At 71.1% G+C, this 56,954-nt stretch carries 49 protein-coding genes and 1 pseudogene (2 of these 50 cut by a window edge); 28 read left to right on the forward strand and 22 right to left on the reverse strand.

What is annotated here, in order from left to right; translation table 11 throughout:
* Together IEY79_RS16095 and IEY79_RS16100 are read right to left on the reverse strand one after the other, a co-directional pair.
* On the reverse strand, positions 1-270 hold the 5' portion of the coding sequence (locus IEY79_RS16095) for a peroxiredoxin (RefSeq protein ID WP_189108172.1). Its footprint begins 252 nt before the window's first position; only the first 270 of its 522 coding nucleotides appear in the window; it begins with the start codon at positions 268-270; its stop codon lies beyond the left edge, outside the window.
* 196 nt (positions 271-466) lie between these two features.
* Positions 467-904 (reverse strand): DUF3052 domain-containing protein, encoded by a 438-nt coding sequence (locus IEY79_RS16100; protein WP_164250122.1) that lies wholly within the window; start codon positions 902-904, stop codon positions 467-469.
* 587 nt (positions 905-1,491) lie between these two features.
* Here IEY79_RS16100 and aceE point away from each other — a divergent pair.
* Both aceE and IEY79_RS16110 read left to right on the forward strand, forming a co-directional pair.
* The gene (gene aceE / locus IEY79_RS16105) at positions 1,492-4,236 is read left to right on the forward strand and encodes a pyruvate dehydrogenase (acetyl-transferring), homodimeric type (protein WP_189108173.1); all 2,745 of its coding nucleotides are present in this window, start codon (positions 1,492-1,494) and stop codon (positions 4,234-4,236) included.
* A gap of 123 nt (positions 4,237-4,359) precedes the next feature.
* Positions 4,360-5,142, forward strand: a complete 783-nt coding sequence (locus IEY79_RS16110) for a potassium channel family protein (protein ID WP_189108174.1) — start codon at positions 4,360-4,362, stop codon at positions 5,140-5,142.
* Between the two features lie 40 nt (positions 5,143-5,182).
* On the opposite strand, the gene IEY79_RS16115 is transcribed toward IEY79_RS16110, so the two are convergent.
* The 3 genes from IEY79_RS16115 to IEY79_RS16125 form a co-directional block, all read right to left on the reverse strand.
* On the reverse strand, positions 5,183-5,377 hold the full coding sequence (locus tag IEY79_RS16115; protein WP_373292551.1) for a hypothetical protein: 195 nt from the start codon (positions 5,375-5,377) through the stop codon (positions 5,183-5,185).
* Positions 5,378-5,512: 135 nt separating this feature from the next.
* Positions 5,513-5,899, reverse strand: coding sequence for a peptidase inhibitor family I36 protein (locus IEY79_RS16120; RefSeq protein WP_189108322.1), 387 nt, complete (start codon positions 5,897-5,899; stop codon positions 5,513-5,515).
* A gap of 247 nt (positions 5,900-6,146) precedes the next feature.
* Positions 6,147-7,760, reverse strand: coding sequence for an MFS transporter (locus IEY79_RS16125; protein WP_189108176.1), 1,614 nt, complete (start codon positions 7,758-7,760; stop codon positions 6,147-6,149).
* Between the two features lie 140 nt (positions 7,761-7,900).
* On the opposite strand from IEY79_RS16125, the gene IEY79_RS16130 reads away from it, so the two are divergent.
* From IEY79_RS16130 to IEY79_RS16160, 7 genes are all read left to right on the forward strand, one after another.
* A complete protein-coding gene (locus IEY79_RS16130) occupies positions 7,901-8,560 on the forward strand; it encodes a TetR family transcriptional regulator (RefSeq protein ID WP_189108177.1) in 660 nt (219 codons plus the stop codon).
* Between the two features lie 191 nt (positions 8,561-8,751).
* Positions 8,752-9,963, forward strand: a complete 1,212-nt coding sequence (locus IEY79_RS16135) for an alpha/beta hydrolase (protein ID WP_189108178.1) — start codon at positions 8,752-8,754, stop codon at positions 9,961-9,963.
* A 235-nt stretch (positions 9,964-10,198) separates the two neighbouring features.
* Positions 10,199-11,077 (forward strand): DUF4429 domain-containing protein, encoded by an 879-nt coding sequence (locus IEY79_RS16140; RefSeq protein ID WP_189108179.1) that lies wholly within the window; start codon positions 10,199-10,201, stop codon positions 11,075-11,077.
* A 96-nt stretch (positions 11,078-11,173) separates the two neighbouring features.
* The gene (locus IEY79_RS16145; RefSeq protein WP_229700897.1) at positions 11,174-12,487 is read left to right on the forward strand and encodes a sensor histidine kinase; all 1,314 of its coding nucleotides are present in this window, start codon (positions 11,174-11,176) and stop codon (positions 12,485-12,487) included.
* Positions 12,484-13,158: a response regulator gene (locus tag IEY79_RS16150; RefSeq protein ID WP_189108181.1), complete on the forward strand. Its 675-nt coding sequence runs from the start codon at positions 12,484-12,486 to the stop codon at positions 13,156-13,158. Before IEY79_RS16145 ends, IEY79_RS16150 begins: the two co-directional genes overlap by 4 nt.
* 460 nt (positions 13,159-13,618) lie before the next feature.
* Positions 13,619-14,659, forward strand: a complete 1,041-nt coding sequence (locus IEY79_RS16155) for an alpha/beta hydrolase (protein ID WP_189108182.1) — start codon at positions 13,619-13,621, stop codon at positions 14,657-14,659.
* The gene (locus IEY79_RS16160; RefSeq protein WP_189108183.1) at positions 14,656-15,849 is read left to right on the forward strand and encodes an acyltransferase family protein; all 1,194 of its coding nucleotides are present in this window, start codon (positions 14,656-14,658) and stop codon (positions 15,847-15,849) included. Before IEY79_RS16155 ends, IEY79_RS16160 begins: the two co-directional genes overlap by 4 nt.
* 16 nt (positions 15,850-15,865) lie before the next feature.
* On the opposite strand, the gene IEY79_RS16165 is transcribed toward IEY79_RS16160, so the two are convergent.
* Together IEY79_RS16165 and IEY79_RS16170 are read right to left on the reverse strand one after the other, a co-directional pair.
* Positions 15,866-16,882: an aldo/keto reductase gene (locus tag IEY79_RS16165; RefSeq protein ID WP_189108184.1), complete on the reverse strand. Its 1,017-nt coding sequence runs from the start codon at positions 16,880-16,882 to the stop codon at positions 15,866-15,868.
* Positions 16,879-17,346: a MerR family transcriptional regulator gene (locus IEY79_RS16170; protein ID WP_189108185.1), complete on the reverse strand. Its 468-nt coding sequence runs from the start codon at positions 17,344-17,346 to the stop codon at positions 16,879-16,881. Before IEY79_RS16170 ends, IEY79_RS16165 begins: the two co-directional genes overlap by 4 nt.
* 114 nt (positions 17,347-17,460) lie before the next feature.
* Between IEY79_RS16170 and IEY79_RS16175 the strand changes: the two genes are divergently transcribed.
* Positions 17,461-18,282 (forward strand): serine hydrolase domain-containing protein, encoded by an 822-nt coding sequence (locus IEY79_RS16175; RefSeq protein ID WP_189108186.1) that lies wholly within the window; start codon positions 17,461-17,463, stop codon positions 18,280-18,282.
* Here the strand turns inward: IEY79_RS16175 and IEY79_RS16180 are convergent.
* A complete protein-coding gene (locus IEY79_RS16180; protein WP_189108323.1) occupies positions 18,279-18,941 on the reverse strand; it encodes a pirin family protein in 663 nt (220 codons plus the stop codon). The genes IEY79_RS16175 and IEY79_RS16180 overlap by 4 nt on opposite strands.
* Positions 18,942-19,002: 61 nt before the next feature.
* Between IEY79_RS16180 and IEY79_RS16185 the strand changes: the two genes are divergently transcribed.
* From IEY79_RS16185 to fabF, 5 genes are all read left to right on the forward strand, one after another.
* Complete coding sequence (locus tag IEY79_RS16185; protein WP_189108187.1) at positions 19,003-20,184, forward strand: PucR family transcriptional regulator; 1,182 nt, start codon at positions 19,003-19,005, stop codon at positions 20,182-20,184.
* Between the two features lie 89 nt (positions 20,185-20,273).
* A complete protein-coding gene (locus IEY79_RS16190; protein WP_189108188.1) occupies positions 20,274-21,203 on the forward strand; it encodes an ACP S-malonyltransferase in 930 nt (309 codons plus the stop codon).
* Between the two features lie 15 nt (positions 21,204-21,218).
* Positions 21,219-22,220: a ketoacyl-ACP synthase III gene (locus IEY79_RS16195; RefSeq protein ID WP_189108189.1), complete on the forward strand. Its 1,002-nt coding sequence runs from the start codon at positions 21,219-21,221 to the stop codon at positions 22,218-22,220.
* 72 nt (positions 22,221-22,292) lie between these two features.
* Positions 22,293-22,541 (forward strand): acyl carrier protein, encoded by a 249-nt coding sequence (locus tag IEY79_RS16200; RefSeq protein ID WP_189108190.1) that lies wholly within the window; start codon positions 22,293-22,295, stop codon positions 22,539-22,541.
* Between the two features lie 79 nt (positions 22,542-22,620).
* The gene (fabF, locus tag IEY79_RS16205; RefSeq protein WP_189108191.1) at positions 22,621-23,883 is read left to right on the forward strand and encodes a beta-ketoacyl-ACP synthase II; all 1,263 of its coding nucleotides are present in this window, start codon (positions 22,621-22,623) and stop codon (positions 23,881-23,883) included.
* A gap of 121 nt (positions 23,884-24,004) precedes the next feature.
* Here the strand turns inward: fabF and IEY79_RS16210 are convergent, their stop codons facing one another.
* Together IEY79_RS16210 and IEY79_RS16215 are read right to left on the reverse strand one after the other, a co-directional pair.
* The gene (locus IEY79_RS16210) at positions 24,005-24,880 is read right to left on the reverse strand and encodes an NAD(P)-dependent oxidoreductase (protein WP_189108192.1); all 876 of its coding nucleotides are present in this window, start codon (positions 24,878-24,880) and stop codon (positions 24,005-24,007) included.
* Between the two features lie 64 nt (positions 24,881-24,944).
* Positions 24,945-25,439, reverse strand: coding sequence for a DUF3145 domain-containing protein (locus IEY79_RS16215; protein WP_189108193.1), 495 nt, complete (start codon positions 25,437-25,439; stop codon positions 24,945-24,947).
* Between the two features lie 272 nt (positions 25,440-25,711).
* Between IEY79_RS16215 and IEY79_RS16220 the strand changes: the two genes are divergently transcribed.
* Complete coding sequence (locus tag IEY79_RS16220; RefSeq protein WP_189108194.1) at positions 25,712-26,662, forward strand: SGNH/GDSL hydrolase family protein; 951 nt, start codon at positions 25,712-25,714, stop codon at positions 26,660-26,662.
* Positions 26,663-26,733: 71 nt separating this feature from the next.
* Positions 26,734-27,768, forward strand: a complete 1,035-nt coding sequence (locus IEY79_RS16225) for an aldose epimerase family protein (RefSeq protein ID WP_189108324.1) — start codon at positions 26,734-26,736, stop codon at positions 27,766-27,768.
* Between the two features lie 30 nt (positions 27,769-27,798).
* Here IEY79_RS16225 and IEY79_RS16230 read toward each other — a convergent pair whose 3' ends face one another.
* Positions 27,799-30,282, reverse strand: a complete 2,484-nt coding sequence (locus IEY79_RS16230) for a beta-glucosidase (protein ID WP_189108195.1) — start codon at positions 30,280-30,282, stop codon at positions 27,799-27,801.
* Between the two features lie 159 nt (positions 30,283-30,441).
* Between IEY79_RS16230 and IEY79_RS16235 the strand changes: the two genes are divergently transcribed.
* Both IEY79_RS16235 and IEY79_RS16240 read left to right on the forward strand, forming a co-directional pair.
* Complete coding sequence (locus IEY79_RS16235) at positions 30,442-31,026, forward strand: TetR/AcrR family transcriptional regulator (RefSeq protein ID WP_189108196.1); 585 nt, start codon at positions 30,442-30,444, stop codon at positions 31,024-31,026.
* Between the two features lie 121 nt (positions 31,027-31,147).
* Complete coding sequence (locus IEY79_RS16240; RefSeq protein ID WP_229700914.1) at positions 31,148-32,437, forward strand: pyroglutamyl-peptidase I; 1,290 nt, start codon at positions 31,148-31,150, stop codon at positions 32,435-32,437.
* A gap of 45 nt (positions 32,438-32,482) precedes the next feature.
* Here the strand turns inward: IEY79_RS16240 and IEY79_RS16245 are convergent, their stop codons facing one another.
* On the reverse strand, positions 32,483-33,346 hold the full coding sequence (locus IEY79_RS16245) for an EI24 domain-containing protein (protein ID WP_189108197.1): 864 nt from the start codon (positions 33,344-33,346) through the stop codon (positions 32,483-32,485).
* Positions 33,347-33,521: 175 nt separating this feature from the next.
* Between IEY79_RS16245 and IEY79_RS16250 the strand changes: the two genes are divergently transcribed.
* On the forward strand, positions 33,522-36,089 hold the full coding sequence (locus IEY79_RS16250) for a M14 family zinc carboxypeptidase (RefSeq protein WP_189108198.1): 2,568 nt from the start codon (positions 33,522-33,524) through the stop codon (positions 36,087-36,089).
* Positions 36,090-36,196: 107 nt separating this feature from the next.
* On the opposite strand, the gene IEY79_RS16255 is transcribed toward IEY79_RS16250, so the two are convergent.
* Together IEY79_RS16255 and IEY79_RS16260 are read right to left on the reverse strand one after the other, a co-directional pair.
* Complete coding sequence (locus IEY79_RS16255; RefSeq protein WP_189108199.1) at positions 36,197-36,625, reverse strand: organic hydroperoxide resistance protein; 429 nt, start codon at positions 36,623-36,625, stop codon at positions 36,197-36,199.
* 78 nt (positions 36,626-36,703) lie between these two features.
* On the reverse strand, positions 36,704-37,720 hold the full coding sequence (locus tag IEY79_RS16260) for an NADP-dependent oxidoreductase (RefSeq protein ID WP_189108200.1): 1,017 nt from the start codon (positions 37,718-37,720) through the stop codon (positions 36,704-36,706).
* A 94-nt stretch (positions 37,721-37,814) separates the two neighbouring features.
* On the opposite strand from IEY79_RS16260, the gene IEY79_RS16265 reads away from it, so the two are divergent.
* Positions 37,815-38,252, forward strand: coding sequence for a MarR family winged helix-turn-helix transcriptional regulator (locus IEY79_RS16265; protein WP_189108201.1), 438 nt, complete (start codon positions 37,815-37,817; stop codon positions 38,250-38,252).
* 107 nt (positions 38,253-38,359) lie between these two features.
* Here IEY79_RS16265 and IEY79_RS16270 read toward each other — a convergent pair whose 3' ends face one another.
* Positions 38,360-39,115 (reverse strand): SCO2400 family protein, encoded by a 756-nt coding sequence (locus IEY79_RS16270; RefSeq protein WP_189108202.1) that lies wholly within the window; start codon positions 39,113-39,115, stop codon positions 38,360-38,362.
* Between the two features lie 121 nt (positions 39,116-39,236).
* Between IEY79_RS16270 and IEY79_RS16275 the strand changes: the two genes are divergently transcribed.
* The 3 genes from IEY79_RS16275 to IEY79_RS16285 all read left to right on the forward strand — a co-directional run bounded on the left by IEY79_RS16275 (position 39,237) and on the right by IEY79_RS16285 (position 42,758).
* Positions 39,237-39,839, forward strand: coding sequence for a hypothetical protein (locus tag IEY79_RS16275; protein ID WP_189108203.1), 603 nt, complete (start codon positions 39,237-39,239; stop codon positions 39,837-39,839).
* Positions 39,840-40,135: 296 nt separating this feature from the next.
* On the forward strand, positions 40,136-41,179 hold the full coding sequence (locus IEY79_RS16280; protein WP_189108204.1) for a rod shape-determining protein: 1,044 nt from the start codon (positions 40,136-40,138) through the stop codon (positions 41,177-41,179).
* A 109-nt stretch (positions 41,180-41,288) separates the two neighbouring features.
* Positions 41,289-42,758 carry a sensor histidine kinase gene (locus IEY79_RS16285; protein ID WP_189108326.1) on the forward strand — a complete coding sequence of 490 codons (1,470 nt, stop codon included), beginning with the start codon at positions 41,289-41,291 and terminating at the stop codon, positions 42,756-42,758.
* Positions 42,759-42,876: 118 nt separating this feature from the next.
* On the opposite strand, the gene IEY79_RS16290 is transcribed toward IEY79_RS16285, so the two are convergent.
* A complete protein-coding gene (locus IEY79_RS16290) occupies positions 42,877-45,072 on the reverse strand; it encodes a glycoside hydrolase family 99 protein (protein WP_189108205.1) in 2,196 nt (731 codons plus the stop codon).
* Positions 45,069-47,549: a PQQ-dependent sugar dehydrogenase gene (locus tag IEY79_RS16295; protein ID WP_189108206.1), complete on the reverse strand. Its 2,481-nt coding sequence runs from the start codon at positions 47,547-47,549 to the stop codon at positions 45,069-45,071. Before IEY79_RS16295 ends, IEY79_RS16290 begins: the two co-directional genes overlap by 4 nt.
* Positions 47,550-48,235: 686 nt before the next feature.
* On the opposite strand from IEY79_RS16295, the gene IEY79_RS16300 reads away from it, so the two are divergent.
* Positions 48,236-49,429, forward strand: a complete 1,194-nt coding sequence (locus IEY79_RS16300) for a methyltransferase (protein ID WP_189108207.1) — start codon at positions 48,236-48,238, stop codon at positions 49,427-49,429.
* Positions 49,430-49,518: 89 nt separating this feature from the next.
* On the opposite strand, the gene IEY79_RS16305 is transcribed toward IEY79_RS16300, so the two are convergent.
* The 5 genes and pseudogenes from IEY79_RS16305 to IEY79_RS37375 all read right to left on the reverse strand — a co-directional run bounded on the left by IEY79_RS16305 (position 49,519) and on the right by IEY79_RS37375 (position 54,608).
* Entirely contained in the window at positions 49,519-50,370 is an 852-nt protein-coding gene (locus tag IEY79_RS16305; protein WP_189108208.1) for an ATP-grasp domain-containing protein, read from the reverse strand.
* Positions 50,371-50,506: 136 nt separating this feature from the next.
* A complete protein-coding gene (locus IEY79_RS16310; RefSeq protein WP_189108209.1) occupies positions 50,507-52,498 on the reverse strand; it encodes an ABC transporter permease in 1,992 nt (663 codons plus the stop codon).
* A 167-nt stretch (positions 52,499-52,665) separates the two neighbouring features.
* Positions 52,666-53,490, reverse strand: coding sequence for a molybdate ABC transporter substrate-binding protein (gene modA, locus IEY79_RS16315; protein WP_189108210.1), 825 nt, complete (start codon positions 53,488-53,490; stop codon positions 52,666-52,668).
* Positions 53,491-53,614: 124 nt separating this feature from the next.
* Positions 53,615-54,013, reverse strand: coding sequence for a TOBE domain-containing protein (locus tag IEY79_RS16320; protein ID WP_189108211.1), 399 nt, complete (start codon positions 54,011-54,013; stop codon positions 53,615-53,617).
* 98 nt (positions 54,014-54,111) lie between these two features.
* Positions 54,112-54,608: pseudogene (locus tag IEY79_RS37375) on the reverse strand (molybdopterin-dependent oxidoreductase).
* 189 nt (positions 54,609-54,797) lie between these two features.
* Here IEY79_RS37375 and IEY79_RS16325 point away from each other — a divergent pair.
* The 3 genes from IEY79_RS16325 to IEY79_RS16335 all read left to right on the forward strand — a co-directional run.
* Positions 54,798-55,280, forward strand: a complete 483-nt coding sequence (locus IEY79_RS16325) for a GNAT family N-acetyltransferase (RefSeq protein WP_189108212.1) — start codon at positions 54,798-54,800, stop codon at positions 55,278-55,280.
* Between the two features lie 26 nt (positions 55,281-55,306).
* Positions 55,307-56,113, forward strand: coding sequence for an SDR family NAD(P)-dependent oxidoreductase (locus IEY79_RS16330; RefSeq protein ID WP_189108213.1), 807 nt, complete (start codon positions 55,307-55,309; stop codon positions 56,111-56,113).
* A 114-nt stretch (positions 56,114-56,227) separates the two neighbouring features.
* Positions 56,228-56,954: the 5' portion of a hypothetical protein gene (locus tag IEY79_RS16335; RefSeq protein ID WP_189108214.1), read on the forward strand. Its footprint extends 203 nt past the window's final position; 727 of the gene's 930 nt are visible here — the first part of the coding sequence; the start codon lies at positions 56,228-56,230; its stop codon lies beyond the right edge, outside the window.

Genomic DNA, 56,954 nt, shown 5'->3' on the forward strand with positions numbered 1-56,954 from the left:
CGCGAGCAGCTGGGTGTCGTCGTTGACGAAGGTGGGCAGCTCGTCGCGGAGTGCGCGGAGCTCACCGGTGCAGACGCCGGTGAACGCGAACGGGTAGAAGATCAGCACCACGTTCCTGCCGTCGTCGTCGGGGCCGGCCCGGAAGTCGGAGAGCCGTACGGTCCGCCCGTGGTTGTCCTTCAGGGTGAAGTCCGGCGCCTGCGCGCCGACCTCGATCCCGGTCGGCGCCGTACCGGACGGTCCCGTACCCGCCGCTTGCCCAGTCACCATCCCCGCCACTCTCTCCGTCATCGGCCCTGCTCCCCCTCGCCCGCGATCCCCGGCCCCCGGCCGTGCCGCACCGGACACCCTACGCAAGGGCCCCCGGCGGCGGATGCCGGCGGGGGCCGTCAGTGCGTGCGAGGCTTGCGAGGCATGTCTGCCCGGCCGCCGCTTCGGCTTTCGCGCTCGGATGCGGCGCCGGTTCTCAGCGCTTGGACTTCGCCGCCTTGGGCGTGACCAGTCGGCTGCCGGTCCAGTCCTTGCCGGCGTTGATGCTCTTGGTCTGCGCCAGGCCGGCGGTCTGTGCGGCCTCGTTGATGTCGCTGGGCTCGACGTAGTTGTCACGGCCGGTCTTGGGCGTCAGCAGCCAGACCGCCCCGCCTTCGTCGATCAGACCGATGGCGTCCACCAGCGCGTCCGTCAGGTCGCCGTCGTCGTCGCGGAACCAGAGAACGACGGCGTCGGCCACGTCCTCGTAGTCCTCGTCGACGAGCTCCTGGCCGATGACGGCCTCGATGGACTCACGGAGCTCCTGCTCGACGTCCTCGTCGTAGCCGATCTCCTGGACCACCTGTCCGGGTTCGAACCCAAGCCTCGCGGCAACGTTGGTTCGTTCCTCCGCGTGGTCCGCGGTCGCGCTCACGGATTGCCTCCTGATCATGTTTTGGAAAATGCTTCAGCCACGCGCGTACGCGGGGCGCTGGCCGTAGTCCACACGGGCCGGGCGGATCGCGCAAGTACCCGACGGCCGAGACCGCCGAAACGGGTACGTTCCGGGCCGCTTCACCGCATCTCCTGACACCCCACTAACACGGCCCGTGATGGCCCGGGAGAGTTTCTTCCCTTTTTGTCATCCTACGCGGCTTCGGTAGGCCAATCAGGTCCGAACGACCGAACGAAACGCATAGCCGCCTTGGGCGTAAGATTCCGGTTTGGCCGGAGCCCGGAACACGGCGGACGGCCAAGCGGGCGATGTTGTCACGCGGAATTTGTCGCAGTGTGCGGGTTACCCCTCGGTAGAGGTGACGTTTCCGTCGCCGCGGTACACGATGGATATCGCCGTACGGCCCGCTTTCGTGCCTGTTCCCTGGCGGCAGAAGAGGCAAGCTCCCCCAAGCACCAGCGCAGTACCCGCAGGACCCACAGGCGTGCCCCGCATGGATGGTGTGGCCGGTCGGACGACCGGCCCGGATGCGAGGCGCGACACGACCCGAACAGCGAAGGAAAAGTGTGGCTTCCGGATCCGATCGCAACCCGATCATCATTGGCGGCCTTCCCAGCCAGGTCCCGGACTTTGATCCCGAGGAGACCCAGGAGTGGCTCGACTCGCTCGACGCCGCCGTCGACGAGCGGGGGCGTGAGCGCGCCCGCTATCTGATGCTCCGCCTGATCGAGCGCGCGCGCGAGAAGCGCGTGGCCGTGCCCGAGATGCGCAGCACCGACTACGTCAACACGATCGCCACCAAGGACGAGCCGTTCTTCCCCGGCAACGAGGAGATCGAGCGGAAGATCCTCAACGCGACCCGCTGGAACGCCGCGGTGATGGTCTCCCGCGCGCAGCGTCCGGGGATCGGCGTCGGCGGCCATATCGCCACCTTCGCGTCCTCCGCCTCCCTCTACGACGTGGGCTTCAACCACTTCTTCCGGGGCAAGGACGGCGGTGACGGCGGCGACCAGATCTTCTTCCAGGGCCACGCGTCGCCGGGCATCTACGCCCGTGCCTTCCTGCTCGACCGGCTCAGCGAGGCGCAGCTCGACGCCTTCCGTCAGGAGAAGTCGAAGTTCCCCGACGGTCTGTCCAGCTACCCGCACCCGCGGCTGATGCCGGACTTCTGGGAGTTCCCGACCGTCTCGATGGGTCTGGGCCCGCTCGGTGCGATCTACCAGGCGCGGATGAACCGCTACATGGAGGCCCGCGGCATCGCCGACACCTCCCGGTCGCATGTGTGGGCGTATCTGGGCGACGGCGAGATGGACGAGCCGGAGTCGCTGGGGCAGCTGTCGATCGCGGCCCGTGAGGGTCTGGACAATCTGACGTTCGTCGTCAACTGCAACCTTCAGCGGCTCGACGGCCCGGTGCGCGGAAACGGCAAGATCATCCAGGAGCTGGAGTCCCAGTTCCGGGGCGCCGGCTGGAATGTGATCAAGCTGGTCTGGGACCGCTCCTGGGACCCGCTGCTCGCGCAGGACCGTGACGGTGTGCTCGTCAACCGGCTGAACACGACGCCGGACGGGCAGTTCCAGACGTACGCCACGGAGACCGGCGCGTACATCCGCGAGCACTTCTTCGGTGACGACCAGCGGCTGCGCGCCATGGTCGAGAACATGTCGGACGAGCAGATCCTGCATCTGGGGCGCGGCGGTCACGACCACAAGAAGGTGTACGCGGCGTACGCGGCGGCCAAGGCGCACAAGGGCCAGCCGACGGTGATCCTCGCGCAGACCGTGAAGGGCTGGACGCTGGGTCCGAACTTCGAGGGCCGCAACGCGACGCACCAGATGAAGAAACTGACCGTCGCCGACCTGAAGGGCTTCCGCGACCGGCTGCACCTGCCGATCACCGACAGCCAGTTGGAGGACGGGCAGCCGCCGTACTACCACCCGGGCAGGGACTCGGAAGAGATCCAGTACATGCACGACCGGCGCAAGAGCCTGGACGGCTATGTACCGACCCGTGTGGTGCGCTCGGAGGCGCTCCGGCTGCCGGGCGACAAGGCCTACGCGGCTGCGAAGAAGGGGTCCGGCCAGCAGTCGATCGCCACGACCATGGCGTTCGTGCGGGTGCTGAAGGACCTCATGCGGGACAAGGAGATCGGCAAGCGTTTCGTGCTGATCGCGCCCGACGAGTACCGCACCTTCGGTATGGACGCGTTCTTCCCGAGCGCGAAGATCTACAACCCGCTCGGCCAGCAGTACGAGTCGGTCGACCGTGAGCTGCTTCTCGCCTACAAGGAGTCGCCGACCGGGCAGATGCTGCACGACGGCATCTCGGAGGCGGGCTGTACGGCGTCGCTGATCGCGGCGGGTTCGGCGTACGCGACGCACGGCGAGCCGCTGATCCCGGTGTACGTCTTCTACTCGATGTTCGGCTTCCAGCGGACCGGCGACCAGTTCTGGCAGATGGCCGACCAGCTCGCGCGCGGTTTCGTACTGGGCGCGACCGCCGGGCGTACGACCCTGACCGGTGAGGGTCTCCAGCACGCCGACGGCCACTCGCAGTTGCTCGCCTCGACCAACCCGGGCTGTGTCAGCTACGACCCGGCGTTCGGCTACGAGATCGCGCACATCATGGAGGACGGGCTGCGCCGGATGTACGGGCAGCCGCACCCGGGCGAGGACCCGAACGTCTTCTACTACCTGACCGTCTACAACGAGCCGATCCAGCACCCGGCCGAGCCCGAGAACGTGGACGTCGAGGGCATCCTCAAGGGCGTCTACCGCTTCAAGCAGGGTGAGCGGGGCTCGATCCCGGCGCAGATCATGGCGTCCGGCGTGGCCGTGCCGTGGGCCGTCGAGGCGCAGCGGATCCTGGCCGAGCACTGGGACGTGCGCGCGGACGTGTGGTCGGCGACGTCGTGGAACGAGCTGCGCCGGGAGGCCGTGGAGGTGGAGCGCTACAACCTGCTCCACCCCGAGGAGGAGCAGCGCGTCCCGTACGTGACGAGCAAACTCTCGGGCGCCGAGGGCCCGTTCGTCGCGGTCTCGGACTGGATGCGGTCCGTGCCGGACCAGATCTCGCGCTGGGTGCCGGGGACGTACCAGTCGCTGGGCGCGGACGGTTTCGGTTTCGCGGACACGCGTGGCGCGGCCCGCCGGTTCTTCCACATCGACGCGGAGTCGATCGCTCTGACGGTGCTCACGGAGCTCGCCAGGGAGGGCAAGGTGGACCGCTCGGTGCTGAAGCAGGCGGTGGACCGCTACCAGCTGCTGGACGTGGCGGCGGCGGACCCGGGCGCCGCGGGCGGCGACGCGTAGGCGTCCCGTAGCGAGAAGCAGGCGGCAGGTGGCCGGTCCCGTGAGGTACGGGACCGGCCACCGCTCGTCGAGGGGGCGCATCGCCGTTCCGGCTCGGCGCCGCGTTGCCTACTCTTTTCGGCCATGAAGGAAATACCCGCGCGTGTCCGCTGGGAACTCCGCACGCAGCGGCCGTTGCTGGCGCTCGCGCTGCTCTTCGGCGTCGCGTACGCCCTGCCCATCGTCATGACGGACGCGAACGGCGCGCTCACCCGCGCCTGCACGCTCGTCGAGTGGGTGGTGTGGGGTCTGTTCGCCGCCGACTACGCGGTGCGGCTCGTCCTGGCCCGCGCCCGTTGGCAGTTCGTACGCACTCATCCGCTGGATCTGCTCGCCGTACTGCTGCCGATGGTGGCGCCGCTGCGGCTGCTGCGCGTCGTCGCGACGCTGCTGCTGGTAGGTCAGCGGGCGAGGATCGCGAGCCAGATCAGGCTCACGACGTATGTGGTGGGGTCGGTCGCCGGGCTGATGATGTTCGGTTCACTGGCCGTCCTGGAGGTCGAACGGGACTCCCCCGACGGGAACATCAAGACCCTGGGCGACGCGGTGTGGTGGTCGTTCACGACGATGACCACGGTGGGGTACGGCGATCTCTCGCCGACGACCGGGCTCGGACGGCTGCTTGCCATCGGTCTGATGCTGAGCGGGATCGCCCTGCTCGGGCTGATCACGGCGAACATCGCCACCTGGTTCATCTCCCGCTTCGAGCAGGAGAGCGCGGGCGAGAAGCGCCAGACGGCCGCGATCGAGCTGCTGACCGAGGAGGTGCGGGCGCTGCGCGCGGAAGTGGGCCGGCTGTCGGGTGCCGCCCTGCCCGCTCAGGAGCGGGAGAGCGACGGTACGACAGCCGGCCGCGCACCGGCCTGATTCCGCTGTCCGGTCGTCCGGTGGCTACCCGATCGGCCGGTCAGAGCAGCCACATGAGCGCCAGTACGGTGTCGACGATACCGAGCGTGAAGGCGATCACCGCGGGGATGTACGCGGTGCTCCAGCGCCGGCCCATACCCAGCCAGCCGAGCACGATGGCCAGCGGTCCGAGCACGATCGACAGGACGAACAGGCCCGCGACTGCGAAGACCAGGCCGACAATTCCGATGGTCACGCGGTCCGTCCCGTTCCGCGACCCCATCCGGCCGCGTGAACGAGGGTGCTTGCGTGTCCGGGTGTTTCCGAAGCCCGTCATCATCACTCCCTGTGTCGGTGGATGTGGGCTGTCTGGAAAGTCGCGTACCCCCGCTCAGCGCTCCCAGACCTTGAAGGCCCGTACTCGGTAGGGCGACCGCGGAACCCAGGTGCCGTTTCCGGGGTACGTCTCGAACTCCCCGGTCTCCTCGCACTCGTGCGACTGGTAGGTGGTGACGGGCCGTCCGGTGCGGTTGACCAGGGACTGCGCGTCGGTGCCCGGCGGCAGCGGGACACAGTTCTGGATCTCGGTGCGGAAGAGCTCATGGGTCTGGCGGGGGCCGCGGAAATCCGGCTTTCCCCACAGACAGAGCTCGCCGGGTCCGCACGCGTCGCGTCGTGCGGCGGCGGCTTCGGCGGCCGGGGCGGCGGCCGGCAGCAGGGCCGTGGCGGCGGCCAGGGTGGCCGCGGTGAGCAGGGTGGCGCGTGTGGTCGTACGCATGGTCGTACGCATGGCTGTACGCATGATGGTGAACCCCCGTGTGGTGCCGATCAGTTGTCCGCACTCTGACCCGGCGGCCCGCGCCACGGGAAGGGGATCCTGCCCGACTCCACCCGAACAGGCGACGGCCCCGCCGGGATGTCCGGGCGGGGCCGTCGCGCGAAATCGCGCCGTGTTGACGCCGGCTCGATTCGGGTCGATCGATTCGGCTCGGCTCGATTCGGGTCGACTCATGCGTGGCGTCGCGTCAGATGTGTACGCCGCCTCCTGCCGCGTCCGCGTTGTCGCCGCGCTTGGTCCGGGTGGCGACGAACGCCGCGACCACCGCGACCGCACCGGCGACCAGGAACGCCAGACTCATGCCGGACACGAAGGTGTCCTGCATGACCCCGGTGATCCTGGCGAAGATGTCCGGCGTCACGCCGGGCGCCTCGGCCAGCGCGGGCGGGGCGACGCCGATCTCGGCCGCCTGTTCCAGCGACGGGTCCAGCGGCAGCTGGATGCCGGCGTCCTGCCAGTTGCCCTCCAGGTCGGCGCTGACCTTGGCCGACATGACGGCGCCGAGCACCGCCGTACCGAGCGCGCCGCCGACCTGCATCGCGGCCTGCTGGAGTCCGCCCGCGACGCCGGAGAGTTCCAGCGGCGCGTTTCCGACGATGACCTCGGTGGCGCCGACCATGACCGGGGCCAGACCCATGCCGAGCAGCGCGAACCAGACCGACATCACGAACGTGCCGGACCCGGGCGACAGGGTGGACATGCCGAACATCGCGACGGCCGTGGCGACCATGCCGCCGACCAGCGGGACCCGTGGTCCGAACTTGGTGATCAGCATGCCCGCGGCGGGCGAGGCGACGATCATCATGAGGGTCAGCGGCAGCAGGTGCAGACCGCTGTCGACGGGGCTCATGCCGTGGACGCCCTGGAGGTAGAACGTCACGAAGAAGAGTCCGCCCATGAAGGCGAAGGCCATCAGCACCATCAGGATCGTGCCGGCGCTGAGCGGGACGGACCGGAACATGCTCAGCGGTACGAGGGGTTCCTTGACCTTCGTCTCCCAGACCGCGAACAGGACGAAGCACAGGACCGCCGCACCCAGGAACACCCAGGTGCCGCCCGACGTCCAGCCCCAGGACTCACCCGCCTTGATGATCGCCCAGATCAGGGAGAACATCGCGGCCGAGAGCAGCAGGATGCCGACGACGTCGAAGGACCTCGGGGCGTTCACCGCGCGGTGGTCCTTGAGGATCACCAGGCCGAGCGCCAGGGCGACGACACCCACGGGCACGTTGATGAAGAACACCGACTGCCAGCTGACGTGTTCGACGAGCAGACCGCCGACGATCGGGCCGCCCGCGGTGGAGGCGCCGATGACCATGCCCCAGATGCCGATGGCCATGTTCAGCTTCTCGGCGGGGAAGGTGGCGCGGAGCAGGCCGAGCGCGGCCGGCATCAGGAGGGCGCCGAAGACGCCCTGGAGTACGCGGAAGGCGACGACGAACGCCACGCTGTCGGAGAACCCGATGATGGCGGAGGCCGCGGCGAAGCCCGCGATACCGATCAGAAAGGTCTGGCGGTGGCCGAAGCGGTCACCGAGCTTGCCCGCGGTGATGAGAGCGACGGCGAGCGCGAGGAGATAGCCGTTGGTTATCCACTGGACCTGAGCGAAGGTGGCGCCCAGGTCTTCCTTGATCACCGGGTTGGCGATGGCGACGATCGTGCCGTCGAGCGCGACCATCATCACGCCGATGGCGACGGAGAAGAGTGTCAGCCAGGGGTGGCCTCGGAGGCCCTTCGTGGCTCCCGGAGCCGCGTCCCGCGGATCGTTCGGCGCCGATTTGACGGTGGTCTGACTAGTCATGTCCCGAGGCTAATGACAGCGTCTGACAGTTGACCAACCATTTCACTAGTCTGTAACTGTCACGTGGCTCACATCTCACCTCGGGCCGACAGCGGCGTTGGAAGTGGACGAGAAGTGACGGAAAAGAGGACCGGAGAGCGATGGACGGCCAGCGGGCGGCACGGCATCCGGCCGGACTGCGGGAGCTGAAGAAGCAGCGCACGCGGGACGCCCTCCTGCGGGCGGCTCTTGAGCTGTTCACGACGCGGGGGTACGAGGAGACGACCGTCGACGAGATCGCCGAGGTGGTCGACGTCTCCCAGCGCACCTTCTTCCGCTACTTCGCCAGCAAGGAGGAGGCGGCCTTCACCATCCAGTCCATGGTGGAGTCGTACTTCGTGGCGGAGCTGCGTCGGCGTCCGGCCCGGGAGACCCCGTTCGAGGCGATGCACAACGCGGTGCTGGACGCCTGGAACTCCATCAACGAGGCGATCGAGGCCCTGGTCCCGGTCGAACTGCATCTGCGCACCTACCGGCTGATCGAATCCACGCCCTCGCTGCTGGCCGCGCATCTGCGGCGCGCCACGGAGCTGGAGGAGCGGGTCGCGCTGGTGATCGCCGAGCGCGAGGGGCTCGATGTGGAGACGGATCCCCGTCCGCGTGTGGCCGTCGCCGCGTTCTCCGGGGTGATGCGGGTGACGGGCAGGCTGTGGGGGCAGCGCGAGACGGGTCTGGACGGGCTGCTGGAGCTGACGGAGTCGTATCTGGACCAGCTCGTACCCACGCTCGCGGGTGACTGGCCGCGCACGCGCGGGTCCTGAGCGAGGCTCAGCGGCCCTCCGTGCGAGGGCGATTCGCACCTTGCGTCCTGTTACGTACGCCACATCTGAGCTTCAGTGCGTGCGCGTTACCCCGACGGAGGGTGAGCAAACGCCAGTTCACCCCTCCTCAGGGAGTGATCTGCCTCACGCTCACCTCGGGCGCCGCCGAGCTTCTCCTAGTGTGTCGCGCAGTGACTTCCTCCGACTCCTCCCCGTCCCTCACCGCACGGCGCACCCTGCTGGCACTCGCCGTGGTCTTCGTGATGCTGGCCTCCGGCGGATGGACCGCCCTCCAGCGGGACGGCGAGGACGGCACCGCACGGACGAGGGCGCTCTCCGCCTGGGAGAGGGGCCGCGTCGGCCGCGTCGATCTGCCCGACCCCGGTGCGCCGCCGAAGCGGCTGGCCGCGTTCTTCGCCTCGCTCAGCGCCGCGCGCCAAGTCGGGCTCGCCGACCGGTACCCCCTCGTGGTGGGCAATCTCAACGGCGCTCCCCTGCCACTCCGCTACCGCGCCAACCGGCTGGCCGTGATCCAGGCGCGCGACGACGAGCGGGAACGGACGCACGACAGCAGACTCTCCGTCGGGGGGCGGCAACAGGCGAGCCGCCGGATGCACCGCTTCGAGTCGATGGCGGGCGACGGCCGCCAGATCCTCGCCTTCGACCCGTCGGGCGACGGCCGCGCCGCCGAGGTCTTCGGCGAACTCGGCAGCGCGACGCGCGTGTCCGTGGTCGTCCCGGGCGCCGACACGAACCTCCTGACGTTCGAGCGCACCAAGCGCCGCTACGCCGCACCGGTCGGCATGGCCAGCTCGCTGTACGGCGCGGAGCGGGCGGCCTCGCCCCGTACCCGTACCGCCGTCATCGCGTGGGCCGACTACACCGCGCCCTCGGGTCTCGGCGTGGACGCCGTGACCGGGAGACTGGCGTCGGCGGGCGCCGTACGGCTCAACGCGCTCACCTCCGCGCTGCCGGGCACCTCGCGCGTCTCGCTGATCTGCCACAGCTACGGTTCCGTGGTGTGCGGCATCGCCGCGCGCCGGCTGCCCGCCCGGGTCACGGACGTGGCGGTCGCGGGCAGTCCCGGGATGCGGGCGGAGTCGGCAGGTCAGCTGGACTCCCGTGCCCGGATCTGGGCGATGCGGGACCACGACGACTGGATCCAGGTCGTGCCGTATCTGGAGGTCGGCGGGCTCGGCCACGGCGCCGACCCGGTGACGCCGGACTTCGGCGCACGGGTGCTGTCCGCGGAGGGCGCGGCCGGCCACACCGGCTATTTCGAGCCGGGCACGGAGAGCCTGCGGAACTTCGCGGACATCGGGGTCGGTTCGTACCGGAACACCAGTTGTGCGGACGACGGCGACGGGTGCCGGAGGGGAATCTCCGGCGGCGAAGTGATCTGACGCGCGTAGAACTAGGGTCTGTCTTGGATCAGGCCGGATCAGGGAGCGGGGTCTGGTGCGTGCGATCGCAAGGCGGAGGAGGGAGGCATGGCGGAGCCATGCCGACCGACGACAACGCGGCGAGCGCGCGTGCCAGGGACCGCGAGCCCGGCAAGATCCAAACGACAGACCCTGGGTCCGTCGGGGTCGTCGCCGAGGGGCGACGTGCGGCCGTACGACGCATACGATGAGGCACATGGGTGATGTGCTGGCCGGAATTCATGCCACCTGGGAGTTCGAAAGCGACTCCGTGCTCATCCGCTTCGAACGGGGGATACGCACGCCAAAGCTCTTCCAGGCACTGCGCGAACGGCGCGTACCGCACGAGGCGTTGGCGTCGGTGACGCTCTCCCCGGGCAAGCGCGGGACGGTGGTGCTGCACGCCGTGCCCAGACCCGGCGCCGACCCGCTGATGGAGGCGGCGGCCGGTCAGCTCAAGGACTCCGGCGATCCGTACCGGCTGGTGCTGCCCGCGGAGCGCGAGACGCTCGCCGAGTACTACGCGGACGAGCTGAGCACCGCCCTCTCCACGACCGGGCCGCCCGGCGACGACCCCGCCGACCGCTATCTCGTGGACCCTCCCCCGGCGCCGCTGAACTTCAAGGCGTACGACGGCAGGGCGTCCTTCGACGGGTCCAAGGTGTCCTTCCGCTGGTTCTGGACGGGCGCGTCGTCGGCGAAGTGGAAGGCGGGCGACCAGCGCTTCACCGTCTCGGAGCTGAGCGGGGTCGAGTGGCGCTCCCCCGAGGCCTTCGAGGGCTACCTGCGTCTCCTGCGCCGCGGTGACCACCAGCAGCCGGCCCAGGCCGACCACGACCCGGCGGCCGTGGTCTTCGGCCTCGGCTACGGGCCGGTCCACGAATCCCTGCCGTTCGCGGCGGCGGTGCTGGCGGCCGTACGGACGTCGGGCTCCGCCGTGCACCCCGGATCCGTCCCCGTACCGGTGGCCGCCGGCCGGCGCGATCCGGCGGACATCGCCGAACGGATCCGGCATCTCGGCGAGCTGCACGACGCGGGGCTGGTGACGGACGACGAGTTCAGCGCGAAGAAAGCGGAGCTGCTGGCCGAGTTGTGACGCGCGTAGCGACGACCCCCTACGGGGGTATGAGCCCAGGTGTGGCTCCTGGGTATGACGCCGAGCGGTACGGGCGCTGCATACGCTGAACCGGCCATGAGCCCCCAAGAACCGCCACCCCTGCCCCGCGCCGCCCTCCGGTCACTGCTCTCGCTCGGCGGCGCCCTGCGCACTTCGACCGCGTCCACCGAACCACTGCTGGCCGGCGCGTCCAAGCGGTGGCAGCGGCACGCCCCGTACGTCGTCGCCTTCGGCTTCGCTGTCGCGCTGCTGTCCACCACCGTCACCGTGCTCGTCCAGGACTACCAGCTGGAGGGCGGCTGGGCGGGGGCGCTCGCCACCGCGCAGGCCGCACCGCTGCTGCTCGCCGTGACCCGGCCGCTCCAGGCGTGGTGGATCATCTTCGTCGCCGACATCGTCGGCGCGGTGCTGCTCCTGACCTCGGCGGCGGATCTCGACGGCCGGTCCTGGCCGTGGCCGCCGACGGTCGTCGTCGGCTACCTCCTGCTGATGGCGTGCCTCGGGCTGCGCGGGCCCCGCCGCACGCTGCTCGCCGTCTGGCTCATGACAGGAGCGGCGGGGCTGGTCTTCGAGCTGATCTCGCAGAAACACAGCGACGGGGTCCATCTCCTGTTGTTCGTACTCACGGGCGTGGTCCTGCTCGTCACCGCCGCCCTGCGCGAGCGCGGTGACGCCCAGCGCAGACTGGTGGAGCAGGAGTCAATCAGCGAGGTCGAACGCGCCCAGCGCACACTGCTGGAGGAACGCGCCCGGATCGCACGCGAGTTGCACGACGTCGTCGCCCACCACATGTCCGTCATCACGGTCCAGGCCGACTCGGCGCCGTACCGGATCGAGGGGCTGTCCGACGCGGCACGCGAGGAGTTCTCCACGATCGCCGCCGGAGCGCGGGAGTCGCTGACCGAGATGCGCCGGCTGCTGGCGGTGCTGCGCAGCGACGGGTCGGCGGGCGAACGGGCGCCGCAGCCCGGGCTCGGCCGGGTGCAGCAGCTCGTCGAGGCGACGGTACGGGCCGGGGTACCGGCCGAGCTGTCCCTCGCGGCGGATCTCGGTGCCGTCCCGCCGTCGGTGGACCTCTCCGCGTACCGCATCGTCCAGGAGGCCCTGTCCAACGTCGTACGGCACGCGCCCGACGCGCCGACCCGTGTCTCGGTGACCTCGGACGCCGACCTGCTGACCGTCCTGGTCGTCAACGGGCCCGCGACGGCCCGCACTTCACCGCTGGAGAGCTCCGGCACCGGCCACGGGCTGATCGGTATGCGCGAACGCGTACGGTTGACCGGCGGCACGCTGGACACCGGACCGCTGCCGGACGGCGGGTTCCGGGTCGCCGCGCGGCTTCCGCTGGCACCGGCCGCCCCCGACCCGACCACGGAGGATCCGTCGTGACCATTCGCGTGATCATCGTCGACGACCAGGCCATGGTGCGCGCCGGGTTCGCCGCACTGCTCTCGGCGCAGGCCGACATCGACGTGGTCGGCGAGGCGCCGGACGGTGCCCTGGGCATCGAGGTCAGCCGCAGGACCCATCCCGACGTGGTCCTGATGGACGTCCGGATGCCGGAGATGGACGGCCTGGCGGCGGCGCGGGCGCTGCTGGACCCGCCGGTGGGGGTGGTGCACCGGCCGAAGGTACTGATGCTGACCACGTTCGACGTGGACGACTACGTGTACGAGGCGCTGCGCGCGGGAGCCTCCGGGTTCCTGCTGAAGGACGCGCCGCCGGCGGACCTGATCTCGGCGGTCCGCGTGGTCGCGGCGGGCGAGGCGCTGCTGGCCCCCTCCGTGACGCGCCGGCTGATCGCGGACTTCGCGCAGCAGCGGCCGGCACCGCGCAGGAACCGCTCGCTGCGGCTGAAGGGGCTGACACCGCGCGAGACGGAGGTTCTGGAGCTGATCGCACGAGGGCTGTCGAACCAGGAGATCGCCGGGCGGCTGGTCCTGGCGGAGCAGACGGTGAAGACGCACATCGGGCGGGTGCTGGCGAAGCTTCAGCTGCGGGACAGGGCGCAGGCGGTGATCTTCGCGTACGAGTCCGGGCTTGTTGCCCCTGGCAGTTGACCGGCAGCCCGCGCCCGCGGGCCGGTGGTCGGTGGTCGGGGTGTCCTCAAGCGCCGGACGGGCTGAAGGTGGACGCCGCCGCGTCCGGGTGCCGCTCCGGGGTCACGTCCCCCTTCCAACCCGCGGACCGGCAGCACCCGGGGATGCGGGTACGGATCCCCCACCGGCGTGAGGGGGGCGGGGTCGCAGGAGGGGTGTGTTCGGACACTCGGGCTGATTTGTGGCGCGGGAACAAGAACGTCCCCTCGGGTCCAACGAGCGGTGCACGCGCCGTAAATCACACCGTCCGGACATACCCCTCCGGAGACCCCGAACCCCACCCCCGGCAACGACACAGCAACCAAGACACCCCGTACCCCAGTAGCACCCGCGACTTGGCTCCCCGGTGTGACGCCCCCGAACCCGTCGTCTTCCTACCTTCCTCCCGCCACACACCGTGGCCACTACGAGGGAGACGCGAATGCGCCGCTACAAGAGAACCCTGGTCGCCGCCGCGCTGATGGCCACCCTGGTGTCCGGCACCGCCGGCTGGGCCGCCGGGAGCGGGCAGAGCCCCGTCACCGGCCCCCCGCCCGGCACCGCGGCCTGGCTGGACGACACGTCGCTCGGACGCTCCCTGCCGGACCCGGGGAAGGCAAGCCCCGCCCAAGTCGCCGCGTTCTTCGGTGCGTTGAGCCCCGCCCAGCAACGTGAGCTCGCCGCGCGGCACCCCTCCGTCGTGGGGAACCTCGACGGCGCCCCCGTCCAACTCCGGTACCGGGCCAACAGGCTGGCCATCGCCGAGGACCCCCGTTACGCCCGCCTCGCCGAGAACGGTCGGCAGATCATCGCCTTCGATCCGCGCGGTCGCGGCACCGTAGCCGAGGTGTACGGAAACCTGCTGACGGCACGTCATGTCGCCGTCGTGGTGCCGGGTTCGGACATCGACGCCAGGACGTACGACCGGAAGAGGGACCCGTACGGCACCCCCGCCGGGATGGCCGGCTCGCTGCGGACCGCGACCAACGGCCGTATCGCCGTGGTGGCGTGGGCCGGCTACACCACGCCCCTCGGCCTCGGGCTGGACGCCGCGACGGGCGGGCTCGCCGAAGCGGGCGCCGGGCGGCTGGCCCGGTTCACCGGGGGCCTGACCGCCGCCGGGGTCAAGACACCGAAGCTGTTCTGCCACAGCTACGGCTCCGTGGTGTGCGGCATCGCCGCGAGCGAGGCGGCTGCGAGCGACATCGTGGTCCTCGGCTCCCCCGGCATGCGCGCCGCGAACGTGGCCGCGCTGCGGACGGACGCCCGGGTGTGGGCGGCGAAGGACCCGTCGGACTGGATCTCCAAGGTGCCGAACGTCGAGTTCCTTGGCCTGGGCCACGGCACGGATCCGGCGGCGGAGGACTTCGGGGCCCGCCGGGTCCCCGCCGGCACCGCGCACGGTCACACCGGCTACTTCGCCCCCGGCACGGACTCGCTCCGCGCCTTCGCCGCGATCGCCACGGGGGGTGACGTGCGATGAGGCTCGTCGAGAAGATCGAGGCGCGGACGCCCGCGTCCCGTGACCGCGCGATCGACGGTCTGCGCGCGCTCGCGCTGCTCGCGGTGCCGACGGGGCACTGGCTGCTGGGCGGATTCACGCTGGACGAGGGGGCGTTGCGCAACGCGAGCCCGCTGAGCACGTTCGGCCTCTTCGCGCCGGTGAGCTGGGTGCTCCAGATGCTGGGCATCTTCTTCCTGGTCGGCGGTTACGCGTCGGTGCTCTCCTACCGGCGCCGGAAGGGCTCCACCGCGGACTGGCTCCGGCAGCGCGTGACCCGGCTGGGGCGCCCGGTGCTGGGCGTGACGGCGGTGTGGGCGGTGCTGATCCCGGTGCTGTACGCGGCCGGTGTGCCCGGGACGACACTGCGTACGGGCTCGACGCTGGTGGTGCAGCCGCTGTGGTTCGTGGGCGTGTACGTCGTGGTGACGGCGCTGACGCCGTACTGCGTGCGGGCCGCGCGGTACCTGGGCGCGTGGGCGGCGGCGCCGTTGCTGGGGGTGGTGGCCGTCGTGGATGTGCTGCGCTACGGCCCGTACGGCGACGCGATGCCCGGGTGGCTGAGCGTGGTGAACATCCTGCCGGGCTGGCTCTTCGCGTATCAGCTCGGCGTGTCGTGGGGCGAGGGCCGGATCAGCCGGCGCGGCGCGCGGGTGCTGCTGGTGGGCGGCGGGGTGCTCTTCGCCGTACTGCTGGTGGTCTTCCACTACCCGGCGTCGATGGTCGGGGTGCCCGGTGAGGCGCGGACCAATTCGCATCCGCCGTCGCTGCTGGTGCTGGCGCTGGCCGCGGTGCAGAGCGGCGCGGCGATCCTGCTGCGGGACCGGATCGCGCGGGTGCTGAGCAGGCCCGCGCTGTGGGCGCCGGTCGTGGTGATCAACCTGTCCGCGATGACGATCCTGTGCTGGCACCAGACGGCGATGCTCGCGGCGGCGGTGCCGGGTTCGTATCTGGGTGCGGTGCCGGGGCTGACGACCGCTCCGGATTCGTACGGCTGGATTCTCGGCCGGGTGCTGTGGATGCCGCTGTTCGCGGTGCTGCTGGTGGTGATCGCCCGGTACGCGCGGGCGTTCGAGGCGCCGTGGGAGTCGGGCACGCGCGCCGCGAACGCCCGCCGGGCAGCGGCGGGGCTGCTCGCGGCGGGCTTCGCGGTGTACGCGCTGGCGCTGTGAGGTGGTGCGGCGGGGGCTACTCGCGGGCGGCGGACGTCGCGGACATGTCGGCGTAGCGGTCGCCGGTGACCTGTCCGGCGATCGGCTCCAGGAGCGCCAGGTCCCCGGGGGTGAGGGTGATGCGGGTGGCGGCGGCGTTCTCCAGCAGCCGCGAGCGCTTGCGTGTGCCGGGGATCGGTACGACGGTCAGACCGTGCACCTGGGCGCGCTGCTGCACCCAGGCGAGCGCGATCTGCCCGGCGGTCGCGCCGTGGGCCGCCGCGACGGCGCGGACGGGTTCGAGGAGCGCGGCGTTGCGGCCCGCGTTCTCGCCGGTGAAGCGCGGCATGCCGCGCCGGAAGTCCTCGCTCTGGAGCTCCGTGTCGGCCTGGGTGAACGAGCCGGTCAGGAAGCCGCGTCCGAGCGGTGAGTACGGCACGAGGGCGACGCCCAGTTCGGCGGCGGCGGCCGCGGCGCTCGTCTCGACGTCGCGGGAGAACAGCGACCACTCGGACTGGAGCGCGGCGATGGGGTGCACGGAGTGCGCCTCGCGCAGTTCGGCGCCGGTGACCTCGCTCAGGCCGAGGTGTTTGACCTTGCCCTCGGCGACGAGTTCGGCCATCGCGCCGACGGACTCGGCGAACGGTACGCCGGGGTCGTGGCGGTGCATGTAGTAGAGGTCGATGACGTCGACGCCGAGGCGCCGCAGGGAGTCTTCGACGGCCTGTTTGATGTACCCGGGCTCGTTGCGTACACCCCGGTACTTCGGGTCGTCGGTGCGGCGCTCGATGCCGAACTTGGTGGCGAGGGTTATCTCGTCGCGGTGGGCGGCGACGAACGGCGCGAGGAATGTCTCGTTGGCGCCGAGCCCGTACACGTTGGCCGTGTCGATGAGGGTGACGCCCGCCTCGACCGTGGCTTCGAGGGTGTCCCGGGCGGCCGCCTCGTCCGTGTCGCCGTAGAACTCGCTTATGCCCATGGCGCCGAAGCCCTGGACACCGACCGTGGGTCCGGCGGTGCCGAGCGTCACGGTGGTGATCTTCTCTGTGCTCATGATGCCCTTTCGGACGCGCGGTGCGCACCGGCGTAGAAGTCGATCTTGTGGTCGAGTACGGCGAGGGTGTCCTGGAGTTCGGTTATCCGCGACCGCACGTCGCGCCTGGTCTGCTGGAGCAGTTCCTGCCGCTCTTCGAAGGTGTGCTCGCCCTCCCGGACCAGTTCCGCGTAGCGGACCATGTCGGCGACCGGCATGCCGGTGAGGCGCAGTTTGCCGACGAGGGCGAGCCAGTCGAGGTCCTGGTTGGTGAAGCGCCGCTGCCCGGTATGCGACCGGTCGACGTGCGGCATGAGTCCGATCCGCTCGTACCAGCGCAGGGTGTGCGCGGTGAGGCCGGTGAAGGCTGCTACTTCGCTGATCGTGTACCGGTCGTCGCCGTCGGGGCGCGGATGGGTCGACGGGGCTCTCACACAGATGTCCTCGGCCTCCGCCGTGACGGGGGTGCTTTCGATCAGCGTCATGGCTTCAACGTAGGACCTTGGAGTGCACTCCAAGCAAGGGGGACCGGGCGATGTTCTTCGCCGGCTCCCGTACCGGGGTCGGGCGGCGGAAGGGTCCCGTCTACGCTCGTGGCCATGCAGAGCCTGGCGATGATCGAGAACTGGCCGGTGCCGACGGCCGCCGCGGCCGTGGTACGCGCGGACGGCACGGTGAGCGGGTCGTACGGCCCCACGTCGCACCGTTTCCCGCTGGCGTCGGTGACCAAGCCGCTCGCCGCGTACGCGGTGCTCGTGGCGTACGAGGAGGGGGCGGTCGAGCTGGACGAGCCGGCCGGGCCCGAGGGCTCGACCGTCCGCCATCTCCTCTCGCACACCAGCGGGCTGGCCTATGACGAGCACCGCGTGACGGCCCCGCCCGGCACCCGGCGGCTGTACTCGAACGCGGGTTTCGAGGCATTGGGCGAGCACGTCGCGAAGGCGACGGACATCCCGTTCCCCGAGTATCTGCGCCAGGCGGTCCTCGAACCTCTGGGCATGACCTCGACCGCGCTGGACGGCTCACCCGCGAAGAACGGTGTCTCGACGGTGGACGACCTGATCCGGTTCGCCGCCGAACTCCAGGCGCCTCGGCTGCTCGACCCCCGTACGGTCCTTGAGGCGATGACGGTGGTCCACCCCGGGCTGTCGGGGATCCTGCCGGGCTACGGGCATCAGAAGCCCAACGACTGGGGTCTGGGCTTCGAGATCAGGGACTCCAAGTCGCCGCACTGGACGGGAAGTTCGTCGTCACCGCGCACTTTCGGCCATTTCGGGCAGTCGGGCACGTTCCTGTGGGTCGACCCGGACGCGGGCGCGGCGTGCGTGGCGCTGACCGACCGGGACTTCGGCCCGTGGGCGGTCGAGGCCTGGCCGGCGTTCACGGACGCGGTGCTGGCGGAGCTGCGGCCCGAGAACTAGGGTCTGTCCGGGCCCAGTTCCCAGATCAGCACCTCGGCCGGTTCGTCCGCGGCGACCTCCAGGCCCGCGGAGTCCGTGATCCGCGCCGAGTCACCGGGGCCCAACTCCACGCCCGCCAGGACCACCAGGCCCCGCACGACGTGCAGATACGCGTACACCGCGTCGGGGATCGCGGTCCGCTCGCCGTCCTGGAGCCGGCGCACATGCAGCATCGCGCCCGCCTCGGGGAGCGCGTACGGCGTGGAGTCTGCGATGCCGTGCACGATCTCGTAGCGGGGGGCGCCGCCGGGCGCGAGCGGGGCGAGCCACATCTGGACGAACACCAGCGGCTGTCCGCCGTCGTTGCGCTCCACATGCCGTACGCCGCCGCCCGCGCTGAGCCGCTGTACGTCTCCGGGCCGGACCACCGTGGCGTTCCCGGCGGAGTCGCGGTGGGTGAGTTCCCCCTCGACGACCCAGGTGACGATCTCCGTGTGGCTGTGCGGGTGTTCACCGAACCCGGCGCCGGGCGCGAGCCGTTCCTCGTTGCAGGCCAGCACCGCGCCGAAGCGGAGGTTGTCGGGATCGTAGAACTCCCCGAAGGAGAAGGCGTGGAAGGACTCGATCCCGGCGGACAGGTCACCGCCGGGATAGCGGTCGTCGGCGTACCGGACGGAAATCACGGTGCCCACGTTAGGGCCTGCCCGGCGCGCGGCCGTCCTGATAAGGCAGTCTTGTCCCGTGCCTGAACCCTCGAACGAAGCCCATCCGCATCCCGCGACCCTGCGCCGACTGGAGAAGTCGGCAGGCAGGCTGGCCGCGAACGCGATCGCCCGTATGGACGAGAAGCTGCCGTGGTACCGGGCGATGCCGCCGGAGAACCGTTCATGGATCGGTCTGGTCGCCCAGGCCGGTATCGCCGCCTTCACCGAGTGGTTCCGGCACCCCGAGACGCCGCAGGCCATCTCCACCGATGTGTTCGGTACGGCCCCGCGCGAGCTGACCCGGGCGATCACGCTGCGCCAGACCGTCGAGATGGTGCGCACCACCATCGAGGTCATGGAGTCGGCGATCGAGGAGGTCGCGGCGCCCGGCGATGTGTCGGTGCTGCGCGAGGCGCTGCTCGTGTACGCGCGGGAGATCGCCTTCGCGACGGCCCAGGTGTACGCGCAGGCCGCCGAGGCGCGGGGCGCCTGGGACGCGCGGCTGGAGTCGCTGGTGGTGAACGCCGTGCTCTCCGGCGAGGCCGACGAGGGCGCCGTGTCGCGGGCCTCCGCCCTGGGCTGGAACTCGCCCGAGCATGTGTGCGTACTGCTGGGCACCGCGCCCGACGGCGACAGCGAGCTGACCGTCGAGGCGATCCGCCGGGCAGCGCGGCACGCCAAGCTCCAGGTCCTCACCGGGGTGCTCGGTGACCGGCTGGTCGTCATCGCGGGCGGCAGCGACAACCCGCTCCAGGTCGCGAAAGCCCTGATCGGACCGTACGCGGCCGGGCCGGTGGTGGCGGGCCCCGTGGTGCCCGACCTGCTGGCGGCCACGCGGTCGGCGCAGGCGGCGGCGGCCGGTCTCAAGGCGTGTTCGGCCTGGCAGGACGCGCCGCGTCCCGTACTGTCCGACGATCTCCTGCCGGAGCGCGCGATCGCCTCGGATCCTGCCGCTCGTGAGCAGTTGGTGGAGGAGATCTACAGACCGCTTGAAGAAGCGGGCTCGGCGCTGCTGGAGACTCTGAGTGTTTATCTGGAGCAGGCGAGCAGTCTCGAAGGGGCCGCCCGGATGCTGTTCGTGCACCCCAACACCGTGCGCTACCGGCTTCGACGTGTGACCGACGTCACCGGATGGTCACCGTCCGATGTCCGTTCCGCCTTCACTCTGCGAATCGCGTTGATCTTGGGGAGGTTGGCCGACGGGGAATCGCCTTCCTAGCCTTTTGTTGGACACCAACAATTACCCCGACGGTTCTTCGTCCTTGTCCCCACGGGCGGCGGAGGCCGTCCCCACGAGAGAGTGTGAGAGTGCTCGTACTCGTCGCTCCCGGCCAAGGCGCTCAGACGCCCGGCTTCCTGACTCCCTGGCTCGATCTGCCCGGCGCCGAAGACCGGCTGCGGGCGTGGTCGGCCGCCATCGACCTCGATCTGGTCCACTACGGCACGAAGGCCGACGCGGACGAGATCCGTGACACCGCCGTGGCCCAGCCGCTGCTGGTCGCCGCGGGTCTGCTCTCCGGCGACGCCGTGCGCGGCCTGCTGGCGGGCACCGCCGGCGCGGGCGCGGTCGCGGGACACAGTGTCGGCGAGATCACCGCCGCCGTGTACGCGGGTGTGCTGAGCGAGGAGGCCGCGCTCGGCTTCGTCCGTACGCGCGGTCTGGCCATGGCCGAGGCGGCCGCCATCACGCCGACCGGTATGGCGGCGCTGCTCGGCGGCGACCCGGAGGTGACCCTGCCCCATCTGGAGAAGCTCGGTCTGACCCCGGCGAACGTGAACGGTGCCGGCCAGATCGTGGCCGCGGGCACCCTGGAGCAGATCGAGGCCCTGGCGGCGGACAAGCCCGAGGGCGTACGCCGTGTGGTGCCCCTCAAGGTCGCGGGCGCCTTCCACACCGAGCACATGGCCCCCGCGGTCGCCAAACTGGCGGAAGCGGCCGGAAAGCTCGACGTGTCAGACCCCGCCTTGCCGTATGTGTCCAACAAGGACGGGCAGACTGTGCGCACGGGGGCCGAGGTCGTCGCACGACTCGTGGGCCAGGTCGCCAACCCGGTCCGCTGGGACCTGTGCATGGAGACGTTCACGGAGCAGGGTGTGACGGCGTTGATCGAGCTGTGCCCGGGCGGCACGCTGACCGGTATCGCCAAGCGCGCCATGCCCGGTGTGAAGACCCTCGCGCTCAAGACCCCCGCCGACCTCGACGCGGCTCGCGAGATCGTCGCCGAGCACGCTGCCTAAGGAGCCCGAGAGAGCATGGCGAAGATCAGGCCCAGCCAGGGCGCCCCGTACGCCCGCATCATGGGTGTCGGCGGTTACCGTCCGACGCGCGTGGTGCCCAACGAGGTGATCCTGGAGACGATCGACTCGTCCGACGAGTGGATCCGCTCCCGCTCCGGCATCGCGACCCGGCACTGGGCCTCCGACGAGGAGACCGTCGCCATGATGTCGATCGAGGCGTCCGGCAAGGCCATCGCCGACGCCGGGATCACGCCGGAGCAGATCGGCGGCGTGATCGTGTCGACCGTCTCGCACTTCAAGCAGACGCCGGCCGTCGCGACGGAGATCGCCGACCGGATCGGCGCGGGCAAACCGGCCGCGTTCGACATCTCGGCGGGCTGCGCGGGCTTCGGTTACGGGCTGACGCTCGCCAAGGGCATGGTCGTCGAGGGCTCGGCGGAGTACGTCCTGGTCATCGGCGTGGAGCGGCTGTCGGACCTCACCGACCTCGAAGACCGCGCCACGGCCTTCCTGTTCGGCGACGGCGCGGGCGCGGTCGTCGTCGGCCCCTCGCAGGACCCGCAGATCGGTCCGACGGTCTGGGGTTCCGAAGGTGACAAGTCGAACACGATCACGCAGACCGTACCTTGGGACGACTACCGCAAGGGACCGGTCGAGCGGTTCCCCGCCCTCACCCAGGAGGGCCAGGCGGTCTTCCGCTGGGCGGTCTTCGAGATGGCGAAGATCGCCCAACAGGCCCTCGACGCGGCCGGGATCACCTCCGCGGACCTGGACGTCTTCATTCCGCACCAGGCCAACATGCGGATCATCGACTCGATGGTGAAGACTCTGAAGCTGCCTGAACACGTCACGGTCGCCCGCGACGTGGAGACCACCGGCAACACGTCGGCCGCCTCGATCCCGCTCGCGATGGAGCGGCTTCTGGCGACCGGTCAGGCGAAGAGCGGCGACACGGCGCTCGTCATCGGCTTCGGGGCGGGTCTCGTGTACGCCGCGACGGTCGTTACCCTCCCCTAGGCACACCGGAGCTTTCCGGACCGTGCTTGTACAAATCCCTCTGCTCACGCTGAATATCGAAGGAGCGCCCACATGGCCGCCACTCAGGAAGAGATCGTCAACGGTCTCGCGGAGATCGTGAACGAGATCGCCGGCATCCCGGTCGAGGACGTCCAGCTGGACAAGTCCTTCACCGACGACCTGGACGTCGACTCGCTGTCCATGGTCGAGGTCGTCGTCGCCGCCGAGGAGCGCTTCGACGTGAAGATCCCGGACGACGACGTCAAGAACCTGAAGACCGTCGGCGACGCCGCCGACTACATCGCGAAGCACCAGGTCTGATCCAGGTCGCGCGGCTGACGCCACCCGGTGGTGGCGCCGTACAAATTCCGCACCCTCTACACGTGGAGAAAGAATTCCAGTGAGCCCGACCAATCGCACCGTGGTCGTCACCGGTATCGGCGCAACCACACCGCTGGGTGGCGACAGCGCATCGACCTGGGAGGGCCTGCTCGCCGGCCGCTCGGGCGTCAAGCCCCTCGAAAGCGAGCGCTTCGCCGAACTGCCCGTCCGGATCGCCGCGCTCGCCGCGGTCGATCCGGCCGACGTGCTGCCCCGCCCGCTCGCCCGCAAGCTCGACCGCTCCGCGCAGTTCGCACTGATCGCGGCGCGTGAGGCGTGGGCCGACGCGGGCTACAAGGCCAAGGCGGGCGAGGACGAGAACATCGCCCCCGAACGTCTCGGCACCGTCATCGCCTCCGGCATCGGCGGCGTGACCACCCTTCTCGACCAGTACGACGTGCTGAAGGAGAAGGGCGCACGCCGCGTCTCCCCGCACACCGTGCCCATGCTGATGCCGAACGGGCCGTCCGCCAACGTCGGTCTCGAGGTGAACGCCCAGGCGGGTGTGCACACTCCGGTCTCCGCGTGCGCGTCGGGCGCCGAGGCCATCGGCTACGCCGTGGAGATGATCCGCACCGGCCGCGCCGACGTCGTGGTGGCGGGCGGCACGGAGGCGGCGATCCACCCACTGCCGGTCGCCGCGTTCGCCAACATGATGGCGATGTCGAAGAACAACGACGAGCCCACGAAGGCGTCCCGCCCCTACGACAAGGGCCGTGACGGCTTCGTCCTCGGCGAGGGCGCGGGGGTCGTGGTCCTGGAGTCCGCCGAGCACGCGGAGGCGCGCGGCGCGCGCGTCTACTGCGAGGTGCTGGGCCAGGGGCTGTCCGCCGACAGCCACCACATCGCGCAGCCGGAGCCGACCGGTCGCGGGGTCGCGGCGGCGATGCGGAACCTGCTCGACAACACCGGCGTGAAGCCGTCGGAGATCGTGCACCTGAACGCGCACGCCACATCGACGCCGCAGGGTGACGTGGCGGAGATCAAGGCGCTGCGCCGGGTCCTGGGCGAAGACCTCGACCATGTCGCCGTCTCCGGTACGAAGTCGATGACCGGCCATCTGCTGGGCGGCGCCGGCGGTATCGAGACCGTGGCGACGGTGCTCGCGCTGCACCACCGGCTGGCCCCGCCGACGATCAACCTCGACGAACTGGACGAGGAGGTCGACGCGGACGTCGTGCGCGGCGAGGCACGGGCGCTGCCCGAGGGCACGATCTCGGCGATCAACAACTCGTTCGGCTTCGGCGGCCACAACGTGGTGCTGGCGTTCCGCTCGGTCTGACCGGGCCCCCGGTACACCGGGACCGACAACGCCGGAGGCCCGGCTCCCGTCCTCGACGGGAGCCGGGCCTCCGGCGTTGTCGGTCCTGTCCGTCCTACGGGTCGCCGGGCCTTCCGGTCCCTCAGTCCCCGAAGCTGGCGAAGTACGTCGCGGCCATGTCCTTCTCGCCGTGCCCCTGGTCCTGCGCCCGGGTGAATCGCCGTACGCCCGCCTCGGCGACGTCCAGCCGGACGCCTGCCGCCTCGGCGGCCTCGACGACGAGACGTGCGTCCTTGACGGCCGTGGTGAGCCCGAAGCTCGGGGTGTAGTCGTCGTCCAGGATCGCCGCCGACTTCGCCCGGAGGTAGCCGGAGTCGAGGGCGCCGCCCTCGGTGGCGGCCAGGAAGTCCCGCGGGTCGACGTCGAGCGCCTTCGCGAGGGCCAGTGCCTCCGCCGTCGCGTGGGTGAGGGTCAGGGCCCAGCTGTTGCAGACGAGCTTGAGCCGGGTCGCCGCCCCGGACGCGCCGTCTTCGCCCACCCAGAGGGTGCGGCCGCCGACCGCGTCCAGAACGGACGTGACGGTGCCGCGGGCGTCCTCGGGGCCCGCGGCGAGGACGACGAGCTTCCCCTGCTCGGCGGGGGCCCTGGTGCCCAGTACGGGCGAGTCGAAGAAGACCAGTCCGTGGGCCGCGGCCAGTTCGGCGAGCGGGACGAGTCCGTCCAGGCCCGCCGTCGTCGCCTGGAGCCAGACCATGCCGGGCCGCAGCTCCGGGGCCGCCTCCGCCATCGTCTCCAGGGCGGCGGCGCCGTCGTACAGGATCGTGAGGACGATGTCCGCGCCGCGTACGGCGTCCGCCGGGGTGTCCGCGATCCGCGCCCCGTCGGCCGCGAGCGGCTCCGCCTTCGCGCGCGTACGGTTCCAGACCCGTACCGCGTGTCCGGTCCGGCAGAGATTGCGGGCCATCGCCGCGCCCATGATGCCGGTACCGAGAACTGCTACTTCGAGTTGATCAGCCATGCGCCCACCGTAGAAGGCGGCGGCGGCGTCCGTCCCCAGGGGTACGCCCGTGTGCGGTCCCGGCTCAGACGACCTGGTGCAGCCAGCGCACGGGGGCGCCCTCACCCGCGTACCGGAAGGGCTCCAGCTCGTCGTCCCACGGCTTGCCGAGCAGCTTCGCGACCTCGGCCTCCAGCTGGGTCTCACCGCTCAGCGACCGGGCGAGGGCGGCGCGCAGCCGGTCCTCGGGGACCAGGATGTCGCCGTGCATACCGGTGACGGCGTGGAAGATGCCCAGCTCGGGCGTGGCGCTGTAACGCTCGCCCTCGGCGGTGGGGCTGGGCTCGGCGGTCACCTCGAAGCGCAGCATCCGCCAGCCGCGCAGCGCGGAGGCGAGCTTGGACGCGGTGCCGGCCTCGCCCCGCCAGGAGAACTCGGACCGCCAGGTGCCGGGCGATGCGGGCTGCCTGATCCAGTCGAGCTGGACGCGCGCGCCGAGGACGCCCGCCACCGCCCATTCGACGTGGGGGCACATCGCGCGGGGCGCGGAGTGCACGTACAGAACGCCACGTGTGGTCACCGGGACCTCCAGTGTGGGACGAGGTTCGCCTTTCCCAACGGCCTCAGTAAACAGCATCGAGAGTGAAACCCCGCAAAACGGGCAACATGTGACGGGATGTAACTTACCGGAGTCGTGGGGGCGCGGTTGACTCCGGTTCGACGCCTGAAAGCTACCTTGCGCGGGAGGCACGGGGGTGCCGTACTGTCGGTCCCAGGCGCGATATACGCGAAGCTTTCACTCGCCAGGACGCCGCCGTACGCATGACGACGCCCACGCGGAGGGTTCACAGCATGCAGGAGAGCCCTCAGGACCGTGCCGGGCGGCGCCCGGGCGGTCACGGCCCGCGCCGCCGGAAACCGTACGCGAGTGTCGCGGCCTCCTGTGCCGGGCTGCTGGTCGGCGTCGTCGCGCTGGCGGGGTGCACGTCCTCCGACGGCACCGACCCGGACTGGACGAAGGCGAAGACGAGCCAGCCGCCGCCGAAGCCGGTCTGGGACCGCAGTCCCACCTCGATCGCGGCGGTCGGCGACTCCATCACACGCGGCTTCGACGCCTGCGGGGTGCTGAGCGACTGCCCCGAGGTCTCCTGGTCGACCGGCTCCGACGACCAGGTGCGCAGCCTCGCGGTGCGGCTGCTCGGCAAGCCGGCCGTCGCGGAGAACAGCTGGAACTACGCGCGCACGGGCGCCACCGTCGGCGATCTGGGCCGGCAGATGTCGAAGGCGGCCACGCACAAACCGGATCTGGTCACGGTCATGATGGGCGCCAACGACGCGTGCAAGGACGAGGTCGCGCTGATGACGCCGGTGGACGAGTTCCGCGCGTCGTTCGAGGATTCGATGCGGCGCCTGCGCGCGCAGGCGCCCAAGACGCAGGTGTACGTGGCGAGCGTGCCCGATCTCAAGCGGCTCTGGTCCGAGGGCCGGGAAAATCCGCTGGGGCGGCAGATATGGAAGCTGGGGATCTGCTCGTCGATGCTGGGCGACTCGCAGGACATGGACGCCGCGGCGCAGAAGCGGCGCTCCACGGTGCAGGCGCGGGTGGTGGCGTACAACACGGTGCTCAAGGACGTGTGCGCGAAGGACCTGCGCTGCCGTTACGACGGCGGGGCGGTCTTCGACTACCGGTTCACGGGTGATCAGCTGAGCGCCTGGGACTGGTTCCATCCGAGCAAGAACGGCCAGGGCAAGCTGGCGGACATCGCCTACCGCAACGTCGTCGCGGCCAACCCACCGGCGTAGGGTCGGCGACCGTGGAGGAGCCGACCGTGACCGATGTGACCGCGAAAGACACGACCTCGAACGACACCACCGTGACCGAGCCGTCGGCCTCCGGCCGGACGCCCGAGCGCTTCGGCACGGCGCCCGACGGGACCCCGGTCCACCGCTGGGTCCTGGAGCGGGCCGGTGTACGGGTGAAGGTGCTCACCTACGGGGGGATCCTCCAGTCCGTCGAGGTGCCGGACAGCGAGGGCGCCCTCGCGAACGTGGTGCTCGGTTTCGACGATGTCGCGGGCTACGTCGGCTGCCCGTCGCCGTATTTCGGGGCGCTGATCGGCCGGTACGCGAACCGGATCGCGCGCGGGACGTTCACGCTCGACGGGCGGACCTACCGGCTGCCCCGCAACAACGGGCCCAACTGTCTGCACGGCGGTGAGCGAGGCTTCGACAAGCGCGTGTGGGACGCGGAGCCGGCGGCGGACGGGCACGGTGTACGGCTGTCGCTGGTGAGCCCGGACGGCGAGGAGGGTTTCCCCGGCCGGCTGGAGATCTCCGCGACGTACACGCTTCAGGCGGACGGGGCGCTGCGGATCCACTACCGGGCGGTGACGGACGCGCCGACCGTGGTCAATCCGACGAATCACTCGTACTGGAATCTGAGCGGCGCGGGAAGCGGCGGCGCCGGTGGGCATGTGCTGCGGATCGCGGCAGGTCACATCACCCCGCTGGACGGCGACTCGGTGCCGACGGGGCTGCCCGCGCCGGTCGCCGGGACCCGTTTCGACTTCCGTGAACCGCGCAAGGTGGGGTCGGGTTACGACGACAACTTCGTGCTGGATCAGGGGAGTTCCGGGGCTTCGGTCGCGGCTGAACTGTACGACCCCGCGTCGGGGCGGGTGTTGACGGTGACGACGACCGAACCGGGCATGCAGCTGTACACCGGTGACCACTTCGACGCGGGGCCCTTCCGGCCCGGCGAGGGCATCGCGCTGGAGACGCAGCACTTCCCGGACTCGCCGAACCGGCCCGACTTCCCGAGCACCGTGCTGCGGCCGGGCGAGGTGTTCACCTCGGCCACGACGTACGGGTTCTCGGCCGGACGGGCCATGGGCCCGTCCGGCTCTTGAGAACCGGCGCGAGGAGGCGCCCGGCGGCGCTCAGCGCTGGACGGTGGCGCTCAGCCTGCGGTCGGTGAGCGAGCGGCCCGCCTGGATCTCGTACGCCCCGGGGACGGCCGTCCAGCCGCTCTCCGCCTCGTCCCACACCTCGAAGGCGCGGGCCCTGAGCGGGACCGTCACCTCGACGCTCTCGCCGGGACCCGCCTCCACCGAGGCGAATCCGGCCAGCCAGCGGACCGGGCGCTCGGGCGCGTCGGGCGCACCGCCGGGGACGGGCGCGAGATAGATCTGGACGGTCTCGCGGCCGGACCGCGCACCGGTGTTGCGCAGCCTCACGGTGGCCCGTTCGGTGGTGGCGTCCAGGGTCTCGTACTCCCAGTCGGTGTAGCCGAGCCCGTGGCCGAAGGGGTAGGAGGGCGTCGCGCCGGACCGCTCCCAGGCGCGGTAGCCGATGAACACGCCTTCGGTGTAGTGCAGTTGACCCGCGTCGGGGGTGGTGTCCGTGACGGGGACGTCGGCCAGCGCGACCGGCCAGGTCGTGGTGAGCCGGCCACCGGGCTCCTCGGCGCCGGTGAGGACGTCGGCGAGCGCGGCGCCGCCCTCCTGGCCGGGGAACCAGCTGAGCAGTACGGCGGCCACGTCGTCGCGCCACGGCATCTCGACCGGTGAGCCGGTGTTGACGACCACGACGGTGTTCGGGTTGACGGCGGCGACGGCCGCGACGAGCGCGTTCTGGTGGCCGGGCAGTTCCAGGCTCGTACGGTCGAAGCCCTCCGACTCGACGGCCGTGGTGGTGGCCACCACGACAACGGCGGTGTCCGCCGCCCTGGCGGCCTCGACGGCCTCGGCGATCAGGTCGTCCGGGTCGCGGCGCGGGCCGAGGTGGAGCAGCGAGAACGCGACGGCGTCCATCGGGGCCCCAGGCAGCCGGGGCACGGTCAGGTGCAGCGAGACGTCCACGGTCCGGCCCTCGACGAGGGGGACGCGGGCGCGCTCCAGGCGCTCGCCGAAGAACGCGTTGAACGGGTCGGTGCTGTCGCCGAGCCCTTCCTCGCCCTCCCAGATCTTCTCCCCGTCCACGGTGAGGACGAGGGGGCCGATCCCCCGGGTGCCGAAGGTGTGGTCGCCGCTCTCGCGCGGGGTGAAGGTGCCGGTGAACTCGACGGTGTGCAGCTCGTCGTACACGACGCCGTCGGGCAGGTCGACGCCGACCCACTGGACCATGCCGGAGGGGAGATCGGTGGTGCCCAGCTCGCGTCCGTCGGCGGCGCGGCAAACCGCTCGCAGGGTGAATCCCTTGCCGGCGACGGCGAGTTGGTCGCTGGGGTCGGCGCCGACGCTGTAGCTGAGGGCGCCGTCGGGCAGGGCGGCGGTGAGGCCGTCGAGCGGTGAGACGGTGTGCGGCGGGAAGACGTGGGCCGAGCCGCCGCCGAGGATCCGGGCGTCGCGGGCGGCGGCGCCGCTGAGGGCCACCGTGCGGGTCCTGGCGGGGTCGAGCGGCAGGGCGGGCCGCCCGTCGCGTACCTCGTTGCGCAGAAGGACGAAGGAGCGGCGCGCGACCTCGCGGGCCAGCGCGTCTCCGTCGACGGGTGCGGGCAGTGCGGACGCCGCGACGACGGCGGGCGCGTCGTCGAGGGCGCCGACTCGGGCGGCGAGCCTCAGCACGTTGCGTACGGCGTCGTCGACGAGGGACTCCTCCACCTCGCCGGCCCGGACGGCGGCGGCGAGCGCGGGGCCGTACACGGTCTTGGGGCCCGGCATGGCGACGTCGAGGCCGCCGAGGATCGCGCCGGTGGTGGAGCGGGCGGCCAGCCAGTCGGAGACGATGTAGCCGTCGAATCCCCACTCGCCGCGCAGGACTTCCTTCTGGAGATGGCGGTGCTCGGTCATCGAGTAGCCGTTGACCTGGTTGTAGGCGGCCATGATGCCCCAGGGGTGGGCGTTCTTGACGATGGCCTCGAACGGGGCGAGGTAGAGCTCGCGCAGCGGGCGCGGGGCGACGACGTTGTCGACGGTGAAGCGGTCGGTCTCGGCGTCGTTCGCGACGAAGTGCTTGACGGTCGTGCCGACGCCGCCGTCCTGGACGCCCAGCACATAGCCGGTGCCGATCTCGCCGGTGAGGTACGGGTCTTCGCTGTACGCCTCGAAGTGGCGTCCGCCGAGCGGCGAGCGGTGCAGGTTGACGGTCGGGGCGAGGAGGACGTGCACGCCCTTGCGGCGGGCCTCCTGGGCGAGCAACCGGCCTGCCCTGCGGGCCAGTTCGGGGTCCCAGGTGGCGGCGAGCGCGGTCGGCGACGGGAGCGCGACCGACGGGTCGTCGGCGGTCCAGCGCACACCCCGGACACCGATCGGGCCGTCGGACATGACGAGGGAGGCCAGGCCGATCTGCGGGAGCGCCGGCAGCGACCAGTTGTCCTGCCCTGCCAGCAGCCGCGCCTTGTCGTCCAGATCCAGCTTGCCGAGCGCGGCGTCGACGGCCGCTTCGCGTGTCTGGTCGGCCGGAGTGATGGGTGCGCCGGTCACGGCGGTACCTCCTCGTCAGTGCCCTGCGTTCGTGCGGACGGTTACATGGTGACCCGCAATTCTGTAGCCGGGTAGGCTTCGTTATCTTTTTGTTACTCATGTACGGTCCGGAGACGACGACCGGTGAGCGGACAGGCACGAGGCGAGAGGACCGGTGGGATGGCGAGAGCCAGAAGCACGGAGCGGCGGGCGGAGATTCTCCGCGCCACCATCGAGGTGATCGCCGAACGCGGCTACCGGGGAACGACGTTGGGCGCGGTGGCGGAGCGGGTGGGCCTCACCCAGCAGGGGCTGCTCCACTACTTCCCCACGAAGGACGCGCTCCTCCTCGCCGTCATGGACGAGCGCGACCAGTGGGACACCGGGGGCGGCAGCCGCGGCGCGGACGGCTGGCGTCTTGAGCTGCTGACGTCGATGGTCGACTACAACGCGATGCGGCCCGGCATCGTGCAGACCTTCTCGGCTCTGCTCGGCGAGAGTGTGACGGAGGATCATCCGGCCGGGGAGTTCTTCACCCGCCGCTACGTCGAGGTGCGGCGCAATATGGCGGGCGTGCTGCGCGACGAGTTCGGCGACCGGCTGCCGAGCGGCCTCACGCCCGAACAGACGGCCCCGTTGCTGGTGGCCGTGATGGACGGGCTCCAGTACCAGTGGCTGCTCGCGCCGGAGGAGGTGGACATGCCGGCGGCGTTCCGGGCGTTCGTGACGCTGCTGCGGGGCGGCGCGGAGGGGCCGGAGCGGTAGTTCCGGCGCGGGTGTTCGGGCGCGGGTGTTCGGGCGCCGTAGCCATGCGCGGGGTGCGGAGGTGATACTTCCGCCACCCGAAGGAAGGACTCCCGTGAGACTCGTGCGCACCAACAGCAACATGGCGGACCGGACCCGTGTCCGACAGACCCTGGGTCTCGTCCTGCTCGCATCGGCCGCTCTGGTCGCCGTGGCGCCTCCGTCAGGTGCCACCGCCGCCGGGCCGGCCGCCGCCGCTCCGGCGGTCACCGTCGAGGAACGGCGGCTCGACGGTGCCGTACCGCGCCAGATACTCGACGACAGCGGCTTCGACAAGGTCGCGCCGGACTTCGCGAAGTCACTGCGCGGCGCCGGCTCGTACGCGCAGGCCGAGCGCGCCGCCGTACGACATGGCGAACGGCTCTGGCAGCGCGCGGTGGACCGCGCGCAGGGGCGGGGCCCGGCGGGCGGTGAGCTGAGCCGGGACGACGACCGGCCGCTGTACTGGGCGCGGCTGGCCATGACCCGTGAACTGCGCGCGTGGCACGCGGAGTCGGGGCTCTCGGAGGCGGCGGGTGTGCGTCTCCTGGAGCGGCTGGAGAGCGCGTCGCGCGGCCAGGAGTCGATGGCCTTCGGCGGCGGCGACCGGGCGCGGGAGAGCGACCGGGCGAAAGGCGTCAAGCGGATCGTGGTGACCGGCTTCGACCCGTTCACGCTGGACAGGGACATCCGCATCAGCAATCCGTCCGGAGCGGTCGCGCTCGCGCTGGACGGCACGGTGATCCGTACGGCCGACGGGCCGGCGCGCGTCGAGACCGCCGTCTTCCCGGTCCGCTGGGGGGACTTCGCCGACGGTACGGTCGAGCGCGCCCTGCGCCGTACGCTGCCGCGCGCCGACCTCTTCGTGACGGTCAGCCAGGGCCGGGTGGGGCGTATCGACGTCGAGCGGTACAACGGCGCCTGGCGCGGCGGCTTCGGGGACAACGAGAACCTGTCCGAGACCGGGCTCGTACCGGTGAAGGACCCGGCGACGCAGCCGCAGTGGACGCGGACCACGCTCCCCTACGCGGGCATCGTGGCGGCCGACACAGGGCGCTTCCCGGTGTACGACAACACGTCGGTCACCGAGATCCCGGCGGGTGGCACGGCCCCGGTCGTACGGCCGGACGGACCGACGCCCGGCTCGGCGGCCCGCGCGGGCGGCGGCGGGGACTATCTGTCGAACGAGATCGCCTACCGGGCGACGCTGCTGCGCGACCGGCTCGGACTGGAGATCCCGGGCGGCCATGTCCATACACCGGTGCTGGAATTCGGCCCGGGAAACACCGATCCGGCGACCGGGACCGTGTCCGACCCGGTCTTCGTACAGAACAGGCTGGACATCACGGCGCAGCTGCGGACGATCGTGCGCGTGGCGGTGGAGGAGTCGTAGGGCTCTCGGGGCCGGCCCACCGGGTACGCCCGGTGAGCCGGCCCGTCACCACTCGCGTGGGACGTCCGCCGCCGGTCCGGTGCGGCGGGGCGCCGGTGGTGAACCAGGGTGCGGCGGGGGCGGGTTGAGACGCTTTGCCTCCGGAGCGCCGGGAAGCGGCCCGCCCTCGGCGCCCTCGCCCGTCAGTTCGCGGGCCATCAGCGTCGCTCCCGCCACCGCGCCCGGCATCAGGAACACCGCGACGAACGGGACCAGGAAGGCGAGCGTCAGCGGGACGCCGAAGCCCAGCGTGAGCAGCCGGCGGCTCCGCAGCAGCGGGAGCCGCTGCTTCAGTTCGATGCCGCGCCGCTGCATCGCTACGGCGGTGAGTTCCTCGCAGAGGAAGAAGCCGGAGACGCAGAAGCCGAGTACGGGGACGACGGTCTGTCCGACGACGGGGATGAAGCCGAGGGCGAAGAGCAGGACGCCGTACAGCACCACCCGTACCAGGATCCGCAGGCTGTCCCGCGCGGAGACCCGCAGCTCCCGCCAGAGCGGCAGACCGGACTCGGGTACGTCGCCGCCTTCCGAGCGGTCCACGGCCTCGGAGAGCGATTCGTAGAAGGGCTGCCCGACCAGCAGTGTCACGGCCGTGAAGGTGATCACGGCCAGGAACAGCGCGAGCGCGAAGAACAGCACGGTGAGGAAACCGCGGAACAGCCCCTGCCACGGTGAGGACCAGTCGTCCGCGAACGGCGTCGCCCAGGCCGTCAGATCGTCGGCTCCGTAGAGCAGGCCGACGAGCGCGGCCGCGTACAGCACCAGGGTCACCAGGCCGGGCAGCAGCCCGAAGCCCAGCCATCTGCCGTGCGCGCCGACCCAGCGCTGGCCTTTCACCAAATAGCCGAAGCCCACACCGAGATCACGCATACAGCCACCCTATCGGCCTTGTTCCGGGGCTGTTTCGGAGTGGTTCCCGACGGGTTCCACGAGGTGTGTGGGACGAACGAGGCGGCGAGCACCCCTTGTTGTTGACACGTTCAACCGGTATGACCTGCCTATTGAACCGAACGATCGCCGCCGCACGACCCGGAGGTACATCCGCATGGGGATGCCCAGACCCGTCCTGCTCGCCACCGCCACCGCCACCGCGGCCCTGATGCTCTCGCCCCTTCCCGCGACCGCCGCTCCCGGCACCGACGGCGACCGGTCGTCGCACCCGGTGCGGGACGGCGGCACGACGGACAGCCGCGTAGCGTCGCCCGCACTGCCGTCGGCCGGTGCCGCCGCTCTCTCCTCGGTGGGCACGACGTCCCTCGGGCTGCGCAAGGACGGCGGCTACCCGCGCCGCACCGTCCTCGACACGCTGCCCGAGAACCCGGCCGACAAGGCCATCAAGCTGGGCCTGGCGCCGTACCACTCGCTCGCGCCGCGCCTCAACGCCCTTCAGGAGCTCGGCAATCGGGTGAGCGTCGAGGTCACCGGCCGGTCGGCCGGCGGCCACGACCTGTATCTGGTCACGGTCACCGCGCCGGAGAGCGCGAAGGAGGCCGCCGAGCAGGAGCGGATGCGCGAGCGCATCGAGAACTCCCCCGCGTCGGCCGCCAAGGACCGGCGCATCAAGGAGAGTTACAAGACTCCCGTCTTCATCAACAACAACATCCACGGCAATGAGTGGGAGGGCACCGACGCCGCCCTGAAGCTCATCGAGGAGCTGGCGAAGGCCAGGGACAGCCGTACGAAGAAGCTGCTCGCCACCAGCCGGATCCATCTCAACGTCACGGCCAACCCGGACGGCCGAATAGCGGGAACCCGCGCCAACGGCAACGGCATCGACCTCAACCGGGACTTCATCACCGCCTCGCAGCCGGAGGCGCGCGCGATCCGGCAGATAGCCGTCGACAAGCAGCCCGCGGTCATGCTCGACCTGCACGGGTACGTCAACGGCACGCTCATCGAGCCGACGACGCCGCCGCACGGCGAGAACTACGAGTACGACCTGTTCCTCAAGAACTCCTACGCCAACGCCCTCGGTATGGAGGAGGCGGTCAACGACCTCGGCTACACGGCCGAGAAGGACGGTGTCCAGCCGCCCGTCATCCCCTTCCGGGACCAGGAGGAGGGCTGGGACGACTGGCCGCCGATCTTCACGCCGCAGTACATGGCGTTCCAGGGCGCGGTCGCCTCGCACACCATCGAGATACCGATGCGGGTCAACAACAACGACTACAACAACCTCCCCGTCGAGGAGCTGCGCCGCAGGTCCAAGATCAACACGGATGTCGCGGGCGCCGCGATGCGCTCCACGCTCGACTTCGCGCGGGAGAACCGCGAGACGCTGATCGCCGACCAGATCGAGACGTTCCGGCGCGGTGTCGCGGGCGAGAAGCAGCGGGTCATCTCCGAGGAGACGGTGCCCGGCGTGCCCGGCATCGGTCCGGAGGACATCTACACGACCGACTTCCCGCGCGCGTACGTGATCCCGGCGGGCGACGGCCAGCGGTCGGCGTCGGCCGCCGCCCGGCTCGTCGACCACCTCATCGCCAACGACGTGTTGGTCGAACAGGCGCGCAAGAGCTTCAAGGTGGCCGGGCGCAGCTACCCGGCCGGTTCGTACGTGGTCGACATGGAGCAGGCCAAGCGCGGTATCGCCAACGTCATCCTGGACGAGGGCCGCGACATCAGCGCCGACGTGTCGTCGATGTACGACATCTCGGGCTGGAGCCTCGGGCTGCTGTGGGGCGCGAACGTCACCAAGGTCCAGCGGGGCGGCCTGGACTTCTCCGGGCGGACCGTGAACGCGGCCTCTCCGGTCGGTTCGGTGGCCCGGAGCGGCGACCTGAAGCTGCGGCTGGACGACCCGAAGGAGTTCGCCGCCGTCAACTCCCTGCTCGCGCAGGGTGTGAAGGTGCGCAGGACGGCGGACGGCGCGGCGATCGTGCCGTCGTCGGCCCGCAAGAAGGCCGAGATCCTGGCCGACCGGTACGGCGTCGTCTTCACGGCCACCAAGGACAAGGGCGTGGCGGCGCTGCGCCGTACGACGGTCGCCGCGGCCGTGAACTCGGGCGAGCTGTTCGCGCTGCGTGAGATGGGCTTCGAGGTGCTGCCCGTCTCGACGGCGACGGCGAACGCGGGCTTCGACTGGTCGAAGGCCGACGCGCTGTACGTGTCGACGGGGCTCAGTCACGCGGCGCTCAACGAGACCGCCCGCGCGGCGCTCGGTGAGTTCCTCGCCGGCGGTGCGCCCGTGGTGGCGCTCGGCTCCGGCGGCGCCGCGTTCAACGCCGAGGCCGCGCTGCTGACGGCCACGGCGGTACGCGGCAACGGGAACGCCAACGGCGTGGTGCGGGTGGTCAACACCCCGGGCCCGGTCACCGGCGGCACGCAGCCCCACTCGTTCGTCTACTCGCCGATCTGGTTCACCGGGCTCGGCAGTGGCGTGCGTACGGAGCAGTCGTACGGCGGCGGCAACCCGCTCGTCTCGGGCCACTGGCGCGCGGACGAGGAGGGCGCCGGCGGTCCCCAGGCGGCGGCCGGACAGGCGGCGATCGTGAGCGGCAGGTCGGCGGCGGGCGCGCCGGTCACGCTGTTCGGCACCGAGCCGCTCTTCCGTGACCACCCGAAGGGCTCGTTCGCCCAGGTGGGCAGGGCGCTGCTGAACCGCCTTCCGTAGGAGGCGCGTCGGCGCCCCGCACATGCGGCGAGGCGCCGTACGCGAAGGGCCGCACCCCTCTCTCGGGGTGCGGCCCTGCCGTACGTACGGGTTGGTCGTGCCGCCGGTCAGACGACCGACAGCTCGACCTTGATGTTGCCGCGGGTGGCGTTGGAGTACGGGCACACCTGGTGCGCCTTCTCCAGGAGGTCCTGCGCGGTGGCCGCGTCCACGTTCGGGATGGAGGCGGTCAGTTCGACCGCGAGGCCGAAGCCGCCGCCGTCGGTCTTGCCGATGCTGACCTTGGCGGTCACGGTCGAGCCGGAGATGTCGGCCTTCTCCCGGCGCGCGACGACGCCGAGCGCGCCCTGGAAGCACGCGCTGTAGCCGGCGGCGAAGAGCTGCTCCGGGTTCGTACCGGCGCCGCTGCCGCCCATCTCCTTGGGCGGGTTGACGACGACGTCGAGCTTCCCGTCGTCGGTGGAGACGCGGCCGTCACGGCCGTTCTCCGCGGTGGCGACGGCGGTGTAGAGGGGGGCTATCTGCTGGATGGTCATTCGGGTTCCTTCTTCTCTGTACGCCGCGGCTCGCGCCCACGGACCACGACGGCCTGCTGAGAGCCTAGCGGCTACGGGTCAGTTGAGTGTGACGATCATTTTTCCGGTGTTCTCACCGCGGAGAAGCCCGAGGAAGGCGTCGAAGCCTTTCTCGATCCCCTCGACGGCCGTCTCCTGGTACTTGAGCTCGCCCGACGCCAGCCAGCCGGACACGTCCTTGACGAACCGCGGCATGAGAGCGCGGTGATCGTTGACGAGCATGCCCTGGAGGCGCAGCCGCTTGCTGATGACCAGCGCGAGGTTGTGCGGCGCGGGGGTCGCCTCGGTGCTGTTGTACTGCGAGATCATTCCGCAGATGGTGGCGCGGCCGTGGAGGTTGAACGAGGACAGCGCGGCTTCGAGGTGCTCTCCCCCGACGTTCTCGAAGTACACGTCGATGCCGTCGGGCGCGGCCTCCTTGAGCTGCCGCTTGACGGAGCCGTTCTTGTAGTTGAAGGCGGCGTCGAAGCCGTACTCCTCCACAAGAAGCCTGACCTTGTCGTCGGATCCCGCCGAGCCTATGACGCGCGACGCGCCCTTGATCCGGGCCAGCTGGCCCACCTGATTGCCGACGGCGCCCGCGGCGCCGGAGACGAAGACGGCGTCGCCCTCTTTGAAGGAGGCGGTCTCGAAGAGCCCCGCGTAGGCGGTGAGGCCCGTCATGCCGAGGACACCGAGGAAGGCGCTCAGCGGCGCGAGCGAGGCGTCGACCTTCGTGGCGTACCTGGCCGGCACCCGCGCGTACTCCCGCCAGCCGAGACCGTGCACCACATGGTCGCCGACCGCGAAGCCCTCGGCGTTCGAGGCGATGACCTCGCCGACGGCCGCGCCGTCCATGGGGTGGTCGAGCTGGTACGGCGGGGTGTACGACTTCACGTCGTTCATCCGCCCGCGCATGTACGGATCGACCGAGAAGTGCTTGTTACGGACGAGGACGCCGCCCTCGTCCGGCTCCGTCACCGGGGCCTCGCGCAGGGCGAAGTCCGTGGACTTCGGCCAGCCGTGCGGGCGGGCGACGAGATGCCATTCGCGGCCGGACGCGGGAAGAGCGGTCATGGATGCGGTGCCTCCTCGAATAAAGCTTCATTGCCTGAAACAACCATGCTCTTCAATATTTCACGTTGTCAAGCAAACGGGTAGCCTGGTGACTATGGCCACTGAGCACTCGGACCCCCTGACCCTCGAAGTCGTCGGACTCATCGGCACGGTCGTGGCCCGGTACTACGAGGAGTACGACCACGCCGCCGCCGAGCACTCGCTCACGGGCGCGCAGGCACGCGTGCTGGCGCTGCTCTCCATCCGGCCCATGCCGATGCGCCGGATCGCGCAGAAGCTGAAGTGCGAGCCGTCGAACGTCACGGGGATCGTGGACCGGCTGGAGACGCGCGGCCTGGTGGAGCGGCGGCCGGACCCCTCGGACCGGCGGGTGAAGCTCGCCGCCCCGACCGAGAAGGGGCGGCAGACGGCGCGGCAGCTGCGGGACGGTCTGAACTTCGCGCGCGAACCGCTGGCGGACCTTTCGGTGGAGGAGCGGACGGTGCTGCGCGATCTGCTGCGGCGGATGCTGGGCGACGACGCCGAGGAGTGACCGAGGGGCCTCGGTCACTCCGGCGGCGCGGTGGATCGGGGACGGCCGGCGGTCAGGGACGGAAGGCGGGCGTGCGCCGGGGCGCCGCATCGGACGCATCGGACGCGTCAGACGCAGATGAACCAGAGGACACAGTCGTCGTCGTCATCATCTTCCTCAGGCGGTGACGTGCTGGTGGACGGCCGCGGCGTGGAGGGCTGATCCGGGTCTCCCGGCGTGCTCGACCCGTCCGTGGGGTCGGTGGAGCCCGTGGGGTCGCCCGGGTCGCCGGGGCTGTCCGGCGTGTCGCTCGGGTCGGGCGAATCCGTCGCCGAGGGGGACTCCCCGTCCGGCGCGCCGGTCCCGGTGCCCGACGCCGACGGGTCGGGCGATCCGTCCCCGTCGCCGGGGCTCGCGGAGCCGGAGGACGTGGAGGGCGTGCCCTCCACGGGGCCCGGATCCTCGGGTTTCGGCGAACCGGACGGCGGCCGGCCGCCGTCGAGGTCGATGGCCCTGTCCTCCTCCACGGAGGTGGCGTCCCCGTTGTCGCCGGACGATTCCAGCGCCAGTTCGGCCAGACTCAGCGCGCCGACGGCGAGGACCAGGCCCATGACGACGAGCAGCACGGTGCGGCCTTTGCGCCGGTGGGCGCCGCGCTCCGCGCGTAGCTCCCGGCGCTCACGCCGGGAGACCTTGCGCTTGCGGGAGCCGCGCTGGCGGCGTGATCCGACGACGGACTCGTCGCTGTGATCGGGCGCGGCAAGGACCACCTCGGCCTCGTGCGGGGCGGGATCGTGGAGCCGCAGCTCCTCGGCGGGCGTACCGCACCCGGCGCACGCCAGGGCGCCGTTGAGGTGCCGCCGGCAGTGATGGCAGTAGTCCATGGCGCCCTGAAGATAATCCTACGGAACCGAACTCGGGCACCTCTCATGTGAAGATCTTGTGTGGAGTTGGCCGTTCTGTGATTTTGCCGCCCGACCTGCCCCGAAGGGACACGATGTCGCTATGAATGCCACGACATCAGCCGGAGCCGGCGGTCGCTCCCGACCGTTCGGGCCGCGCGACTTCCAGCTCGTACTGCTGCGCCGGATGGCCGACCACCAGCCAGAACTGGTCGAGGACGCGCGTCGCGAACTGGGCGCCTCGCTCTCCGAGATGCGGGAGGCCAACCGCCGCTGGCAGGCGATGGTCCGCTCGCCGCGCGCCCGTGGCACGCTGTCGCGCTACCGCTCGGTGCTGGGCATGCCGGAGACGGTGTTCCCCCGGCAGATCGGCGATCTGACGTGCGAGGTGCTGCTGTGGCCCGTGCCGCTCTGGCCCGCGCTCCGCTTCGAGGTGACGGCGGCGCCGGGTGGCGGCGTGTGGAACGAGTGGCTGGTCCGGGCGCCGGGCGAGCCGGGTCCTGAGCTGCGTACGGCGGAGGACCTGCGCCCCTGGTCCTGCACGGTCGACGAGGTCGCCCGCGCGTTCGCCCCGGCCAGGCCGATGGAGGGGACTGCGCCGACCCGCTGGGGGCTCGCGTTCGACGTGCCGGGGACCGGGCCGTGCGTGGCTGAGTTCACCTGGGGCCTGCTCCAGCGCTGGTTGCCGGCGGCGCGGGACGCCTAGGGTCTGTCGTTTGGATCAGGCCGGATCAGGGAGCGGGGTCTGGTGCGTGCGATCGCAAGGCGGAGGAGGGAGGCATGGCGGAGCCATGCCGACCGACGACAACGCGGCGAGCGCGCGTGCCAGGGACCGCGAGCCCGGCAAGATCCAAACGACAGGCCCTAGGGTCTGCACCGGCGCCCCGGTACGCCCGACCGGCGCAGCCCAGCGCGCGCACCGCCTCTCCCGCGGCCACGATGCGAAGAGGACCGGCGGCCTGCCGGTGATACACCTCAGCGCTCCCGGGAGAAGAACCCGCCGTGACCGTCAGCCTTGAGCAGTTGCGCCGTTGCCATGTCGCCGTCGACCTCGGGGCCGCCAGGACCCGCGTCTTTGTGAAGGGATCCGGGCTGGTCGTGGACGAGCCGAGTGTCGCCGCGGTGAACACCCGGAGCGGCGCGCTCATCGCCGTCGGCGCGCTGGCCGAACAGATGACGGGCCGTACGCCGGACTACATCCGTGTCGTCCGCCCCGTGACCGGCGGCACCGTCGTGGACATCGACATGGCCCAGCGGATGCTCCGCCATCTCCTCGGCGAGAAGCTCCGCCGCCAGCTGCGCCGCAAGCCCCGGCTGCGGGCGGCGGCGTGCACCCCGCACGACAGCGACCCCCTCGCCCAGCGCGCGGCGGTCGAGACGCTGGTCGGTCTCGGTGCCCGCCGGGTCGAGCTGGTCGACACGCTCATCGCGGCGGCCGTCGGCTGCGGGCTGCCCGTGGAGAAGCCGACCGCCACCATGATCATGGTGTGCGGGGCGGCGACGACGCAGGTCGCGGTGTTGTCGCTCGGTTCGATCGTGACGGCCCAGCGGATCCCGGTCGGCGGCAACGCGATCGACCACGCGGTCATCCAGCACCTGCGCCACCAGCACGAGTTGATGCTGCCGAGCCAGTCCGTCCGGCCGCTCCAGCTGGCGCTGCGCGGCAACGGCATCACCTCGGACGGGCCCACGTCGACGGAGATCCACGGCCGCGACGTGGCGACGGGGCTCGCCCGGTCGGTCGTGGTGGACACCGCCGCCGTACGGCAGGCCATCCACACACCGCTGACCGCCGTGCTCGACGGCATCGGCAAGGTGCTGCGCGACTGCCCGCCGGACCTGGTCGCCGACCTCGCCGACACGGGGATCATGATGGTCGGCGGCAGCGCACTGCTCCCGGGCCTCGACCAGATGCTGCGCGACGCGACGGGCATGCCGGTGCACATCGCCGAGCGCCCGGACGTCTGCGCGATCCTCGGCCTCGGCGCGATGCTGGACGGCAAGATCCAGCCCCTGATCCTGAACCCGCTGGTCCACGCCGAGTGACGTGACGACGGACGACGGCCCGTCGGAGGGGGAGCGCCGGGACGTCGGCGACGGGTCGCAGGAGCGGCAGGCAGGTGACCGGGCGTCGCGGGTCGCGCCGCGGTTGCCCATGCTGCTGGACGCCGTTCTCGACGTCGGGAGCGAGGGGGAACTCGCCTCCACCCTTCAGCACGTCGTCGACAGCGCCGCCGATCTCACCGCCGCGCGTTACGGCGCGCTCGCTCTCGCCGGGCCCGCCCACGGCCGGGGCCCCGAGCGCGGACGGAGCCGGATCGCCGAGCTGTTCTCCTACGGGCTCAGCGAGGACGAGCGCCGTCGCATCACCCGGCTCCCCACCGGACACACCGGACTGCTCGGCAACCCCGGCAGCACCCTCAGCCTCGGCGTCCCCGTGCGGGTGCACAACGACGTACTCGGGTATCTCTGTCTGGCCCGCAAGCAGCACGGCCCCTTCACCGAGGAGGATCTCGCCCTGCTCCGGGTGCTCGCCTCGCAGGCAGGCATCGCGATCGGCAACGCGCGCCTGTACGGGACCGCCCGCCAGCGCGCCCGGTGGATCGAGGGCGCCGCAGCCGTCACGACCGCGCTGCTCGGCGGCGAGAGCGCGGCGGACGCGCTGACGACGCTCGCGAACTCCGCGCGGATCCTGGCCGGCGCAGCCGCCGGAGTGATTCTCCAGCCCACCGACGACGGCGGTATGGAGATCGTCGCCGCCTCCGCGCTGGACGACCCCGGCGACTTCGTGGGTACGACCATCGCGCCCGGCTCGCCCGTACTGACCCAACTCCTCGGCGGCGAACCGGTCTACATCGACGACTCGGCGACCGACCCCCGGATGACCACCCATGTACGGACCCGCTTCGGCCCCAGCATGATGCTGCCCCTCCAGAGCGGCGGGCGCCTCATCGGCACACTCGCCCTCCCGCGCAGGCGCGGCGGACGCCCGTACACCCCCGTGGACCGAATGCTGGCCACGCAGTTCGCCTCCCAGGCCGCCCTCGCGCTGCTGCTGGCCGACGCGCAGCACAACCGCGAGCGGCTGGCGGTCTACGAGGACCGCGACCGGATCGCCCGCGACCTGCACGACCTCGTCGTACAGCGGCTGTTCGCCACCGAGATGATGCTGGAGTCGACCCGCCGGCGCACGGACGGCGCGGAGCTGTCCGACCTGCTCGGCCACGCCGTGGACGAGCTGGACTCCACGATCCAGGAGGTACGGACCACGATCTTCGCCCTCCAGCAGCCGCCCGCCGACGCCCCGACGGGCCTGCGCGGCAAGGTGCTGCGCGAGACGGCGGGCGCGGCCGTCCTGCTGGGTTTCCAGCCGTCCGTGCACTTCAACGGGGCGGTCGACACCCTTGTGGGGGATCCGCTGCACGCGGGGCTGCTGACCGCGCTGCGTGGCGCGCTGGCCGCCGCGCACCGGCGGGAGGGGGTGACGTCGATCGAGGTGGCCGTCGACGCGGTGGCGCGACTGCCCAACGGCCGGGACGGGGTGCGCCTCGTCGTCTCGGACGACGGGGAGCGCGACGACGGGGGCGAGGGCGGTACGACGGTGACCTGGGAGGCGGAGCGGTAGCCCGTACGCATACGCCCGTATGGCCACAACAGGAGGCCCGGTACGGCGAGTTCGCCGTACCGGGCCCGCTGCTTCATCGCCCGGACCGGGGTTGACCCTCACCCGGCACGGGCCGCTCTCACCGCAGCTTGGCCGCTCGCGCCGCCTCGAACTGGTTCACCCAGTACTGCGTCCGGTCCAGATACGCCGTCTCGGCGTCCGCCCCGGTCTTCCCGTACGCGCCCGAGAAGGTCTGGTAGCCGTGCCCGGCCGGCGGGTTGCTCGACGCGGGTTCGATCGAGCTTCCCTCGTGCCACTCGTTGAAGGAGGTGACGGAGACCCAGGTGGGCGATCCGCCGATGGCCGGGTCCAGCGCGTTGTTCCACTGCTTGTCGTACGCGGCGCCGTTGTCCCTGCCCAGGGTGGGCGTCGTGTTGCCGGGTACGGCACGGTCGTCGATGTAGCCGGGGGCCACCGAGGGCGCCCAGACCAGGTCGTTGGCCGCCGCGTAGTCTCCGGCGTTCTTCCAGCCGGGGGCGGTGGCCCCGGCGATGCCGTCGTACGTGTAGATCCCGTTGAAGTGCGCGATCTTCGACGTGTCGGTGGTCTGGGCCAGGACGATGTTGTTCTCCGTCACCTGGTCCAGGGCCGACCAGTCGGGCACGTCCAGGCTCTGGAAGACGTAGAACGCGTTGCTGTTGTTGCGCTCGGCGTCCCGGAAGTACGCCGGGTGGTCGCCGTACTGATCGTTGATGTAGTTGATGTCGTCCACCGTGGACGCACCGGTCCGGCCGCTGTACGGCTCCAGATGCCAGGCGACCTTGATGCCGTGGCGCTGGGCCGCGTCCATCACACCGTCGACCAGACCGTCCTCGTAACTGCCCTGGCCCCACCAGCTGTAGACCAGGACGTTCGCGCCGGACTGCTTGATCCACTTCATGTGCTGTTCGACGGCGCCGGTGAAGTCACCGGAGTCGTACGCCCCGAGCTTGGGGTAGAGGTCGGCGCCGACGTCCTCGGGCGGGTTCTGGCCGCCCTGCTGCCAGTGCCGCCAGCTGCCGTTGACCTCGGGGTTGCCGTACCAGGGGTAGTAGAAGAGGTGCACGTTTGACGAGCTCGCGGCCTTGGGGTCCTCGGCCGCGCCCGACAGGCTGAAGCTGTCGATGTCGAAGAGCGCGCCCGCTCCCCCGGTGAAGCGCAGGAACAGCGCGCCCGTCCCGGCGGCGGTCAGCGTCGTGGAGACCTCGGTGAAGGTGTCCCAGCTGCCCGTCGGGGCGATGCCGACCGAGCCGAGCAGCGTGCCGGTGGCCGAGCCGGAGCGGATCTCGACCGTGCCGCCCGCGCCCGCCGACGAGACGTCGGCGGTGAACGTGGTGGCGCCGGCGGTGTCGACCTGCGAGTACCCGGCCCAGTCACCGTTCTCGATGTGACCGAGGGTCTGGCCGCCGCTGGCCGAGCCGTGGTTCGCGCGCTCCACGCCCGAGCCCGAGGTGTACGCCTCGCCCTCCACCGTCTCCGGCTGCGGGTCCGGGTCGCCCGGGTCCTCGCCGCCGGACGAGCAGTCGGCGTCGACCGCGCCGGCCGCGTACTGGATGCCGCCGAGCAGTACCTGCCGGAAGGCGGGATCGGCGTACGACTCCTGGGTGTGGCCCAGCCCGGTGTAGAACGACCGGCCCGCGGCCTGCTCGTCGCACCAGGTGATCGGGTGGTCGTCGCCCATCTCCCCACCGCTGTACGTGGATTCGTCCAGGCTCTGGAGCACATGGACGCTCTCACGCGGGTTGGTGCGGTAGTTGTACCACTCGTCGGTCCTGGACCAGGTCGGGGCCAGATGCGAGGTGGCCGGGTGGGTCCGGTCCTCGTTCTCGATCGTGGCCTGCTGGATCGCCGGGTGGCTCTTGAACCAGGCGCCGACCAGGCCCTCGTACTCGGGCCAGCCGTACTCGGTGTCGGCCGCGGCGTGGACACCGACGTAGCCGCCGCCCCCGTCGACGTACGACTTGAGCGCGGACTGCTGCGCGTCGTTGAGCACGTCGCCGGTGGTGCTGAGGAAGACCACCGCCTCGTAGTCGGCGAGGTTGTCCGTGGTGAAGACTCCGCTGTCCTCGGTCGCCGTGACGGTGAACTCGTTGTCGGCGCCGAGGTCTTGGATCGTCTGGATGCCGACCGGGATCGAATCGTGCCTGAAACCGGCCGTCTTGGAGAAGACCAGCACCTCGTACGGGTCCGCCGCCGCCTGCGCCGAGGCGCCGGTGGGCGCGAGGAACGCGGCCCCGAGCGCGACGGCCAGCACGCAGGACAAGTGCCGCATGCGCCGGGCGATCTGACGTCTCATCGCTCGGCCCCCTTGGCCGCCGAACCGGTGGCGAAGGTGAAGGCGTCCAGGTCGAACAGGTTGCCCTGACCCGTCGCGCCCTTGAAGACGAGGAACAACTCGGTCGTCCCACCAGGGGCGTTGGAGATGTCCCCTGTGACGTCGACGAAGTTCTCCCAGCCGCCCGTCGGCGCCACGTTCAGCGTGCCCAGCAGGGTGCCGGTCGCGGAGCCCGCGCGTATTTCGAGGCTGCCGCCGACGCCGCCGGACGCGACGCGCGCCGAGACACTGGTCGCGTTGTCGAGTGCGTACGGCTTGAAGGAGACCCAGTCGCCGTTGTCGGTGAAGCCGACCGTCGCGCCGCCCTCGGCGTTGCCGTGGGCCGCCTCCTCGATGCCGGACATGGCGGAGAAGTGCTCGCCCTGCCGGTGCCGGGGCTGGAGGACGCTCTGCTTGTGCGTGGTCAGGCCGCCCTCGTCGGTGTACTCGGCGTCGAAGACCCCGTAGATGTTGGCGGCGGTGTCGTGCTCACCGTCGACGGGGACGTCGATGGTGCCGGTGCAGCCGTTCTCCGAGGTGATCTGGTGCTGGTGCTCGTCGTGGCCGAGGAGATAGGTCACCTTGACCTTGGCGCAGTCGATCTCGCCGTCCTCGGGGTCACTGGCCGTCACGGTGAACGGGACGCTGTCGCCCCAGGAGAACAGCTCCCCGTCGGTGGGTGTGTTCAGGGTGACGGTGGGCGCGGTGTTGCCCGCCGTGACCACGAGGCTGGCGGAGCCCGTCAGGCCCTCCGGGTCGGTGACGGTGAGGGTCGGCCGGTAGGTGCCGGCCTCGGTGTAGGTGTGGCTCGGGTTGGCGGCCGTGGACGTGGTGCCGTCGCCGAAGTCCCAGGCGTAGCTGAGTGCTCCGCCCTCGGGGTCGGCGCTTCCCGCGGAGGAGAAGGCGACTTCGAGCGGCGTCGGGCCGGACGTCCTGTCGGCCGCGGCCTTGGCGACCGGGTTGCGGTTGCTGCCGGCGAGGTACTCGATGCGGTACAGGGCCTGGTTGTTGGAGCCGGTGCCGTAGTCGAGGACGTACAGCGCGCCGTCCGGGCCGAATGCCTGGTCCATCACCTGGGTGCCGGTCCACGGGAAGGCCTCGATGACGCCGGGCGTACCGTCGGCCTTGACCTCGATGGCCTTGATCCACTTACGGCCGTACTCACCGGCGAAGAAGCGGCCGTCGAGCGACTCGGGGAACTTCACGGCGGAGTCGAGGCCCGCGTCGTAGTTGTAGACGGGGCCGCCCATGGGCGACTCGGAGCCGCCGCCGAACTCGGGCGGGGAGCCCGCGTCACCGGAGTAGCGGATCCACGCGGCCTTGGCCGGGGGGAGCTTGCTCTGGCCGGTGTTGTGGAGGGAGTTGTTGGTGGCGCCGCCCGCGCAGTCGTACTTGCCGGCGGAGGGGCCGTCCGGGAACGCCCACTCGCCGTAGGTCTCGGTGGCGGTGTTGGTGCCGGTGCAGTACGGCCAGCCGAAGTTGCCGGCCTCGGTGATGCGGTTGAACTCGACCTGGCCGCTGGGGCCTCGGTCGGCGCTCGTGGAGCCGGAGTCGGGGCCGTAGTCACCGAGGTAGACGATGCCGGTGGCCTTGTCGACGGACATCCGGAAGGGGTTGCGGAAGCCCATCGCGTAGATCTCGGGACGCGTCTGCGCGGTGCCCGGGGCGAAGAGGTTGCCGGACGGGACGGTGTAGCCGCCGTCGGCCGTGGGCTTGATCCGGAGCACCTTGCCACGCAGGTCGTTGGTGTTGCCCGAGGAGCGCTGGGCGTCGAACTGCGGGTTGCGGTTGGCGCGTTCGTCGATCGGCGAGTAGCCGGCGGACTCGAACGGGTTCGTGTCGTCGCCCGTCGTGAGGTAGAGGTTGCCCTGCGCGTCGAAGTCGATGTCACCGCCGACGTGGCAGCACTGGCCACGGTCGTTGGGGACTTCGAGTACGACCTTCTCGCTCGCGGCGTCGAGGGTGCCGTCGGCCTTGAGCGTGAAGCGGGAGAGGTTCAGATGCCCCTTCCACGCCTCGAAGTCGGCCGCGCTGCCGGTCACCGGGGCGTCGCCGCCCGGGGTGTTGAGCTTGGGCGAGTAGTACAGGTACAGATACCGGTTGGTCTGGAAGTCCGGGTCGGCCGCGACTCCCTGGAGACCTTCCTCGTCGTGCGTGTAGACGTCGAGCTTCCCCGACGTCTTGGTGTTGCCCTCGGCGTCCGTCAGGCGGACCGTGCCGTCCCGCGAGGTGTGCACGACCGAGCGGTCGGGCAGGACGGCCAGCGACATGGCCTCGCCCAGTTCGGAGCCACCGAGGGCGAGTTGCACCTGCTGGTAGTCCGATGCCGGGATCTCGGCGGCCTCGTGGCCCGGGTGACCGGGGTGGGCGACGGCCGCGGGGGCGGCGGTGAGACCGGCCGACAGCACGAGGGCGAGCGCCGTGAAAATTCTGGACCACGCTGGTGGGCGTCGTGACATGAAATTTCCTTCCTGACCAGAGGTGGGGTATGTCAGGCAAGGCGCGCGCCGTCGCGCTTTGCTGCTGGGCGGATGGTGCGGTGCGGGGGGGGGTTGGGGGGGAGCCGTGTGTTGGCCCGGAGGCCATGTCCGTAGTCCGAGCGAGTTGCATGCTGGCAACGCCGATTTAATTTGTCAAGGTCGTGTCAAAATTGGATTTGGCCATCCTGACGGAAGCCCTCGTATGCGCGCGAGAGCGAACTCGCCCCGCGTAGACCGGCCTTGGCCTGCCCCGTTCCATGCACGATCTTGCGGGGTACGGCACCGGCAACTGCCCACCTTTCGGACAGTGTTGTGTGACTGAACAAATTCGCGGGGATTACGGGAAACGCCGTCGTAACGCGCAGCCGACGCCGAGGGCCCCGGTCCCGGGCTCCCCCTGCTCCCGGGTGCGGACCGCCGCCGTTTGCCGGGCGGGGAGAGACTGTGCGACTCTCCGGTGGCATCTATCGGAAAGGCCTGATCATGACCCTCGGCATGGTTCTCGGCGACATCTCCTCCCGCGCTTCGAAGCGGGAGCGGTAGACCGGCCCCACCGACTGCCTCTCACTCGCGCCCGCGCCGTCACCCGCGGTACGGGCCGTTTCTCACGCTCCTCGTCGAAGTGCTCTTCGTGCCTCCGCACGTTCGATCACGAGGAGTCCCTGATGCCCACGATCCGCTGGACCGAAGGCGACCGCGCCCGACGCACGGTCGACACCGTCCCCGCCGTCCTCGCCGTCCCCGCCGTCCAGACCGTTCACACCGCCGAGTGGCACTCCGAGAGCGGGGCCCCGGCACCGGAACGGATCGTCGTCGCCGACGACCGGATGAAGGCCGCCACCGCCTGCCGGCTGGCCCGCGAGGGCACCGCCCTGCTCTGGCGGGGCGACTTCCACAACGCGAGACAACTGCTGTCGGCGATGAGCCGCCGCGTCGAACGCGAGACCGCCCGGCCGGGCGCCGGCCCGGCCGAGTCGTTCCGTCTGCACCGCCGGGCGCGCGGCCGTCGCGCCGGCCTGCTCGGCACGCTGCTCGTCACTCTTGAGGACGACCACTCCCTGGCGCTGCGCAGGGCTCCCGACGTCCGCCTCGCGTGCGCGCAGGCGTACGGCCCGCCGTCCGGCCGCCGTGTGGTCGCGCTCAGCGAACTGCTGGGCGTGATCGGCGCGCGGCAGTGGCGCGACAAGGGTGTGGAGGTGCCGGCTCTCGGCGCTCGCGTCCATCCTCACTACGGTGTGTTCTCCCCGGTCAGAGGGGAGTACGTCGACCTCGTCGCACAGGTGCCCCTGAGCCGGCACCCGTCGGCGAGACCCCTTGTCGCCTTCGACCTCGGAACGGGCACCGGTGTGCTCGCCGCCGTCCTGGCCGGACGCGGACTCGACCGTGTCGTGGCCACCGACATCAACCCCCGCGCCCTCGTCTGCGCCGAGGAGAACGTCCGTGCGCTGGGCTTCGCGGAGAAGGTCGAGATCGTCGGCCCGCGCCTGTACCCGGAGGGCCGCGCCGACCTGATCGTCTGCAACCCGCCGTGGATTCCCGCGCGACCGACCTCGGCGATCGAGCAGGGCGTCTACGACCCGGACGGCAGCATGCTTTGCGAGTTCCTGGACGGGCTCGCGAGCCATCTCGAACCCGGCGGGGAGGGCTGGCTCGTCCTGTCCGACCTCGCCGAACACCTCGGTCTGCGGACGCGGGACGAACTGCTGTCGGGAATCGGGGCCGCGGGCCTGCGCGTCGTGGACAGGGCCGACACGAAGCCGCGCCATCCACGCGCGGCCGACTCCGCCGACCCGCTGCACGCGGCGCGGGCGGCGGAGGTCACGTCGCTCTGGCGGCTGAGGCCCGTACGGAAGCCGTGAAGGGCTGAGCGCCGCCCGGCCCGCTCGGGTCGGCCCGGGTCGGCTCGGCCCGGGTCGGGTCGGGTCGGGTCGGGTCGGGTCGCCTCGGCTCAGCTCAGCAGCGCGCGCAGCGAGACCACCGTCCGTGCGATGAACGCGTCGCGGGTCGTCTCGTCCAGCAGTTCCAGCGACAGGAACGGATTGAGGTCCTCCAGCTCCACGAGCAGCAGCTCCCCGTCCGGCGCCCGGCACGCGTCGACCCGCTGTATGCCGTGGTCGAGGGTGTTCCAGTCGATGAACTTCCGCGCGAAGTCGAGATCGACGGCCCTGGCCTCGTACGGCACGAGCTCCCACCGCCGGTCCGGGTCGGGTGCGTGGAGCGCGTACTGGAAGTCGTGATCGACGAAGTAGAAGGAGACCTCGTACGAGAAGGGGATACGCGGCTGTACGAGGACGTCCCCGAGACCGCCGCCGGGCCCGCCCGGACCGCCGAGTCCGGCGAGCCGGTCGCGCGGCACGAACCGCATGCCTATCGAGTCGGCCCCGTCCTTCGGCTTGACGACGTACTCGTCCGCGTCCGGCAGCCGGCCCAGGTCCTGGGCCCGGTCGACGGTGGGGATGACCGGCAGCCCGGCGGCGCTCAGCTCCACCAGATACTGCTTGCCCGCCATGTCGCCGCGCCCGGTCAGCGGGTTGTAGACGCGCACGCCCTCGGCCAGCGCCCGGTCCCGGAAGTCGTCGTACTGCTTCCGGTAGCGGATCACCGGCCCGCTGTTGCGTACGACGACCCCGTCGAACTCGCCCATCAGGCGGGCGGCGTCCGCCTGATGGCACGTGGCGACGGTGAAGTCCCGCCGCAGCCGGGAGGAGAACAGGATGTCCTCGTCGCAGTAGCGGCGGCCCTTGGCCTCGTAGGCGAGGTCGGTGACATAGAGGACGCGGGGAGGTACGGCGGCGGACATCGTGCTCCTGAGAGTGAGGGTCCGATCCAGACGACAGACCCTGAGGACGTGCCCGCAGATTACGCCGCGCCTCCGGGCGGCCGACGGGCCGGTGCCGGGAGCGCGCGGCACGGCTCCGCGAGGCGGGGAAGCGGTGTCAGAGAGCCACGACCGTGGCCTCCGTCGCCTTCACACTCGTCCAGACCGGCACCCCGTCGGCCAGCCCGAGCTCGACGGCGGCCCCCGGGGTGATCTCGGCCACCAGGTCCGGGGCCTCTTCCGACGTGATCAGCACGCGCAGCCGGCTGCCGCTGGAGGTGATCTCGCGCACGGTGCCGGGCCAGACGTTACGCGCGCTGCCGCTGGGCCGGTCGCGGTGCACGGACACCGCCTCGGGCGCGATGATCGCCAGCGCGCGCGTCCCGGGGGGCAGCGGATCCGCGACGACCAGGAGGCCGCCGCCGGTGAGTGCGAGCCCGTCGGCGGTCGCGGTGCCGGGCCAGGCGTTCCGGCCGAGCATCCGGGCCACCCACGGCGAACGGGGGTGGCGGGTGACGTCGGCGGGAGGTGCGTCCTGGACGACACGGCCTTCGTCCAGGACGAGCACCCGGTCGGCCAACGACACCGCTTCCACCGGGTCGTGAGTGACCATCAGACAGACTCCGCCGAAGCCTTCGAGGTGGCTGCGCAAGGTGTGCCGTACCCGCGCGCGGGTCGTCTGGTCGAGCGCGGCCAGCGGCTCGTCGAGCAGCAGCAGGCGCGGGCTCGTCGCCAACGCCCTTGCCAGTGCGACCCGTTGGGCCTGGCCGCCGGAGACCTGGGCGGGCCTGCGGTGGGCGAGATGGCCCACGCCCAGCCGGTCGAGCCAGAGTTGGGCGGTCCGGCGGGCCTCGGCGCGGGTGGCGCCGTGGGCGCGGAGCCCGTACGCCGTGTTGCTCAGGGCGCTCAGGTGCGGGAAGAGCGCGCCGTCCTGGGGCACCCAGGCGACGCCCCTGCGGTGCGGCGGGAGCGCGGTCACGTCGAGCGCGCCGAGGCGCAGTTCGGCGTGGGCGCGCGGGGTCAGTCCGAGGAGGGCGCGCAGGAGGGTGGTCTTGCCCGCGCCGTTGGGACCGACGACGGCGATGGTGGTGCCCGGTTCGGCGTCGAGCGTGAGGCGGGTGAAGCCGGTGACGTCGGCGTGCAGCGCCCACCGCTCGTCGACGGCCAGCCGCTCGCCGTCTCCTTTCGCGGGACCGACGGCCGGCACCTCCGCCCCCGGGGGGACCTCCGATGCCGTCTCGTGGTCCGCCGAAGTGGCGTGCTTCCGGAGTCTGTTGGTGGCGTCCTTGGTGTCCTGCGGGGTGCCCGTCCACCGTCCGCGCAACGCGATCAGCACGGCCATCGCGATGACGAGCAGCAGCAGGGAGACGGATGTCGCCGCCTCCGGCGAACTCTGGAGCAGCAGATACACCTGGAGCGGCAGCGTCTGTGTGGTACCCGGCAGATTCCCCGCGAAGGTGATGGTCGCGCCGAACTCGCCGAGCGCCCGCGCCCAGGTCAGCGCCGCCCCGGCGAGCAGCCCCGGTGCGACCATCGGCAGGGTGACGGTGGCGAACACCCGTACCGGCGAGGCTCCGAGGGACGCGGCGGTCTCCTCGTAGCTGGGGCGCAGTCCGCCCAGCGCGCCTTCGAGGCTGATGACGAGGAACGGCATGGCGACGAACGTCGCCGCCAGGACGGCGCCCGAGGTGTGGAACGGCAGGGTGATGCCGAACGTGTCCTCCAGCCAGGGGCCGAGGAGCCCGCGCCGCCCGAACCCGAGGAGCAGCGCGACGCCGCCCACGGTGGGCGGCAGCACCATAGGCAGCAGTACCAGGGAACGCACCAGCACCTTGCCGGGGAAGTCCACGCGCGCCAGCAGCCAGGCGAGCGGCACCCCGAGGACGAGGGAGAGCACGAGTGCCCAGCCGGAGGCGAGAAGGGAGAGTTCCAGCGCCTCGACGACTCCGGGGCTGGTCAGATGGGTACCTACCTCGCCCCAGGAGGTGCGGGCGAGGATACCGATGAGCGGCAGGAGCAGGAAGGCGACGGCGAGCAGCGCGGGGACGGCGAGCGCGACGGGGATACGGGTGCGGCCCGGGGCCCGGCGGGGAATGCTGAGGCGGCTCATCGGGCTCCTGCGGGTCCTTCGCGGTCTCCTGCGGTTCGTGGCATCTGCCGCGCGAGGGGGAAATGGCCTGGGCCACGGGCGAGTTGGCGTGCGAGTCGGCGGTCCGGACCGGCGGGCTCCATGGCCGGCGCCCGCGCTGGACCGCCCGCTCGCACGCGAGTTGACGGTTACGGCTGCTGGAAGCCCGCGTCCTGGAGGAGCTTCTGCGCCTCGGGGGTGCTGAGCCATGCGACGAACGCGGCCGCCGCTTCGGCGTGTTCGGACGTCTTGAGTGTGGCGGCCGGGTATTCGGCGACGGCGTTCTGCGCGTCGGGGATCTCGATCGCGTCCACCTTGTCCGTGGCGGTGGCGGCGTCCGTCTTGTAGACGATCCCGGCGTCGGCCTCGCCGAGCTCGACCTTGCTGAGGACGGCGCGGACGTTCGGCTCCTCGGAGACCGGCTTGACCTCGATCTTCTGCGCGTCCAGAACCTGTTCGCCGTACCGGCCGACGGGGACCTCGGGCGCCGCGAGGACGACCTTGAGGTTGGTGTCCGCGAGGTCCTTGAGATTCTCGATCTTCTCCGGGTTGCCCTCCCCGGTGGCGATGACGAGACGGTTCTTGGCGATGACGGTCGGCGTTCCGGTGTCGGCCTTCAGACCGTCCATCGTCTTGGTGTCCGCGGTGACCAACGCGTCGGCGGGGGCGCCCTGTTGGACCTGTGCGGCGAGTTCCTGCGAGCCGGCGAAGGAGAACGTCACCTTGGTGCCGGGGTTCTCCTTCTCGTACGCGGCGCCCGCCGTCTTGAAGACGTCGGTGAGCGAGGACGCGGCGAGAACGGTCAGGTCGGCCTTCGGCGCGCCGGTGGCCGACTCGGTGGACTTGGCACCGGTGTCGCTGTCGTCACCGTCGCTGTCGCTGTCGCCGCACGCGGCCAGCGTGGCGAGCAGGGCCGCCGCGAGCGCGGCGGCCGCGGTACGGCGTACGGCGGCGGTTCTGGAGCTGAGGGACATGAGGGTTCAAGACTCCCTGGTGAAGGCTGAACGCGAAGGCTGACGCGGTGACTGGACTCGGGGCGTGCTCGGAGACTGGGCTCGAAGGCTGGGCCCAGATGCTGCGCTGGACGTGCTGAGCGGCTCAGACGCGGTCGATGTGCACGCTGGTCGACTTCACGCGGGCGGTGGCCTGCATCCCGACCTCCAGGCCCAACTCCTCGACGGCCTCCCTGGTCAGGAGTGACACGAGCCGGTGCGGGCCGGCCTGGATCTCGACCTGGGCCGCGACGTCGCCGAGTTTGACCGCGGTGACGATGCCGGGGAAGGCGTTGCGTGCCGAGCTGTACGGCACCTCCTCCTCGCCGTTGCCGCCGCCCTGGCCGACCTCGATCGAGAACGCGGCCAGGTCGCGGCCGTCGATGAGCCGTCGGCCGCTGTCGTCGCGGTGGGTGGCGACCCGGCCGGCGTCGGCCCACCGCCGGGCGGTGTCGGTGCTGACGCCGAGAAGGCGCGCCGCCTGACCGATTGTGTAGGACTGCATGCGCGGAAAGATAGGCCGATGGCCTCGCATTTGCAATGTTTGAGGCGATTAGCCATGGCAGATGCGGTGCGCGTCGGAGGAACAACCAAGGGCGGCGGTCATGCTCGGCCGAGCCCGGAGGCGAGGCGCGCCCCGACCCACACGCTCGTGATCGCGCTGATGTAGCGCGCGCCGCAGCGGTCGGTCGGCACGACGAGCTGACTGCCACCAGATCCAGCGCCACGCCGTCGAGGGTGGTGGCGAGCAGGGCGGGCACGGCACCGAAGTCGGGGTCGATCTCGCCCCAGGACAGCACCGTGTGATGCCCGTCCCCGCCAGTGACGGCCAGCAGGAAACGGGAACGGTCCCGCCGGCGCCGCACGTCGAAGTCCGGCGCCGCGTCGGCGACCACCTCGCGCAGCAGGGTCCCTTCGAAGGTGTGATGCCGCGGCCCGCTGCTCGCGCATTCGAAGACCACGTCGGCGCGGTGCTGCTCCCACCCCTGCCGGAGATCGGCGACGGTCAGTGTGGCAGGGCGCCCGACCTCACCGTGCACGGCGAACGCCGCCGTACATACGGAGGGAGGGCCGTCGGGTGGCGTCTTGAGTCGGCCCATCGAATTTCCCCCTTCGAGCGGCGCACGTGCGGCGACTGCGACGGAGTGATGCCCCCGGACGTGCCGTGGAATCATATCTGCGAGGTTTTCCGACTCTTTGCCTTGCTTTTGCTGGCACAGGAGCCTCTGTCGCACCGCGAATGCGCTGACGATGGTCACTTCAGGAGCGGGTTCGGCAGACTGGAGGACATGGTGCGTCTTCAAGTGCTTACGACCAACGACTGGGCTCTGTGGCGCGAGGCCCGTCTCGCCGCTCTGACCGAGGCGCCCCACGCCTTCAAGTCCCGCGTCGGTGACTGGCACCGGGGCGGGGAGGAGCGGTGGCGGGCGCGGCTGGAGACTCCCGGCGCGTACAACGTCCTCGCGTCGCTGGACGGCCGGACCGTGGGGATGGCGAGCGGCCTGCCCGGGGGCGACGACGTGTACGAGCTGAGGTCGGTGTGGGTCGGTCCCGGGGCACGGGGCCTGGGTGTCTCCGACCAACTGATCGAGGCGGTCGGGACGTGGGCCCGGCGGTCGGGTGCGAGGGCGCTGAGGCTCGCGGTGATTCCGGGCAACTCCGCCGCCGTCTCCCTGTATCTGCGCAACGGCTTCGTCCTCACCGAGGAGCGCGGTGACGTGCTGTCGGACGGTGTCACCAGGGAGCAGGTGATGGTGAAGACATTTCGCTGATCGGACACGCTGCCTAGGATCGCGGGATGAGCCGAGAGAACACGGGGGCCGGCGACCGGCAGGGTCTGCTGGCGGGGCGAGTCGCGATGATCACGGGTGCGTCGAGCGGCATAGGCGCGGCGGCGGCAAGGCTGTTCGCGGCCGAGGGAGCCGCGGTCGTACTGATGGCGCGTCGTACGGAGAAGCTGAAGGCGGTCGTCGAGGAGATCACCGAGCGGGGCGGGCGGGCACTGGCCGTACCGGGCGATGTGGCCGTCTCCGACGACGTACGCCGCGTGGTCGAGTCGGCGGTCGAGCACTTCGGAGGGCTGGACTGCGCGTTCAACAACGCCGGTTACGCGACCCTGGAGTCCTCGCTGCACGAGACGGCCGACGAGGTCTACGAACGCACGATGGACGTGAACGTCCGGGGCACCTGGAACTGTCTCAAGCACCAGTTGCCGGTGATGCTCGCCTCCGGCAGGGGCGGCTCGATCGTCAACACGAGCAGTACGGCGGGCCGTTATGCGACCGGCGCGTCCGTGCCGTACGTGGCGGCCAAGCACGCGGTGCTGGGGATGACCCGCGCCGCGGCGTCCGAATACGGCGAGCAGGGCATACGGGTCAACGCGCTGGTGGTCGGCACGACCCGGAGCGAGATGATCGAGGAAGCGGTACGCCAAATGCCCGTCCTGGAACAGGCGTTCATCGCTCCGCAGATCCAGAAGCGGATGGCGGATCCCGCCGAGATCGCCGAAGCGGCGGCGTGGCTGTGCAGCGACCGCGCGTCCTTCGTCACCGGGACCGCGATGCCGGTCGACGGCGGCATCTCGGCCCAGGCGAAGTCCGGCTGACCCCGCCGGACGGGGGAGACGGATGGGGCCGGCGGCGGATGTGGCCGGTCCGGGTGGCCTTCGACGATGGATTCCCGCAGGCACAAGGGGAATTCAGGTGGAAGGGGAACTCCGGTGGAACGCTGGGATCGGGTCGGACGGGGAGCGGCCTACGGGGCGGCCCTGGCACTGGTGCCGTACGCGCTGATCAAGGTCTCGTGGGTGGTCGGCTCACTCGCGGGGGTGCTGCCCGTCGGCGACGGGTTCGGCATGGCGGAGTGGGTGGTCCTCAACACCGTCACCGTCGGCATGGCCGCGATCGGGATCACGCTGGCGCTTGCCCTGGTACGGCCGTGGGGCATGCGGATCCCGGGGCCGCCGGTCGTGTTCTGCGCCTGGGTCGGCTCGGGTTTCCTCGTCTCGATCCTGCCCTTCGCCGTGTTCGGGGCGCTCCGCGGGGGCGCTGGCGGTGAGGACCCGGAGATGCCGGTCTGGGAGGGCGCGCTGGTCCAGTTCAGCTTTCTGGGAATGGGGCTGGGGCTGACCCTCGCGGTCCCCGCGTATCTGCGGCGCCGCTGGCCGGACGCGTTCACCGGCAGGCTCGGCGACAGCCCGCGCGCGGCGGTTCCATGGGCCGCCGTGGTGGCCGGCGCGGTCGGACTGGTCTGGCTCTACTGGGCGTTGGGCGGCACGGCCGGAATCGCGCACCCGGCCGAGCGGAACACCGACTGGCACGTGCTGGTCGGTCTTTCGGGCGGCTGGGCGCTCGCCGCCGCGGCCGCCACCACGATGCTCGCCCGCGCCCGCCCCGCCCGGCTCCCCCGCCGGCCGGCCCTGGTCATCTGCTGGATCGGCTCGGGCT

Origin of the sequence: Streptomyces camponoticapitis (genome assembly GCF_014646115.1) — a bacterium.
In the GTDB taxonomy this organism is placed as follows: Bacteria; Actinomycetota; Actinomycetes; order Streptomycetales; family Streptomycetaceae; genus Streptomyces; species Streptomyces camponoticapitis.

Excerpts from the sequence above, each read along its gene's own strand:
- IEY79_RS16110 (WP_189108174.1), top strand. The coding sequence starts at position 4,360 with ATGAAGGAAATACCCGCGCGTGTCCGCTGGGAACTCCGCACGCAGCGG.
- IEY79_RS16120 (WP_189108322.1), bottom strand. The coding sequence starts at position 5,899 with ATGCGTACGACCACACGCGCCACCCTGCTCACCGCGGCCACCCTGGCC.
- IEY79_RS16125 (WP_189108176.1), bottom strand. The coding sequence starts at position 7,760 with ATGACTAGTCAGACCACCGTCAAATCGGCGCCGAACGATCCGCGGGAC.
- IEY79_RS16130 (WP_189108177.1), top strand. The coding sequence starts at position 7,901 with ATGGACGGCCAGCGGGCGGCACGGCATCCGGCCGGACTGCGGGAGCTG.
- IEY79_RS16140 (WP_189108179.1), top strand. The coding sequence starts at position 10,199 with ATGGGTGATGTGCTGGCCGGAATTCATGCCACCTGGGAGTTCGAAAGC.
- IEY79_RS16145 (WP_229700897.1), top strand. The coding sequence starts at position 11,174 with ATGAGCCCCCAAGAACCGCCACCCCTGCCCCGCGCCGCCCTCCGGTCA.
- IEY79_RS16155 (WP_189108182.1), top strand. The coding sequence starts at position 13,619 with ATGCGCCGCTACAAGAGAACCCTGGTCGCCGCCGCGCTGATGGCCACC.
- IEY79_RS16160 (WP_189108183.1), top strand. The coding sequence starts at position 14,656 with ATGAGGCTCGTCGAGAAGATCGAGGCGCGGACGCCCGCGTCCCGTGAC.
- IEY79_RS16165 (WP_189108184.1), bottom strand. The coding sequence starts at position 16,882 with ATGAGCACAGAGAAGATCACCACCGTGACGCTCGGCACCGCCGGACCC.
- IEY79_RS16170 (WP_189108185.1), bottom strand. The coding sequence starts at position 17,346 with ATGACGCTGATCGAAAGCACCCCCGTCACGGCGGAGGCCGAGGACATC.
- IEY79_RS16175 (WP_189108186.1), top strand. The coding sequence starts at position 17,461 with ATGCAGAGCCTGGCGATGATCGAGAACTGGCCGGTGCCGACGGCCGCC.
- IEY79_RS16195 (WP_189108189.1), top strand. The coding sequence starts at position 21,219 with ATGGCGAAGATCAGGCCCAGCCAGGGCGCCCCGTACGCCCGCATCATG.
- IEY79_RS16200 (WP_189108190.1), top strand. The coding sequence starts at position 22,293 with ATGGCCGCCACTCAGGAAGAGATCGTCAACGGTCTCGCGGAGATCGTG.
- IEY79_RS16210 (WP_189108192.1), bottom strand. The coding sequence starts at position 24,880 with ATGGCTGATCAACTCGAAGTAGCAGTTCTCGGTACCGGCATCATGGGC.
- IEY79_RS16220 (WP_189108194.1), top strand. The coding sequence starts at position 25,712 with ATGCAGGAGAGCCCTCAGGACCGTGCCGGGCGGCGCCCGGGCGGTCAC.
- IEY79_RS16235 (WP_189108196.1), top strand. The coding sequence starts at position 30,442 with ATGGCGAGAGCCAGAAGCACGGAGCGGCGGGCGGAGATTCTCCGCGCC.
- IEY79_RS16240 (WP_229700914.1), top strand. The coding sequence starts at position 31,148 with ATGGCGGACCGGACCCGTGTCCGACAGACCCTGGGTCTCGTCCTGCTC.
- IEY79_RS16245 (WP_189108197.1), bottom strand. The coding sequence starts at position 33,346 with ATGCGTGATCTCGGTGTGGGCTTCGGCTATTTGGTGAAAGGCCAGCGC.
- IEY79_RS16250 (WP_189108198.1), top strand. The coding sequence starts at position 33,522 with ATGGGGATGCCCAGACCCGTCCTGCTCGCCACCGCCACCGCCACCGCG.
- IEY79_RS16255 (WP_189108199.1), bottom strand. The coding sequence starts at position 36,625 with ATGACCATCCAGCAGATAGCCCCCCTCTACACCGCCGTCGCCACCGCG.
- IEY79_RS16260 (WP_189108200.1), bottom strand. The coding sequence starts at position 37,720 with ATGACCGCTCTTCCCGCGTCCGGCCGCGAATGGCATCTCGTCGCCCGC.
- IEY79_RS16265 (WP_189108201.1), top strand. The coding sequence starts at position 37,815 with ATGGCCACTGAGCACTCGGACCCCCTGACCCTCGAAGTCGTCGGACTC.
- IEY79_RS16270 (WP_189108202.1), bottom strand. The coding sequence starts at position 39,115 with ATGGACTACTGCCATCACTGCCGGCGGCACCTCAACGGCGCCCTGGCG.
- IEY79_RS16275 (WP_189108203.1), top strand. The coding sequence starts at position 39,237 with ATGAATGCCACGACATCAGCCGGAGCCGGCGGTCGCTCCCGACCGTTC.
- IEY79_RS16285 (WP_189108326.1), top strand. The coding sequence starts at position 41,289 with ATGCTGCTGGACGCCGTTCTCGACGTCGGGAGCGAGGGGGAACTCGCC.
- IEY79_RS16290 (WP_189108205.1), bottom strand. The coding sequence starts at position 45,072 with ATGAGACGTCAGATCGCCCGGCGCATGCGGCACTTGTCCTGCGTGCTG.
- IEY79_RS16295 (WP_189108206.1), bottom strand. The coding sequence starts at position 47,549 with ATGTCACGACGCCCACCAGCGTGGTCCAGAATTTTCACGGCGCTCGCC.
- IEY79_RS16300 (WP_189108207.1), top strand. The coding sequence starts at position 48,236 with ATGCCCACGATCCGCTGGACCGAAGGCGACCGCGCCCGACGCACGGTC.
- IEY79_RS16305 (WP_189108208.1), bottom strand. The coding sequence starts at position 50,370 with ATGTCCGCCGCCGTACCTCCCCGCGTCCTCTATGTCACCGACCTCGCC.
- IEY79_RS16310 (WP_189108209.1), bottom strand. The coding sequence starts at position 52,498 with ATGAGCCGCCTCAGCATTCCCCGCCGGGCCCCGGGCCGCACCCGTATC.
- modA (WP_189108210.1), bottom strand. The coding sequence starts at position 53,490 with ATGTCCCTCAGCTCCAGAACCGCCGCCGTACGCCGTACCGCGGCCGCC.
- IEY79_RS16320 (WP_189108211.1), bottom strand. The coding sequence starts at position 54,013 with ATGCAGTCCTACACAATCGGTCAGGCGGCGCGCCTTCTCGGCGTCAGC.
- IEY79_RS16325 (WP_189108212.1), top strand. The coding sequence starts at position 54,798 with ATGGTGCGTCTTCAAGTGCTTACGACCAACGACTGGGCTCTGTGGCGC.
- IEY79_RS16330 (WP_189108213.1), top strand. The coding sequence starts at position 55,307 with ATGAGCCGAGAGAACACGGGGGCCGGCGACCGGCAGGGTCTGCTGGCG.